Origin of the sequence: Amycolatopsis sp. WAC 01375 (genome assembly GCF_003947325.1) — a bacterium.
Lineage (GTDB): Bacteria > Actinomycetota > Actinomycetes > Mycobacteriales > Pseudonocardiaceae > Amycolatopsis.
In genome coordinates this window covers 1-57,619 of sequence record NZ_QHHW01000031.1, presented here as the reverse complement: position 1 = coordinate 57,619, position 57,619 = coordinate 1, and the positions used below count along the sequence as shown (strand labels likewise).

At 68.3% G+C, this 57,619-nt stretch carries 50 protein-coding genes; 13 read left to right on the top strand and 37 right to left on the bottom strand.

The genetic code is table 11. The features are described 5' to 3' along the window. The coding region (locus DL991_RS19810) for an HNH endonuclease signature motif containing protein (protein WP_148106368.1) at positions 1 to 975 on the top strand (975 nt) is incomplete at its 5' end. A gap of 174 nt (positions 976 to 1,149) precedes the next feature. Here the strand turns inward: DL991_RS19810 and DL991_RS19805 are convergent. The 3 genes from DL991_RS19805 to DL991_RS19795 all read right to left on the bottom strand — a co-directional run bounded on the left by DL991_RS19805 (position 1,150) and on the right by DL991_RS19795 (position 3,707). Beyond that, complete coding sequence (locus tag DL991_RS19805) at positions 1,150 to 2,346, bottom strand: FAD-dependent monooxygenase (RefSeq protein ID WP_125785824.1); 1,197 nt, start codon at positions 2,344 to 2,346, stop codon at positions 1,150 to 1,152. A gap of 20 nt (positions 2,347 to 2,366) precedes the next feature. Continuing rightward, positions 2,367 to 2,930 carry a TetR/AcrR family transcriptional regulator gene (locus DL991_RS19800; protein ID WP_125785823.1) on the bottom strand — a complete coding sequence of 188 codons (564 nt, stop codon included), beginning with the start codon at positions 2,928 to 2,930 and terminating at the stop codon, positions 2,367 to 2,369. 78 nt (positions 2,931 to 3,008) lie between these two features. Continuing rightward, positions 3,009 to 3,707 carry a type 1 glutamine amidotransferase domain-containing protein gene (locus tag DL991_RS19795; RefSeq protein ID WP_125785822.1) on the bottom strand — a complete coding sequence of 233 codons (699 nt, stop codon included), beginning with the start codon at positions 3,705 to 3,707 and terminating at the stop codon, positions 3,009 to 3,011. A gap of 121 nt (positions 3,708 to 3,828) precedes the next feature. Here DL991_RS19795 and DL991_RS19790 point away from each other — a divergent pair, with 121 nt between their 5' ends. Both DL991_RS19790 and DL991_RS19785 read left to right on the top strand, forming a co-directional pair. Further along, complete coding sequence (locus tag DL991_RS19790; RefSeq protein ID WP_125785821.1) at positions 3,829 to 4,731, top strand: LysR family transcriptional regulator; 903 nt, start codon at positions 3,829 to 3,831, stop codon at positions 4,729 to 4,731. Between the two features lie 84 nt (positions 4,732 to 4,815). Next, positions 4,816 to 5,004: a hypothetical protein gene (locus DL991_RS19785; protein WP_125785820.1), complete on the top strand. Its 189-nt coding sequence runs from the start codon at positions 4,816 to 4,818 to the stop codon at positions 5,002 to 5,004. Positions 5,005 to 5,013: 9 nt separating this feature from the next. On the opposite strand, the gene DL991_RS19780 is transcribed toward DL991_RS19785, so the two are convergent. Continuing rightward, positions 5,014 to 5,970, bottom strand: coding sequence for a GlxA family transcriptional regulator (locus tag DL991_RS19780; protein ID WP_125785819.1), 957 nt, complete (start codon positions 5,968 to 5,970; stop codon positions 5,014 to 5,016). Between the two features lie 86 nt (positions 5,971 to 6,056). Here DL991_RS19780 and DL991_RS42970 point away from each other — a divergent pair, with 86 nt between their 5' ends. Next, the gene (locus DL991_RS42970; protein ID WP_199746612.1) at positions 6,057 to 6,200 is read left to right on the top strand and encodes a hypothetical protein; all 144 of its coding nucleotides are present in this window, start codon (positions 6,057 to 6,059) and stop codon (positions 6,198 to 6,200) included. A gap of 227 nt (positions 6,201 to 6,427) precedes the next feature. Then, entirely contained in the window at positions 6,428 to 8,173 is a 1,746-nt protein-coding gene (locus DL991_RS19775) for a BCCT family transporter (protein WP_199754013.1), read from the top strand. Between the two features lie 67 nt (positions 8,174 to 8,240). Here the strand turns inward: DL991_RS19775 and DL991_RS19770 are convergent, their stop codons facing one another. From DL991_RS19770 to DL991_RS19665, 22 genes are all read right to left on the bottom strand, one after another. Then, positions 8,241 to 8,606 carry a DoxX family protein gene (locus tag DL991_RS19770; protein ID WP_125785818.1) on the bottom strand — a complete coding sequence of 122 codons (366 nt, stop codon included), beginning with the start codon at positions 8,604 to 8,606 and terminating at the stop codon, positions 8,241 to 8,243. Beyond that, on the bottom strand, positions 8,606 to 9,082 hold the full coding sequence (locus tag DL991_RS19765) for a carboxymuconolactone decarboxylase family protein (protein ID WP_125785817.1): 477 nt from the start codon (positions 9,080 to 9,082) through the stop codon (positions 8,606 to 8,608). Before DL991_RS19765 ends, DL991_RS19770 begins: the two co-directional genes overlap by 1 nt. Before the next feature lie 28 nt (positions 9,083 to 9,110). Beyond that, positions 9,111 to 9,974 (bottom strand): sigma-70 family RNA polymerase sigma factor, encoded by an 864-nt coding sequence (locus DL991_RS19760; protein ID WP_125785816.1) that lies wholly within the window; start codon positions 9,972 to 9,974, stop codon positions 9,111 to 9,113. 87 nt (positions 9,975 to 10,061) lie between these two features. Then, positions 10,062 to 11,969: a copper-binding protein gene (locus DL991_RS19755; RefSeq protein ID WP_125785815.1), complete on the bottom strand. Its 1,908-nt coding sequence runs from the start codon at positions 11,967 to 11,969 to the stop codon at positions 10,062 to 10,064. Between the two features lie 70 nt (positions 11,970 to 12,039). Next, positions 12,040 to 16,005, bottom strand: coding sequence for a ThuA domain-containing protein (locus DL991_RS19750; RefSeq protein ID WP_125785814.1), 3,966 nt, complete (start codon positions 16,003 to 16,005; stop codon positions 12,040 to 12,042). 13 nt (positions 16,006 to 16,018) lie between these two features. Continuing rightward, positions 16,019 to 17,041 (bottom strand): multicopper oxidase domain-containing protein, encoded by a 1,023-nt coding sequence (locus DL991_RS19745; RefSeq protein ID WP_125785813.1) that lies wholly within the window; start codon positions 17,039 to 17,041, stop codon positions 16,019 to 16,021. 14 nt (positions 17,042 to 17,055) lie between these two features. After that, the gene (locus DL991_RS19740) at positions 17,056 to 17,949 is read right to left on the bottom strand and encodes a sugar phosphate isomerase/epimerase (RefSeq protein WP_125785812.1); all 894 of its coding nucleotides are present in this window, start codon (positions 17,947 to 17,949) and stop codon (positions 17,056 to 17,058) included. 10 nt (positions 17,950 to 17,959) lie between these two features. Continuing rightward, positions 17,960 to 18,964: a sugar phosphate isomerase/epimerase gene (locus tag DL991_RS19735; protein ID WP_125785811.1), complete on the bottom strand. Its 1,005-nt coding sequence runs from the start codon at positions 18,962 to 18,964 to the stop codon at positions 17,960 to 17,962. Continuing rightward, entirely contained in the window at positions 18,964 to 22,056 is a 3,093-nt protein-coding gene (locus DL991_RS19730) for a ThuA domain-containing protein (protein WP_125785827.1), read from the bottom strand. Before DL991_RS19730 ends, DL991_RS19735 begins: the two co-directional genes overlap by 1 nt. Positions 22,057 to 22,423: 367 nt before the next feature. Beyond that, entirely contained in the window at positions 22,424 to 23,797 is a 1,374-nt protein-coding gene (locus DL991_RS19725; RefSeq protein WP_125785810.1) for an alkaline phosphatase family protein, read from the bottom strand. Next, on the bottom strand, positions 23,794 to 24,867 hold the full coding sequence (gene eboE, locus DL991_RS19720; protein WP_125785809.1) for a metabolite traffic protein EboE: 1,074 nt from the start codon (positions 24,865 to 24,867) through the stop codon (positions 23,794 to 23,796). The genes DL991_RS19725 and eboE overlap by 4 nt, the downstream gene beginning before the upstream one ends. Further along, entirely contained in the window at positions 24,864 to 25,727 is an 864-nt protein-coding gene (locus DL991_RS19715) for a TatD family hydrolase (protein WP_125785808.1), read from the bottom strand. Before DL991_RS19715 ends, eboE begins: the two co-directional genes overlap by 4 nt. Before the next feature lie 4 nt (positions 25,728 to 25,731). Next, entirely contained in the window at positions 25,732 to 27,144 is a 1,413-nt protein-coding gene (locus tag DL991_RS19710; protein ID WP_125785807.1) for an EboA domain-containing protein, read from the bottom strand. Beyond that, a complete protein-coding gene (locus DL991_RS19705) occupies positions 27,141 to 27,989 on the bottom strand; it encodes an SCO3242 family prenyltransferase (protein WP_125785806.1) in 849 nt (282 codons plus the stop codon). The genes DL991_RS19710 and DL991_RS19705 overlap by 4 nt, the downstream gene beginning before the upstream one ends. Continuing rightward, entirely contained in the window at positions 27,986 to 29,143 is a 1,158-nt protein-coding gene (locus tag DL991_RS19700) for an inositol-3-phosphate synthase (RefSeq protein ID WP_125785805.1), read from the bottom strand. The genes DL991_RS19705 and DL991_RS19700 overlap by 4 nt, the downstream gene beginning before the upstream one ends. 162 nt (positions 29,144 to 29,305) lie before the next feature. Then, positions 29,306 to 30,475, bottom strand: coding sequence for a Gfo/Idh/MocA family protein (locus tag DL991_RS19695; protein WP_125785804.1), 1,170 nt, complete (start codon positions 30,473 to 30,475; stop codon positions 29,306 to 29,308). A 42-nt stretch (positions 30,476 to 30,517) separates the two neighbouring features. Then, positions 30,518 to 31,570, bottom strand: coding sequence for a substrate-binding domain-containing protein (locus tag DL991_RS19690; protein ID WP_125785803.1), 1,053 nt, complete (start codon positions 31,568 to 31,570; stop codon positions 30,518 to 30,520). Between the two features lie 22 nt (positions 31,571 to 31,592). Further along, the gene (locus tag DL991_RS19685) at positions 31,593 to 32,567 is read right to left on the bottom strand and encodes an ABC transporter permease (protein WP_370306905.1); all 975 of its coding nucleotides are present in this window, start codon (positions 32,565 to 32,567) and stop codon (positions 31,593 to 31,595) included. A 35-nt stretch (positions 32,568 to 32,602) separates the two neighbouring features. Then, positions 32,603 to 34,105: a sugar ABC transporter ATP-binding protein gene (locus DL991_RS19680; protein ID WP_125785801.1), complete on the bottom strand. Its 1,503-nt coding sequence runs from the start codon at positions 34,103 to 34,105 to the stop codon at positions 32,603 to 32,605. Next, positions 34,102 to 35,325, bottom strand: coding sequence for an ROK family transcriptional regulator (locus DL991_RS19675; RefSeq protein ID WP_125785800.1), 1,224 nt, complete (start codon positions 35,323 to 35,325; stop codon positions 34,102 to 34,104). Before DL991_RS19675 ends, DL991_RS19680 begins: the two co-directional genes overlap by 4 nt. Positions 35,326 to 35,674: 349 nt before the next feature. Continuing rightward, positions 35,675 to 36,877, bottom strand: coding sequence for an ROK family transcriptional regulator (locus DL991_RS19670; RefSeq protein ID WP_125785799.1), 1,203 nt, complete (start codon positions 36,875 to 36,877; stop codon positions 35,675 to 35,677). Between the two features lie 10 nt (positions 36,878 to 36,887). After that, a complete protein-coding gene (locus tag DL991_RS19665) occupies positions 36,888 to 37,898 on the bottom strand; it encodes a GlxA family transcriptional regulator (protein WP_125785798.1) in 1,011 nt (336 codons plus the stop codon). Positions 37,899 to 37,971: 73 nt separating this feature from the next. On the opposite strand from DL991_RS19665, the gene DL991_RS19660 reads away from it, so the two are divergent. Beyond that, the gene (locus DL991_RS19660; RefSeq protein WP_125785797.1) at positions 37,972 to 38,760 is read left to right on the top strand and encodes a dienelactone hydrolase family protein; all 789 of its coding nucleotides are present in this window, start codon (positions 37,972 to 37,974) and stop codon (positions 38,758 to 38,760) included. An 86-nt stretch (positions 38,761 to 38,846) separates the two neighbouring features. Here DL991_RS19660 and DL991_RS19655 read toward each other — a convergent pair whose 3' ends face one another. Beyond that, complete coding sequence (locus tag DL991_RS19655; protein ID WP_125785796.1) at positions 38,847 to 39,509, bottom strand: response regulator; 663 nt, start codon at positions 39,507 to 39,509, stop codon at positions 38,847 to 38,849. After that, positions 39,506 to 41,038: a sensor histidine kinase gene (locus tag DL991_RS19650; RefSeq protein ID WP_125785795.1), complete on the bottom strand. Its 1,533-nt coding sequence runs from the start codon at positions 41,036 to 41,038 to the stop codon at positions 39,506 to 39,508. Before DL991_RS19650 ends, DL991_RS19655 begins: the two co-directional genes overlap by 4 nt. A gap of 132 nt (positions 41,039 to 41,170) precedes the next feature. Between DL991_RS19650 and DL991_RS19645 the strand changes: the two genes are divergently transcribed. The 5 genes from DL991_RS19645 (at position 41,171) to DL991_RS19625 (ending at position 46,437) form a co-directional block, all read left to right on the top strand. Next, complete coding sequence (locus DL991_RS19645) at positions 41,171 to 42,139, top strand: tripartite tricarboxylate transporter substrate binding protein (RefSeq protein WP_125785826.1); 969 nt, start codon at positions 41,171 to 41,173, stop codon at positions 42,137 to 42,139. Continuing rightward, positions 42,136 to 42,633 (top strand): tripartite tricarboxylate transporter TctB family protein, encoded by a 498-nt coding sequence (locus DL991_RS19640; protein WP_125785794.1) that lies wholly within the window; start codon positions 42,136 to 42,138, stop codon positions 42,631 to 42,633. The genes DL991_RS19645 and DL991_RS19640 overlap by 4 nt, the downstream gene beginning before the upstream one ends. Continuing rightward, positions 42,633 to 44,150, top strand: coding sequence for a tripartite tricarboxylate transporter permease (locus tag DL991_RS19635; protein WP_125785793.1), 1,518 nt, complete (start codon positions 42,633 to 42,635; stop codon positions 44,148 to 44,150). The genes DL991_RS19640 and DL991_RS19635 overlap by 1 nt, the downstream gene beginning before the upstream one ends. A 119-nt stretch (positions 44,151 to 44,269) precedes the next feature. Next, the gene (locus DL991_RS19630) at positions 44,270 to 44,824 is read left to right on the top strand and encodes a hypothetical protein (RefSeq protein ID WP_125785792.1); all 555 of its coding nucleotides are present in this window, start codon (positions 44,270 to 44,272) and stop codon (positions 44,822 to 44,824) included. Between the two features lie 167 nt (positions 44,825 to 44,991). Then, positions 44,992 to 46,437 (top strand): DUF1996 domain-containing protein, encoded by a 1,446-nt coding sequence (locus DL991_RS19625; RefSeq protein WP_125785791.1) that lies wholly within the window; start codon positions 44,992 to 44,994, stop codon positions 46,435 to 46,437. Positions 46,438 to 46,656: 219 nt separating this feature from the next. On the opposite strand, the gene DL991_RS19620 is transcribed toward DL991_RS19625, so the two are convergent. The 6 genes from DL991_RS19620 to DL991_RS19595 all read right to left on the bottom strand — a co-directional run bounded on the left by DL991_RS19620 (position 46,657) and on the right by DL991_RS19595 (position 53,540). After that, on the bottom strand, positions 46,657 to 47,346 hold the full coding sequence (locus DL991_RS19620; RefSeq protein ID WP_125785790.1) for a hypothetical protein: 690 nt from the start codon (positions 47,344 to 47,346) through the stop codon (positions 46,657 to 46,659). Between the two features lie 121 nt (positions 47,347 to 47,467). Next, positions 47,468 to 48,169, bottom strand: coding sequence for a Crp/Fnr family transcriptional regulator (locus DL991_RS19615; protein WP_125785789.1), 702 nt, complete (start codon positions 48,167 to 48,169; stop codon positions 47,468 to 47,470). Positions 48,170 to 48,198: 29 nt separating this feature from the next. Then, complete coding sequence (locus DL991_RS19610) at positions 48,199 to 48,564, bottom strand: hypothetical protein (protein WP_007034234.1); 366 nt, start codon at positions 48,562 to 48,564, stop codon at positions 48,199 to 48,201. A gap of 50 nt (positions 48,565 to 48,614) precedes the next feature. Continuing rightward, entirely contained in the window at positions 48,615 to 49,127 is a 513-nt protein-coding gene (locus DL991_RS19605; RefSeq protein WP_125785788.1) for a hypothetical protein, read from the bottom strand. A gap of 1 nt (position 49,128) precedes the next feature. Continuing rightward, entirely contained in the window at positions 49,129 to 50,883 is a 1,755-nt protein-coding gene (locus DL991_RS19600) for a substrate-binding and VWA domain-containing protein (RefSeq protein ID WP_125785787.1), read from the bottom strand. Positions 50,884 to 50,918: 35 nt separating this feature from the next. After that, positions 50,919 to 53,540, bottom strand: coding sequence for a P-loop NTPase fold protein (locus DL991_RS19595; RefSeq protein ID WP_125785786.1), 2,622 nt, complete (start codon positions 53,538 to 53,540; stop codon positions 50,919 to 50,921). A 137-nt stretch (positions 53,541 to 53,677) separates the two neighbouring features. On the opposite strand from DL991_RS19595, the gene DL991_RS19590 reads away from it, so the two are divergent. Further along, the gene (locus DL991_RS19590) at positions 53,678 to 54,229 is read left to right on the top strand and encodes a snapalysin family zinc-dependent metalloprotease (protein WP_125785785.1); all 552 of its coding nucleotides are present in this window, start codon (positions 53,678 to 53,680) and stop codon (positions 54,227 to 54,229) included. A gap of 46 nt (positions 54,230 to 54,275) precedes the next feature. Here DL991_RS19590 and DL991_RS19585 read toward each other — a convergent pair whose 3' ends face one another. Both DL991_RS19585 and DL991_RS19580 read right to left on the bottom strand, forming a co-directional pair. Continuing rightward, a complete protein-coding gene (locus tag DL991_RS19585; protein WP_125785784.1) occupies positions 54,276 to 54,455 on the bottom strand; it encodes a ferredoxin in 180 nt (59 codons plus the stop codon). A 5-nt stretch (positions 54,456 to 54,460) separates the two neighbouring features. Beyond that, positions 54,461 to 55,663, bottom strand: a complete 1,203-nt coding sequence (locus DL991_RS19580) for a cytochrome P450 (protein ID WP_125785783.1) — start codon at positions 55,661 to 55,663, stop codon at positions 54,461 to 54,463. Between the two features lie 161 nt (positions 55,664 to 55,824). Between DL991_RS19580 and DL991_RS19575 the strand changes: the two genes are divergently transcribed. Then, positions 55,825 to 56,769: a helix-turn-helix domain-containing protein gene (locus tag DL991_RS19575; protein ID WP_370306878.1), complete on the top strand. Its 945-nt coding sequence runs from the start codon at positions 55,825 to 55,827 to the stop codon at positions 56,767 to 56,769. Positions 56,770 to 57,338: 569 nt separating this feature from the next. Here the strand turns inward: DL991_RS19575 and DL991_RS19570 are convergent. After that, positions 57,339 to 57,619: HNH endonuclease signature motif containing protein (locus tag DL991_RS19570; protein WP_148106367.1), on the bottom strand; the 281-nt coding region annotated here is incomplete at its 5' end.

The window sequence follows — 57,619 nt, the reverse complement described above, 5'->3', positions numbered from 1 at the left end:
GGCACCGTGCCACCCCTGGCACCCTTGACCGCTCGAGCCGCCGCCGAGGGCGCGATCGGCGGCTCGCAGATCGACGCCATCATCCGCACCCTCGCCCGCATCCCCTCCACCGTCCCCGACGAAGACATCCGAGCCGGGGAAAAGATCCTGGTCGACCTGGCCCGGCATGCCGGGCCTCGGCAGATCGCCCGCGCCGGACGCCGCCTGCTGGACAAACTCGACCCCGACGGCAAAGAACCCCGCAACGAAGACCCCCAAGACACCCGCCCAGAAATGCGGTTCATCAAACACCGCGACGGCACCCTCGGCCTGAAAGCCACCCTCAACCTCGAAACCTACGCCCGCCTGAAGTCGGATTTGGATCCGATGGCCAAACCCCACAAAGCCATCGACGGCATCCGGGACTCCCGCACCCAAGACGAACGCTACGGCGATGCTTTCACCGACTACGTCCGGTTGAAAACCACCAGCCGCAACCTCCCCGGCCAAGCAGGCGAGGCCACCCACATCCTGGTCACTATGTCCTACGACGACTTGATCCGCGACATCGGTGAGGCACACTTGGATCTGGTGGGACCGATCAGCGCCACCGACGCCCGCATCCTCGCCTGCGACGCCCGCGTCCGACCAGGCGTCCTCGGCACCGCAGGCGAACCCCTCGACATAGGGCGGTCGAAACGGACCGTGTCGCTCGCCCAGAAATACGCACTCACCCTCCGAGACGGCGGCTGCGCCTTCCCCGGCTGCGACATGCCCGTACCCCGCTGCACCGCCCACCACATCGTCTTCTGGCGACACCACGGCGAAACGAAAATCGACAACCTCGTACTGCTCTGCACCAAACACCACCGGCTCATCCACCACAGCACATGGAAAGTCCAGATCGCCCAAGACGGACTACCCGAATTCACCCCGCCCGCCTACCTCGACCCCACCGGAACACCACGGAGGAACACCATGCACCTCAGGATCTAGGCCGACCCCTGTGGACCAGCCGCCGAAACGAGTTGTCGAACCTCAGCTACCCGTCGAGAAACCGGGTCGGCTAAACGACACCGAGTCCCACGACGAGCCCGCATCCTCGACCCATCGTGCCAACGAGCAACCGAGCCTCAACCACCTACCCGAGGATCGAGCTCAACGGTGCCGTCACCGGCTCCGGATCTCGGTCCCTCGCCTCAGGTTCGTCACCAGCGCCGTCGACTTTCCCGTGACGGCGGCCGCGAGTGGTCGTTCGAGACCAGGAAGGCGTGCCACGCGAAGCAAAAACCGGCGCGCCTGGAGGAGGAGCCGGTTCGCGGGCAGGAACCATCGTGCGCCTCGTCGGGCGACGTGTTGCTTCTCCTTCACCACCGGGCGGACCAGTTTTTCGTACTGTGCGAAGGCGGCCTCGATCGAGCGTGATCGGGTGAGTTGTTCGGCAAGGACGAACGCGCCCGTGATCCCGAGCGAAGCGCCTTGGCCGGCGAGAAGGGAGACTGCGTAACAGGAATCGCCGACGAGGACGACCCGGCCGCGGCTCCAGGACGGCATCTCGATCTGCGCGACCTGGTCGTAGTACACCTCGCGGGGAGGAGGGCAGAGATCGAGGGCCCTGGGCACCGCCCAGCCGAGCGAGCGATAGTTCGCGCGGAGTGCCGCTCGCGCGTCGTCGGGCAGGGCCGGATCCGTCGTGCGGTGCACGGCGAACGCCGCGAGTTTGCCGTCGCGGAGACCGTAGAAGCCCATCTGCCTTCCGATGGTGTCGGTCAGGCAGAACCGTTCCCCCACCTGCGCGCGGATCTCTTCGTCCTCGAAGACGAAGGCCGCCGTGTGGAAACCGAGGTAACGCAAGTACCGGCTTTCGTCACCGAAGACCAGTCGGCGCACGGTCGAATGGATTCCGTCGGCTCCGACCAGCAGGTCGGCTTCGAGCGTCTCGCCGTCCGCCAGGGTGATCCGCACGCGGTCACCGAGGTCATCGACGCCCGCGACGCCAGTGCCGAATCGGAGGTCCACTGTGGATGGAAGGTTCGTACGCAGGACGTGTTCGAGGTCGGGTCGCATGATGCTGCGGAGCCTGCCTCGCACCGACTTGGCGAACTGGACGTAGTCGATCGCCGCCCGGCGGCGGCCACGTTCGTCCAGCAAGCTCGCTTCGTTCACCTGGTATGCCACGTCTTCGACCTGAGGCAGCAGGCCCATCTCCTCGACCGCGTCGAAGCCGGGGCCGAAGAAGTCGATCATGTAACCCTGCTCCCGCGGCCCTGTGGCACGTTCCAGCACCACTACCTCGACGTCCGACGCCGCGAGCCTGTGCGCCAGCGCCAGTCCAGTGATCCCGGCACCGCAAATCGCCACCTTCATCGGGGTTCCTCCCTTTCGGTTCAGCCGACCAGCCTGCGCAGGACGGACGGAGAGACGGCGCGGCCGAGTTCCGGGCCGAGCGCGCGATGCAGCAGAAGCCCGTCCACGGCGGCGAAAAGCACCGCGGCCGTGTCTTCGGCTTCGGCCACGCCGTGCTCCGCCAACCAGCCGCCGAAGCGGGTGCGCATACCGGCGAGGATTTCGCGGATGCCCTCACGCAAGGTGTCGTCACGGGTCGCGGTGAGGTAGGCCTCGGCGAACAGCAACGACATCGGGTCGGTGCCGGAGTACTCGCCGACCGACGCCAGCAGCGCGTCCACCGCGTCTTCGGGCGTCTCGACGGTTTCCAGCGCCGGCTCGAAGGCGACGGCGACCTCTCGCATCGCCCCCAGTACGGCCTCGATCAGCAAGGCCTGCAGCGAGGGGAAGTGGTAGTGCACAACGCTCGGCGTGACACCCGCACGGTCGGCCAGGATCCGGGTGCTGACCGCGGACCAGCCGAGTTCGGGCACGAGCGCGACGGCCGCTTCGAGCAACCGCCGCCGCACGGCCTGACCGCGTTCCGCTGCCGGGGATCCTGCCATCGTCGCCTCCTAGGGCGTTCGTCCTGTACGACTGCCCTGATCGTATGCCCGGATCCAGCCGCCGCGCAAACCCGGAGGTCACACCACGTTCAGGAGCTCCACCACGCGTTCCGCGGTCGCGACGCTGGATTGCGGGTTCTGTCCGGTGACGAGGTTCCGGTCGACGACGACCTTGCTCGACCAGGCGGCCGCCGGAGTGACGATCGCGCCCCGTTCCCGAAGCCGCGCCTCGACGAAGAACGGGCTTTTGTCCCCTAGCCCGCCCTGGCGTTCCTCCTCGTCGCTGAACGACGTCATCGAGCGGCCGGCGAAGGTGAACGAGCCGTCGTCGCGGCGCGCGCTGAGCAAGGCGGCGAGTCCGTGGCAGAGCGCGGCGATGGTCTTGCCGCGCGCGTCGGCGTCGTTCAGCAGGCGGCCGAGGTCGGCGTCGTCCACCAGGTCGGTCATCGGACCGTGACCGCCCGGCAGGTAGAAGGCGTCGTAGTCATCGGCCGAGACGTCGGAGAGCTTGAGCGGCGCCGCGAGGTCCAAGCCCTTGAGGTAGTCGGCGAACTTCGCACCTTCGGCCGGGTCGACGCCGCCGCGTTCGTCGAGGCTGATCGGGTCGACGGTCGGCCGGAGCCCGGACGGCGTCGCGATCTCCACCCGGTGACCCGCCGCCACGAGCACGCGGTGCGACTCGGCGACCTCCTCGGCCCAGAACCCGGTCGGGTGGTCTCCGCCATCGGTGAGCCGCACGTGGTCGGCGGCCGAGACGATCATGAGAATCCGTGCCATGACAGTTCCTTTCCGTTTCGCGGGGCGGTGTGCCTCGCTGACGGCTTCAACCGCGTCTTCGCCGCGAGTACTCCGCGCCGTCGGCTACTATCCATAAGATTCCTTATGGAAGGTGGCTTGCATGCCCAACTTGGATCGACTGGCGACCTTCCTGTCCATCTACCGTCAGGGCTCGCTCTCCGCGGCCGCCGCCGAACTCGGCCTGACCCAGCCCGCCGTCACCGGACAACTGCTCAAGCTCGAGGAAGAACTCGGGGAGCGACTGTTCGTCCGGTCGCGGCAGGGCGCGGCGCCGACCGCCCGCGCAGCCGAACTCGCGGTCAGGATCGGCACCAGGATCGATGAACTGCGCGGTGCTCTGACCGCCGGCGACGACGAGGGCCAGTACCGCGAACGCGTGGCGTTGGGCGGCGCGAGCGACGGTATGGCGACGCGGTTCTTGCCCGCGCTCGCCCCGCTGACCGAACGCGGGCTACGGCTCACCGTCACGCTCGGGCTCGCCGACGAACTCCTGTCCGCCCTCGAGGCCGCACGTCTGGACCTCGTCATCTCCTCGGTCCGGCCGCGGCAGCGCGGTATCACCGCGATCCCGTTGATCGACGAGGAGTTCGTCCTGGTCGCCGCGCCCGCGCTCGCGCGGAGTGTCGATCCCGCGTTGCTCGCCGCCGACCCGGTGCCCGCGCTGGCCCATCTGCCGCTGATCGCGTACGCCGACGATCTGCCGATCGTCCGCCGCTACTGGCGCAGCGAATTCGGGCGGCGGCCACCGAACCGCGTCGCGATGGTCGTTCCCGACCTCCGCGCGATCCTCGCCGTCGTCGTCGCGGGCGCCGGAGCGAGCGTGCTGCCGCGCTACATCGCCGCGGCCGCGCTCGAAGCGGGCTCGGTCGCGGTCGTGCACACCCCGGTGGTGCCGCCGCTGAACACCATCTACCTCGCGCACCGGTCGGGGACGGCACGGCCGGTGGTGACCCTCATCCGCGACAGGTTGCTGGAACGCGCTCGCGCCTGGGGCTCGCTCTGAAACTCCGGACGCGGCAAAAATAACCTCTTTCCGCATCGCGACCACCGCGAGGCTTGCTCCTCCGAAACCTTTCTTGGAGGACACGTGGTCTCGAAACCCCGCCTGGCACTGGGCATGCTCGTCTTGGTCGCGTTGGCGGGTGGATTGCTCGCGTTGCTCATCTCGCTCGATGTCGGCGCCTTCTGGGCCAAGACGCTGCCGCTCGTCTTCCTGGCCGGCGGGGCGGCCTTCGCCCAGTCCCTCGGCCTGTTCAACAAGGCGCCCAAGGATTAGGGGGTTCGTTCAGGCGCGCTGAGGCGCGAAGGTCCGGCGATAGTCCTGCGGGGAGACCCCGACGACCTTGTGGAAATGGTGGCGCAGCAAGGCTCCCGAGCCGAAACCGCAGCGGCGCGCGACCTCGTCGATGCCCATCGTCGTCTCTTCCAGCAGCGACCTCGCGTGCAGGACCCGTTGCGTCGAAAGCCATCGGTGTGGAGTGGTGCCCGTCTCGGCGACGAACTTTCGAGCGAAGGTGCGCTCGGACATCCGGGCCCGGCGGGCGAGATCGGCGACGGAGTGGTCGAGGGCGATGGTGTCGAGCATCCAGGTGAGCACCGGCTGGAGGCTGTCACCGGTGCACTCCGGGATCGGCACCTCGACGAACTGCCGTTGCCCGCCCTCGCGCTGCGGCGGCACCACCATGCGCCGGGCGATCGCGGTGGCCGCGGCGGAGCCCAGTTCGCGCCGGACAAGATGCAGGCAGGCGTCGATGCCGGCGGCCGTTCCGGCGCTGGTGATGATGTCGCCGTCGTCGACGAAGAGGACGTCCGGATCCAGCTGCGCCAACGGGAACCGGTTCCGGAACCTGGTGCTGTGCCGCCAGTGGTTCGTGCAGCGCCGTCCGTCGAGCAGGCCGGCGGCGCCCAGTACGAAAGCGCCGGTGCAGACCGAAAGCAGCGTGGCTCCCCGCGCCGAAACCGCGCGAAGCGCTTCGAGGACCGCGGGCGGATACTCGTCGCGCACATCGCAGGCGGGGACGACGACGAGGTCCGCGTCCTCGGTCGCTTCGAGACCGTGTTCCGGGGTCACTTTGACGCCGTGGCCGAGGCTGAGCGGCTCTCCCGCCCGCTCCCCGCACACGCGGAAGTCGAGCAGTGGCACTCCGTCATCGGTGCGGTCGTAGCCGAACACCTCGCAGACGACACCGAACTCGAAAGGGGCGAAGTCGTCCAGCAGTACCACGGCGACGCTCTTCAGCATGGCCCGAGCATAGCTGGCAGGATCTTGACGCACAACGACAGAACTGCCACTTCTGGCAGGATATCTCGTGGCGCAAACTTACTGCCATGACCGCAATCATCGTGACCCTCGCCCTGATCGCCCTCGTCACCTACCTCCTGAACCGCAACCACACGCGGCACGGACGGCCGGACGTCGCCGGTGGCGACCCGCTCACCAGGCCCTTCCGGCGGGGCGGCGCGACAGTCTGAAGCCACTCCGAAGGCCACGATGTCGATGACCCGGTGTCACGAGAGACACGTTCCCCGCCGGGGCCGCTGACGAAGCCCACATCCGCCGAGGTCAAACCGCATATACCGGTTTAAACCTCTTCGCCCGCATTTTCTGCCGGTTACCAGTTTTCTGGTTAGGGTGCAGTGGTGCAAACGGGTTAACACGGGCGGAAGGAGATCGCGCTGTCATCGGCGCGTGGCTGAACATGAGTTCGCAGGACGGTAAACAAGCGGAAGAAGAGGTAGGCGCGGAGACCGCGACAGACCTCGCCCACGCACCGGATACGACAGGCCCGGGCCATCCGCCCGATGAGCACGTCCCCCTCGACCTCGCCTCCGAACGCCCCGCCGAGACCGACCGGACCGTTTTCGGTGTGGCCGCGGCACTCGCGCTCGCGATCATCGTCTGGGGTGTGCTGGCCCCGGAAAACCTCGCGAGTGTCGCGTCGACCCTGTTGAACGACGCCGTGATCCCGTACGGCGGCTGGGCTTTCGTACTGACAGCGAGCGGTTTCGTGCTCTTCGCGGTCTGTCTGGCCATAAGCCGCTACGGCCGGATCCCGCTGGGCGGGGACAAGGAACTGCCCGAATTCCGGACGTCGTCGTGGATCGCGATGATGTTCAGCGCCGGCATGGGCATCGGCTTGATGTTCTTCGGGGTGTACGAACCGGTCTCCCACCTCGCGAGCCCGCCTCCGGGCACCGCGGCCCCGAACTCCGACGAAGCCGTCCACACCGCGATGGCGACGACGTTGTTCCACTGGACCGTGCACCCGTGGGCGATCTACGCGGTGGTCGGTCTCGCGATCGCCTACAGCACCTTCCGCAAGGGCCGCACCCAGCTGATCAGTTCGGTGTTCGCGCCGCTGATCGGCAAGCGGCGCACCGAAGGCCCGCTGGGCAAGGCGATCGACATCATGGCGATCTTCGCCACCCTGTTCGGTTCGGCCGCGTCACTCGGCCTCGGCGCGCTGCAGGTCGGTGGCGGGATGGGCGCCGTCGGCTGGATCGACGACCCCGGCAAGGGCCTGCTGGTCGCGATCATCGCGATCCTCACCATCGCGTTCATCGCTTCGGCGGTTTCCGGGGTGGCCAAGGGGATCCAGTGGCTGTCCAACATCAACATGGTGCTCGCCGCGGTGCTCGCGGTGTTCGTGCTGGTGGTCGGTCCGACCGTGCTGATCCTCAACATCGTGCCGGGTGCCATCGGCGACTACTTCCGCGAACTGGCGGAGATGTCGGGCCGCACCGGGATGACCGGTGGCGCGGAGATGCAGACCTGGCTCGGCGGCTGGACGGTCTTCTACTGGGCGTGGTGGATCTCGTGGACGCCCTTCGTCGGCATGTTCATCGCGCGGATCTCGCGTGGCCGCACGATCCGGCAGTTCATCTTCGGGGTCATCGCGATCCCGAGCATCGTGAGCCTGATCTGGTTCGCGATCTTCGGTGGCGCGGCGATCAGCAGGCAACGGGCCGGGACGGACATCGCGGGCGCGGACAGCGCCCAGTCGGCGACGTTCGAACTGCTCGAGACCCTGCCTTGGTTCATCCCGATCGCGATACTGGTGATGATCCTGGTGTCCATCTTCTTCGTCTCCGGTGCCGACGCGGCGTCGGTGGTGATGGGCACCTTGTCCCAGCGCGGAAGCGTGCATCCGAAGAAGACCGTCGTGATCTTCTGGGGCGTGCTGATGGGCGCCGTCGCGGCGGTGATGCTGCTGGTCGGCGGGAACAAGGCGCTGACCGGTCTGCAGAACCTGACGATCCTGATCGCGGTGCCGTTCGTGTTCGTGATGGTCGGGTTGTGCGTGTCGGTCTGGAAGGACCTGCGCAACGACCCGCTGATGAAGCAGGAAGACGCGATGATGTTGTCGCTGAAGGAACTGCACGAGGAACGCACGAACGGCCACGGCCGCCGTCGCATCCTCGGACGGTCGAAGCAGCGCACCTGATCCCGTAAAAAGTACATGAAGGCCCCCATCCTTGCGCCTAGCTACAGGATGGGGGCCTTCATGTACTTCAGGCGCGTCCGATGGCGACGAAAGCGCACAACGCGAGGTAGCCGAGGTCCAGCAGCGCGACCATCGGCTCGCGGCGGCGCAGCCGTACGACCACGGCGCCCGCCATGACCAGCGCCAGCCCGAGAGCGGCCAGCGGCACGAGTTCCGGCGCGATGTCGAGCAGGGCCGGAAGGATCAGGCCGACGGCGCCCAGGATCTCGACCAGCCCGATGAACTTCACGGTGCCCGGGCTGAAGTCCAGCACCCAGCCCGCGGCCGACGCCACCCCGGCGATCTTTTCCCGTTGCAGGAACAGTTTCCCGATGCCGGACACGACATACATGACGGCAAGCAGCCAGGCGACGATCCACAGTGCGGTGTCCATCAATGCCCCGCGAACTGGCCGGGCGTGTAGTCGCCCGCCGGCTGCCGGGTGATGACGTTCAGCCGGTTGAAGGCGTTGATGAGCGCGATCTGGGTCACCAGCGCCACGAGCTGCTCGTCGTCGTAGTGCTTGGCGGCGGCCGCCCACGCCTCATCGGTGACACCGGCGCTGTCGGCGAGACGGCAGCCCTGCTCGGTGAGCTCCAGCGCGGCGCGCTCGGCCTCGGTGAAGACCGTCGCCTCTCGCCAGCAAGCGATCAGGTTCAGCCGGGTCGTGGTCTCCCCCGCGTGCGCAGCGTCCTTGGTGTGCATGTCGAGGCAGCCCGAGCAGCCGTTGATCTGGCTGGCCCGGATGTTCACCAGTTCCCTTGTCGCCAAAGGAAGTTCGCTGCTGTCGACGACTTTCGCGGCCGAAGCGAGGTGCTTCACCAGCTTCGGCGCGAGAGCGGTCTTGAGGAATTCGAGCCGTGCCTGCATGGGATTTCTCCTTCTCGTCGGTGTTCACTTACTTCGACGAGGAGGACTCCCGAGAGGTAACACCCATGGCCGCGAGGCGACGCAGGTCACTCACGGACTCGATTTCGACGATGCGGCCGTCGACGATGGTGCAGGACATCACGCCGAGCAGCTTGCCGGTCTTGCTCCACGACACGATCCCCGCCTTGCCGTCGACCAGCGCGGGACGGGTGGTGACGGCGGCGCGCGCCCCGCGCTGGACCCGCGTGGCCACCTCGGCCGCACCGAGCCGCACGACCTCTCCGTGCCTGCTCCGCGAACGCCACGTCACGTCGGGGTCGAGCACCTCGATCAAACCGTCGAAGTCTCCCTCGCGCGCGGCCGCGAGGAACGCCTCGACGACAGCGCGTTGCCGCGGCTCGTCGGCCGGGCGCTGTCCCCGGACCTTCCGGCGAGCCCGGCTGGCGAGCATCTTGGCCGCGTCGGCGGATTTGCCGAGGATCTCACCGACGTCGGCGAACGGGACCCCGAACAGGTCGTGCAGCACGAAGGCCAGCCGCTCGGCCGGGCCGAGGGTGTCGAGCACCACCACCAGCGCCACGCCGACCGATTCGGCGAGCAGCGCGTCCTCTTCCGGCGAGTCCTCGAGCACGAGCAGCTCGGGCGGCTCCTCGTAGGAATCCTCGGGGCGGGTCTTGCGGGAACGCAGGGCGTCGATGCAGACGCGGCCGACGACGGTGGTCAGCCAGCCGGACAGGTTGTCGATCGTGTCGGCGTCCTGCCGGGCCAGCCGCAGCCAGGCCTCCTGGACGGCGTCCTCGGCGTCCGCGCGCGAACCGAGCATCCGGTGTGCCACGGCCACCAGACGCCCTCGCTGCTCCTCGAACGCGCTGGCCAGGGCTTCGCCGGTCATGTCGATACCTTTCTCGCGCCGAACCCGTCATGGACATGACGAGCGCGACGCGAGAAAGGTAACCGATGGAGCTCGCCTGAAGCCGGCTCAGACGTCCCGGATAGGCGTCTTCACGACCTTCTTCATGCCGGGGTTCGACGTCTTCGGCTTCTTCGTCTTGCCGGGTTCGGGCTCCGGCTCGGGTTCCGGTTCCGCGGTCGAGCCGCCGATGCCGGAGTCGATCGCCGCCGTGACGATCAGGTTCCGCTCGTCGGACGAGATGACCTCGCCGTCGAGGAGTTCCTGCGTCACGGCTCGCACGTAGGTCACGAACTGGTCGTTCGACGAGTAGTCCGACTCGTCGTCGATCACGTCGTTGATCGTGCAGCCGTTGCCGGTGTCGCGGTTCTCGACCTGGCTGTCCGCCGTGCCGAGGATCACGGTGTCACGGACGTCGGAGTCCGGGCAGGCGTCCGGGCCCGGCGGCGGGCCGACGATGGTGAACGCGCCGCCCTGTAGCGCCGAGACGTTGCCCGCCTTGTCCGAAGCGCGGTACGCCAGCGTGTGCGTGCCGAGCTCGGTCACCTTCACCGGCGCGGTGTAGACCGTCCAGGCTCCACCGTCCAATTGGTACTCGATCTTGTCCACACCGGACCCGGCGTCCGTCGCGGTCAGGTTGATGGTCGCGTCTTCGATGTACGACCAGCTTCCGTCCAGGTCACCGCTCACCACCACCGAAACGGTCGGCGCGGTGCTGTCGTCTCCTTCGACGATGGTGAACGTCGCCGTGCCTTCCGCCGAGACGTTGCCCGCCTTGTCGGTGGCGCGGTACTTCACCGTGTGCGCGCCGACGACGGTCAGCGCGAGCGGCGCCGAGTACGTCAGCCAGGGGCCACCGTCCAACTGGTACTCGACCTTGCCGACACCCGAACCGGCGTCGGTCGCCGTCAGGGTCACGGTCGCCTTGCCGACGTAGTTCCCGGCGGTGTCCTTGGTCCCGGTCACCTCGGAGGTCACCGTCGGCGCGGTGGTGTCACCACTGACGATGGTGAAGTGCGCCATGCCCTCCGGCGAAACGTTGCCCGCCTTGTCCGAAGCGCGGTAATGGACCATGTGCATCCCCGGCGCGGAGACCACGACCGGAGCGGTGTACGCGGTCCACACGCCTTCGTCCACTTTGTACTCGACCTTGTCGACGCCGGTGCCGGCGTCGGTCGCGGTGAGCTTCACGGTGGCGGTGTCGACGTAGTTGCCCGCGGTGTCCTTGGTGCCCGTCACCTCGGAAGTCACCGTCGGCGGAGTCGTGTCACCTGGCTGCCCGGTGACGACCGTGAACGACGACATCCCTTCCGGTGAAACATTTCCCACCTTGTCCGACGCGCGATAGTGGACCATGTGCGCACCGGCCGCGGAAACCACCACGGGCGCCGTGTACGCGGTCCAGGCACCGCCGTCGAGCTGGTACTCGACCTTGTCCACACCGGACTGGCTGTCCGAAGCTGCCAGGTTCACCGTCGCGGAACCGACGTAGTTCCCGGCGGTGTCCTTGGTGCCGGTGACGTTCGCGGTCACCGTCGGCGGGGTGGTGTCGGCGCCGCCGCCGTCGGTGACGACGAACTCGCCGAACATCTTGCTGTGCCCCTGGATCGTGCAGTAGAACCGGTACTTCCCCGGGGTCAGCGTCACGGTCGCCTGGTGCTCGCCGTTCTTCTCGTCATAGGGGTTGGCGACGATGTTCAGGTTGACGTCGTGGTTGTAGCCCGGCGTCGACGTGTCGAACGTCAGCGTGTGCGACATCGTCGAGCCGAGCGCTTCGGTGTTCTTGAACAGGATCGTGGTCTCGCCCGCCACCGCGGTGGTGGGTGCGCTGAGGTAGTGGTCGGTGCTGTCGCCCGCGGTCCATTCCAGGGTCTGGACGGGGGCGGCGACGGCGGGGGCGGAGGAGCTCGGTAACACCAGGCCCAGTATCGCGAGCGCCGCGGCGAGCAACGCCGCGACGAGGGTTCTTGGGGACATCGCAGGGAAACCTTCCGTACAAGGGAGACCGGCCGGGCACGCGAACCCGCGCGCCCGGCCGGCTTTCGCGCTACAGCTGCCGCACCCGGATGTTGCGGAACTCCATCAGGTCGTTGTCACCGTGGTTCTGCAGACCGATGAACCCGCTGACGAACTGCCGGAAGTCGGTCGACGGGTCGCCCGCCCGCGACGAGTTGATCCCCGGCGCGTTCTCGAACTCGTTGATCACGACACCGTTGCGGATGATCGTGTACTTCTGCCCGACGACCTTGACTTCGTACTCGTTCCAGGTCCCCTTCGGCTTCACACCCGCCTGGTCCAGCGGCCGCGGGTCGAAGTTGTAGATCGACCCGGTCTTCTGCGGTTCACCGGCGGCGCCGTCGTACAACTGCACCTCGTGGCCGCAGAAGATCGCGACCCATGCCTGCGACGTCCTCGCCGAACCGACGGTGCCGCAGCTGCCCGGCGGACGCTGCTCCAGCGGAGTGCGCGGATCCGGGAACCGGACGAACACACCGCTGTTGGCGCTGCCGTTCGGTGCGATGTCCTTGAACTGCAGCTTCACCGAGAAGTCGCCGAACTGCCGTGCCGAGTACCACAGCATGCCCAGCCCGCCCGACGGTCGCAGTGACCCGTCCGGCTGGATGGCGAACTGCCCGGACGGCGCCTGCGACCAGTTGCGGAACGACTCGGGCGTGCCGTCGTAGATCGCGTCGTAACCGGTGACGCCCTTGTTGCCGATGGGCGACGCGGCGGCCGCGGCGTTGATCTTGTCCGACTCGGCCGCGTTCAGCACCCCGAGATCGCCAAGCCGGTCCACGGCCTGGGTGACGTGGTTGACGAAACCGGCGTGGGAGGTCCACGTGCTCTCGTCGTCGATCATGTCGTCGACCGTGCAGCCGCCACCGGCGTTCCGGTTGGTCACCCCGGTGTCGGTGTCACCGATGGTCACCGTGGCATTGGAATCCGCCACGAAACACCCGACGCTCACCGAGTTCCGCGCGGTCACCGTCTCACCGTTCGCGTAGGTCACGGTCAGCTTGGCGGTGTACAGCCCGGTGCGCGGGTAGGTGTGCCGCGGGTCGGGCTGCGTCGAGATCGTGCCGTCGCCGAACTCCCACTTGTAGGAGACGCCGCCGGACTTCGACCCGGTGAAGGCCGCGGTGAGCGGCTTGTTCTGCACCATGGTCGACGCCGCCGCGGCGGACGGGGTCGCCTCGCCGCCGGTGTAGCTGATCTTCAGCAGCTTCTGGTTGTTGGTCAGGGTGAAGAAGCCGCCGCCGTAGTCGAGCGCGTACAGCGCGCCGTCCGGCCCGAACTTGGCGTCCATCCACTGGTTCAGCTTGTTGTCGCCACCGCCGGTCGGGATGATCTGCCGCACGGTCTCGGCGAACACCGGCGGATCCTGCTTCGAGACGCCGTTCGGGTCGACGGTGACCGCGATCCGGTTCTGCCCGTTGCTCTGGTCACCGATGAACCACTTGTCGTTCCAGTAGGCGGGCCACGCCACCCCGCTGTTGGTGTTGACCAGTTCGCGGTGATAAGTCGGCCCGGTCATGACCGCCTGGCCGCCGCCCTTGAGGTAGGGCTGCGTGTAGGTGGCTTCGGCCGCGTTGTACGTCGGGACGGAGCTGTTGGGCCGGTTGGGGAACACCGGTCCGCCGCCGTCCGGCGCGTACCAGATCATGTTCTTCTTGATCGGCGGCAGGTTCACCAGGCCGGTGTTTCGCGGCGAGGTGTTGACCGGGTTGTCGCAGTCGTACCAGCCGGTGAGGACCGCGGCGTCGGTGCTGCTGCGGTCGCGGTACGGCTGCTTGTTGCCCATGCAGTACGGCCAGCCGTGGTTACCAGCCTCGGTGATGACCGTGGCGGTCTCGTACTTGGCCGGGCCGAGTTCCGGACTCGGCGAGGACGCGTCCGGGCCGACCCAAGCGGCGGTCAGCCAGTTGGTCTTTTTGTCGACTTGCAGACGCGAGATGTTCCGCACGCCCATCACGTAGATCTCGGGCCTGGTCTTGTTCCCGGGGTCGTTGGCCTCGGGGAACAGGTTGCCGGCCGGGTTGGTGTAGGTACCGTCGGCCTCGGGGTGGATCCGCAGGATCTTGCCGTTGAGGTCGTTGGTGTTACCGGCGGTGCGGCGCGCGTCCTGGAACGAGACGCCCTTGTAGTCCTGGGTCCAGTTGTTGCCGGAGTACCCGTTGGAGCCCTGCGACGAGTTGCTGTCACCAGAACCGATGTAGAGGTTCCCGTCCTTGTCGAAGTCCATGCCGCCACCGGCGTGGCAGCAGCTGTGGACCTGGACGTCCCACGACAGCAGATCCTTGCGGGTCGCCTGGTCCAGCGTCTGGTTCTTCAGGTCGTAGGTGAACCGCGAGACCGTGCGCTTGCCGATCCGCTTGTCGATGTCGACCGACGCGTGCGGCATCCAGTAGGCGTACATGAAGCCGTTCTCGCTGAACTTCGGGTCCAGCACGAGGCCCAGGAGGCCTTCCTCGTTCTTGACCAGTTCGTCGCCGCTGCCGCGGTTGCCCATCACCTTCAGCGTGGTGAGCAGCTTCGGCTTCTTGGTGACCGGGTCCCACTGGTGGATCGTGCCGCAGCCGGCGCCGATCTCGGGGTTGGTCCAGTCGTTCGGCGCGGGCACCACGTTACCGGCGCAGGCCGCGCGGCCGATGTAGAAGACCCGGCCGTTCGGCGCGATGGTGAGCCCGTGCGGCTCGCCCATCTGATCCAGCTGACCGGTCTGGTTGATCGCGGTCAGGCGTTCGACCTTGTAGTTGGCCGCGATTCCCGCCTTGCAGTCACCGCGGACCATGCCGGTGGTCCACTTCAGCGCGCCCAGGATGTGGCTGCGGAACTGGGCTTCGCCGTAACTCGCCTCGGTCCGGCCCATCCCGGTGTAGAAGGAGCGGCCGCCGTCGTAGTCACGGCACCACGAGATCGGGTGGAAGGCGCCGTTCGCGCCGACACCCGGCTTGTAGGTCGATTCCTCGACCTGGGCGACCGTGTGCACGGTGCCGACCGGGTTGACCTCCCAGTTGAGCCACCGGTCCGTGCGGACCCACTTCTGGGGCAGGCCCGCGGTGGCCGGGTTCGCCTTGTCGAGGACGTCGACCGTGGCCTCGGCCGGAGCGTTCTCCGGCGGCGGCGGAGTGGTCGACTGGTCCTTGAACAGCTTGAAATCGGCCAGCTGGGTAGCCGATTCACCGGCGTTGGCGGTGATGTTCAGCCGGTAGTTCGAGTAGGCCGTGGTGTTGGCGAAGGTGAAGGTGCGGCTCTGGAACCGGTCGGCGAACACCTCGTTCGTGCGGGTGTCCAGATCGGTCCACGTGGTCCCGTCGTTGGAGCCCTGCAGGGTCCAGCTCTTCGGGTCACGCCCGGCGAAGTCGTTCGCCGAGACGAGCGCGTAGCTGCTCACGGCCACCGGCGCGGCCAGCTTGTAGGCGATCCACGCCGTGTTCGCGAAGGCCAGCCACTTGGTGTTCTCGTTGTTGTCGGCCAGCTTCTCCTTGCCCTCATTGGGCGCGTTCTCCGCGCTCGCGGTGACCGAGGCGACCGCCTCCGGCGTGGGACGCGCCCCCACCGGACGGGCGCCGATCAGCCCGGAGAACCACTGCGAGCCGTCCTGGGCCCGTGCCGCGTCCGACAGCCCGATGAACCCGCCGCCGGCCTTCATGTAGCTCTGCAGCGAGGTTTCCTGGTCACGGTTCAGCGTGATGCCTTGCGCGGACAGGAAGACGACGCCGCGGTACTTCGCGAGGTTCGCCTGCGTGAACACCGCGGGGTCCGAAGAGGACGAAACGGAGATCCCGTTCGCCTGGCCGAGGCTCGCGATCGCGTCCGTGGCACGCAGGACGGGGTCCTTCTGATCCGCGGCGGTGCCGTGGAAGACCAGCACGTTGATCGGGACGTTCGTCGCGGCTTCGGCGGTCACCGGTGCGATGGCCAGCGGAAGCCCGGAGGTGACGACGGCGCCGACCGCGAGCGCGGCCAGTGACCGTCTGCGGAGCCGACGTTGCGAAAAGATTCGTCTCAAGTTCTCGCTCCTTTCAAGACTGGTGGTGGGTATGGGCTGAAGCGCCGGTGGCGTCCGGAGTGGACGTCGGGTGCTGGTGTCCCTTGAAGCGGTCGATCGCCTCCTGGGCGCCCGCGGGCATCCCGCCGTCGGCGTTGCGGACCAGGAACACCCCGGACATGCCGTCGTCCGAGTGCTGCTGGACGTGGCAGTGGTACATCCACGCGCCTGGCCCGACGCCGTCACCCGCGATCACCTGGAACCCGAAGGAGTTCCCCGGGTCGAGGGTCTTGTTGTCGAGGATCGGAGCGTTGTCGGTCGCGCTGGTGAGCATGCCGGTGCGGGTGTCCGCCCAGCGGTGCGCGTGCAGGTGGAAGGTGTGCATCAGGTTGCCGTGCCCGATACAGATGAACTCGACGCGTTCGCCGAGGTTCGCTTCGAAGATCGGCGTGTTCGGGGCGACCTGGTGGTTGATCCACATCTCGGTGAACACCACGGTGAACTGCTTGCTGGGCAGCAGATCCCCGCGTTTGCGCACGATCAGGCCGCCGTAGAGACCCTTCATCAGGCCCACGGTGCCGTGGTCGCCGCCGAACGCGTGGTCGTGGTAGTGCCAGTACCCCGCGCTGCCGGGCATCCAGAAACCGTTGGCCGCCTGGTAGGCCGTCCGGGTCTTCCAGGTGTAGGTCTTGGTCTCGTAGGGCTTGTTGAAGGAGTCGTTGAACGGCGAGCCGTCCGACTTCGTGTCGTAGTTGACGCCGTGCGGGTGGATCGAGAGCCGCTGGTCGGTGTTGTTGACCAGCTCGATCACCAGCGTGTCGCCCTCATAGCACTCCAGGAGCGGCCCGGGAATCGTCGGCTTGCCGGGCTCGAGCCCGTAACCGACCCGGGTCGAACCGGGAACGTAGTCGGCGTAGACGGTGATGTTGCGGGTCATCCCGGCCGCGGCGGCCGGTGCCGAACCGGCGCTCGCGCTCACCACGACCGGGGCGATGACCCCGGCCGCGGTGCCCGCGAGCATCGATCTGCGGGACAGCCCGCGTTTGTTCTTGTCCATTGTGGATTCCCCAGCTAGAAGCGGACGTTACGGAGATAGGTGAATCCGGTCTGGGCGGTGCTCAGGGGATCCGTGGGGTTGTCGTGCTCGACGATGTACTCGGCGAGGTGGGGACGGGTGTGCCGGAAGACGCGCGGGAAGTCGATGACGCCCTTGCCGGGGTCGACCATCTGCCCGTCCGCGGTCCGGTCCTTGACGTGGTACTGCACCACGCGCGGACAGTGCTGCCGGTACAGCGAAACCGGGTCCATCCCGCCTTCCACCGCCCAGAACAGGTCGATCTCCAGATGCACGTAACGCGGGTTCGTGTTCCTGGTGAGCACGTCGTACGGGCGCACGCCGTCGATGGCCGCGAACTCGTGCGCGTGGTTGTGGTAGCCGAGTGGGATACCGGCCTGGCGGAACTTCCGGGCCGCCGTGTCCATCCGGCCGGCGAACTGCTTCCAGCCGTCGATGGTGTCGAAGTTCGCCCACGGCACGTTGGCGCGGGTGTTCCCGAGGATCTTCGCGTCCGCGATGGTCTTGTCGAGGTCACCGTCGATGCCGGTGTGCGTGGACGTCGCCTTGATGTGGTTCTTGTCCAGCAGACCGCGGAACTCCTCGGCCGAGCGGCCGTAGGTGCCCGCCAGCTCGACCTTCCGGTAGCCGATGTCCGCCAGCGCGGACAGGGTTCCCGGCAGATCGGCCTGCAGCGCGGTGCGCAGGGAGTAGAGCTGGATGCTGATCTTCTCCACCGGGACACGGCCTCGACCGTGGTGGCCGTGTCCCTGGGTCTCCGCCTCGTCCGAGGTGGCGGCACCGGCAAGGCCCGGCAGGGCTACCGCCGCACCCACCGCGACCGCCGCCGTCGCCGCGCCGCGGAGGAGCGCCCGTCGAGAGTGGAACTGCTCAGCTTCTTCACCGCACATGAAACCGCCCTCACTTCTGGTTGCTGAAAGCCGCGTCGAAGGCCGCCGACGGCTTGTCGAACAGGAGCCCCCGCAGAAAGGTCACGGCCTCCGCCGCGCCCCGGAGCCGGTCCATTCCGGCGTCCTCCCACTCCACCGAGATCGGACCGGAGTAGCCGATCGAATTCAGTGCGCGGAAGCAGTCCTCCCATGGCACGTCGCCGTGCCCGGTCGAAACGAAGTCCCAGCCGCGTCGGGGATCTCCCCAGGGGAGATGCGAGCCGAGCCGTCCGTTCCGTCCGTCGAACCGCTTCCTGGTGTCCTTGCAGTCCACGTGGTAGATCCGGTCGGCGAAGTCGAGGATGAAGCCGACCGGGTCGAGGTCCTGCCAGATGAAATGCGAAGGATCCCAATTGAGCCCGAATGCCGGACGGTCGCCGACAGCTTCGAGCGCACGTTTCGTGGTCCAGTAGTCGTACGCGATCTCCGACGGGTGGACCTCGTGGGCGAACCGCACGCCCACCTCGTCGAAGACGTCGAGGATCGGGTTCCACCGGTCGGCGAAGTCGGTGTAGCCGTCGTCGATGACCGCCTGCGACACCGGCGGGAACATCGCGACGTACTTCCAGGTCTTCGATCCGGTGAAGCCGATCACCGTGTCCACACCGAGTTTCGCCGCCGCGCGAGCGGTGTCGGCCATTTCCTTCGCGGCCCGCTGCCGGACGCCTTCCGGTTCACCGTCGCCCCACACCCTGGACGGGATGATGGCCTGGTGGCGTTCGTCGATCGGGTCGTCACAGACGGCCTGGCCGACGAGGTGGTTGGAGATGGCCCACACCTTGAGGCCGTGCTCGGCGAGCAGCTTCAGGCGGCCGGGCACATAGTCCTCTTCGGACAGTGCGCGGTCGACCTCGAAATGGTCGCCGGAACACGCGATCTCGAGGCCGTCGTAGCCCCATTCGCTCGCGAGCCTGCACACCTCGGTGAACGGGAGATCCGCCCACTGGCCGGTGAACAGCGTGATCGGACGGCTCATCAAGACTCCTCGAAGGTGATCGCGTCTACGTCGAACAAGCCGCCGGAACCGCCCTTGAACACGAGGAACAACGGGCCGGTGCCGCCGGGGTCGGTGATGGCGGACGCCGGGATGTCGGCATAGGTGTCCCAGCCGCCGGTGTTGGCGACGGTGACCGTCTGGACCAGTGGCCCGTCCACCGCGCCCGAGCGGACCTCGATCGTGCCGCCCGCGCCGCCGGAGGAGACCCGGTAGCCGATGCCGCGGACACCCACGAGATTCACCGGGTCGAATTTGATCCAGTCACCGGATTCGATGTGGCCGACGCGTTTGCCGCCACTGGCGCCGTCGTGCCCGACGACCTCGATCCCGCTCGACTGGGTGTAGAACTCGGCCTGCTTCAGCTTGGGCTGAAGCAGGGACTCCGCCTCGCCGGTGAGCGCCGGAACGCCGTTGGCACCGTTGTCGGTGTAGCTGGCGTTGATGACGCCGAAGACGTTGGCGTCCGCGCCATGGCCTTCGTCGGCGGGGGTGGCGATGGTGCCTTCACAGCCGGTCGCGCGGCTCAGCGGATGCCCGTGTCCCTCGTGGCCGAGGATGTACTCGACGGTGACCTTCGAGCAGTCGATCGGGTTGTCCTCGGCGTCGGTGACCTCGACCTTGAACGGGACCGTGTCCCCGAAGCTGAACACGCTGCCGTTGACCGGCGTCTTCAGCGTGACCACCGGCGCGGTGTTGCCGACGGTGACCACCACGCTCGCCGCCCCGGTCAGCCCGGTGGCGTCGGTGACCGAAAGCTTCGCCGTGTACTGGCCGTTCGCGGTGTAGGTATGCGAAACCGGGTTGGCCTCGGTGGAGTCGGTGGTGCCGTTGCCGTCGAAGTCCCACGCGTAGGTCAGCGCCTGACCGTCGGGGTCGTTCGTCCCGGCCGGGTCGAACTTCACGGTCAGCGGTGCCTGGCCGGACGTCTTGTCCGCGGCCACCTTGACCTCCGGCGTCCGGCGGCCCTTGGTGTAGTCGATCCGGTAGACGGCGGATTCCTTGGAGCCGCCGAAGTAACCGGTGCCGTAGTCGAGGACGTACATCGCGCCGTCCGGGCCGAACTCGACGTTCATCGGGCGGACGAGGTCCATCGAGTCGAAGAACGGCTTGATGGCGCCGCGTTCACCGTTCGGCCCGACGGTGATCTCCTTGATCCAGCTACGTTCCCATTCGTAGGCGAAGGTCTTGCCGTCGAAGTACTCCGGGAACTTGGTCTGCGACGGGTTCTTCGCGTCGTATTGGTAGACCGGGCCGCCCATCGGGGACTCGGGACCGGTGCCGAACTCGGGAACGGAACCGCCGTCGTAGGGGATCCACGCCTTTTCGACGGGCGGCAGATCGGTCAGCCCGGTGTTGCGCGGGCTGGTGTTCTTCGGTTTGGCGCAGTCGAACGCCGCACCCGACTGGCCGGTGGCGAAGTCGTAGTCGATGAACGGCTGGTTGTCGCCGACGCAGTACGGCCAGCCGAAGTTGCCCGGCTTCTTGATCAGGTTGAACTCGACCGTGCCGCCGGGACCGCGCTGGGGGTCGGCCGCACCCGCGTCGGGGCCGTAGTCGGCGAGGTGGATCCAGCCGGTCTTGCGGTCGACGGCGAACCGGAACGGGTTGCGGAAGCCCATCGCGTAGATCTCGGGCTTGGTCTTGGCCGTGCCGCGCGGGAAGAGGTTGCCCTGGGGGACGGTGTACTTCCCGTTCGCGCCGACCTTGATCCGCAGCACCTTGCCGCGCAGGTCGTTGGTGTTGCCGGAGGTGCGCTGCGCGTCGTAGACCGGGTTGCGGTCGGCGCGTTCGTCGATCGGGGTGTAGCCGTCGGAGGAGAACGGGTTGGAATCGTCCCCTGTGGACAGATAGAGGTTGCCCTGTGCGTCGAAGTCGATCTCGCCGCCGGCGTGGCAGCAGATGCCGCGTTCGGCCGGGACCTGGAGGATCTTCTGCTCGCTGGCGAGGTCGAGGTTGTTGTCGGTGGTGAGTTTGAACCGCGAGAGCTGGTTGTAGCCCTTGAACGGTTCGAAGTCCGCCGGGGTGCCGTTCTGCGGGGCGTCACCGGCCGGGGTGTTCAGCTTGGGCGCGTAGTACAGGTACACCCAGCGGTTCTTCGCGAAGTCCGGGTCGATGGCGACACCCTGGAGGCCGTCCTCGTCGTGGTTGTAGACGGGGATCGTCGCGGCCAGCTTCGTGGTCGCGCCGGAGCTGGTGTACCAGACGCGGCCGTCGCGCGAGGTGTGCAGGACGTCGCGGTTGGGCAGCACGGACAGCGCGATCGGCTCGCCGGTCTTCTCTTCGCCCTTGGCGAGGGTGATCTGGTCGAAGTCCGCGTCGACCGGGTCCTGCTCGGTCTCCTTGGCGCAGCCGGCCGCGCTCAGCTTGGTGGCGTACTTGATGCCGCCCGCCAGATGCTTGAGGAAGGCCGGCTCGGCGTAGGAGGCCTTGGTGTGCCCGCCGCCGGTGTACCAGGAGCGGCCGCCGGAGTTCTCGTGGCACCAGGCGATCGGGTGATCGCCCATGGCGCCGTCGCCGGGCTGGTAGCTCTTCTCGTCCAGGCTCGCCAGGACGTGGACGTCGCTGCGCGGGTTCTCGCGGTAGTTGTACCACTCGTCCGTCCGCGGCCACGTCTCCGGCAAGGCATGAGTGGACACGTGGTCGTGGTCCTCGACCTTGACGTTCGCCTGCTGGATCTGGGGGTGGGACTTGAAGTACGCCCCCACCAGCTCGCCGTACCAGGGCCAGTCGTACTCGGTGTCGGAGGCGGCGTGCACGCCGACGTACCCACCGCCTCCCTTCACGTACCGCTCGAACGCGGCCTGCTGCTCCGCGTTCAGCACGTCACCGGTGGTGGAAAGCCAGACCACCGCGTTGAAGCGCTTGAGGTTCGCGTCGGTGAAGGCCGCCGCGTCCTCGGTCGCTTCCACCCCGAAGTGGTTCTGCGCCCCCAGTTCCTTGATCGCCTTGATCCCGTCGGGGATCGAATCGTGCCGGAAGCCCGCGGTCTTGGAGAACACGAGCACCGTCGCTGCTTCGTGCGCCGATGCGGTCTGCACCGGTAGCGCGACGCCTGTCAGAGCCGTGACCATGGCTGTGACGAGCACACCCAGTCGTCGTTTCAAAGACATAGCAGTAGCGATCCTTTCGATGAGCGGCGGCGATCAAGGAAGGGGATGCGGAACGAAAAGCCTTTCTCTGCGGTGGGGATGGGGTGTCATGAGTGATTCGGGTCGTTCTGACTCACGACCTACTGGACCGAGGGCCTTGCCGGCCCCGAGCCGGCCTGAGGTGTTGCGAAAGCCACTTTCGCAACGTTGAAGGTTGCGAAAGTGGCTTTCGCAACGTCGGTACCGGCGAGAACAGGCGGCCTTGTCCCGAAAGCCACTTTCGGGACATCAGACGTCGCGAAAGTGGCTTTCGCGAAACGCACCGACCACACCACCTCCGCCACCTCCTCTACTTCAATCCCTGTAGTGCCAACAGCAACGGATGGACGTCCGTCGCACCCACACGACCGGACGGCTGGAAGGCCGGATCCGAACACAACAGCACCGGACCGTCCTCAGTGGAATCCGGCAGCCGTCCGTGCGAGCCGCGCACCCAGCGCGGATCGGTGGGGACGACGTCCATCGCGTACCGGAGCCCGGCGAACTTCTTCGCCAGGTTGAGCCCGGCCCGCGCCTTGGCGAACTTGTCCTCCGGGTCGAAGAACAGCTCGGCGGGGTCGTAGCCCGGTTTGCGGTGGATCTCGACGCCGCGCGCGAAGTCGGGCTTCCGCTCGTCGTCGAGCCAGTAGTAGTAGGTGAACCACGAGTCCGGCTCGGCGACCGCGACGAGGTCGCCGGCGCGCTCGTGGTCCAGCCCATAACGCCCCTGCGCCTCGCGGTCGAGCACCTCGTCGACGCCGGTCAGCTCGCCGACGATCGCGCGAACCCGCTCGATATCGGCGGAGTCGCGGACGTAGACGTGTGCGACCTGGTGGTCGGCGACGGCGAACGCGCGCGACGCCCACGGGTCGAGGTACTCCATACCCGCCTGGGTGTAGACCTCCAGCAGGCCCTCACGCCGCAGCGCCCGGTTGATGTCGACCGGCCTGCTGACGTTCGTGATCCCGTACTCGCTGAGCGCGACCACGGTCGCCCCGGCGTTGCGGGCGTCGTCGAGCAGCGGCGCGAGCGCGTTGTCCAGTTCCCGGGCCGCCAAAACGGCCTGCGGCGCGTCGGGTCCGAAGCGCTGCAGGTCGTAGTCCAGATGCGGGACGTAGGTCAGCAGCAGGTCGGGGCGCTTCTCCCGCAGGATCTGCCGGGAAGCGCCGATCACCCACTTGCTCGACTTGATCGACGCGGTCGGGCCCCAGTACTGGAACAGCGGGAACTCCCCCAGCGCGCCGGTCAGCTGGTCGTGCAGTTCGGGCGGCCGCACGTAGGCGTCCGGCGACTTGCGGCCGTCGGCGTGGTAGATCGGCCGCGGGGTCACCGTGACGTCGGTGCTCATCCCCATCGCGTACCACCAGCAGACGTTCGCCGACGTGTAACCGGGATGCGCCGCCCGCGCGGTCTCCCACAGTTTCTCGCCGCCGACGAGCCGGTTGTGCTGCCGCCACAGGAAGATCTCGCCCAGTTCGCGGAAGTACCAGCCGTTGCCGACGATCCCGTGCTGCGCGGGCATGAGCCCGGTGAGGAACGTCGACTGCGCGCTGCAGGTGACGGCGGGCAGCACCGTGCCCAGTTCGGCCTGCCAGCCGTCGCGGGCGACGGCGGACAGGTTCGGCATGTCCCGCAACGCCTTCGGGGTCAGCCCGACGACGTCGATGACGACCAGCGGCTTCACGCGGAAACCCCTTCCTTGACGAGGTTCGCCTGTGCCCACTCGAGTTCCGCGGCGATTCCGCCGACGAGGTCGCCCGCGTCCGGGAGCACGCTCCAGGTGTAGGTCTCGACCTCGATATGCGGATCGCCGGTCAGCCCGGCGGCGACGGTGCGCAGGACGTCCGTGGTGGTGGACAGCGGCGCGGCCGGGGCCTGGTGCAGCGGCATGTGGAAGTGCACGCGCCACGGCCGGTCACCAGGCAGGTCGGTCCACGCGTCGGGCAGGTCGTCGGCCTTGCGCACGACACCGTCGGCGCCGAGCTCCCGGACCTGGTGCAGGTAACGCGGTTCGGCGAACGCCGCCAGCGCTTCCTTCGCCTCGGCGGGATCTTCGACGCGCAACGCGGCGGAGGCCTGCACCTTGACGATGTCCACATCGGACTTCGCGATCGCGGCCAGTGTCTCCGCCGGATCGGCGAACGAGACCGCGAGGTGGCAGGTGTCCAGGCACAGCCCGACGTACTCCGGGTCGACGCGGCCGGAAAGCCAGGCCAGCGCGTCGGCCACGGTATCGAGCACGCAGCCGGGTTCGGGTTCGACGGCCAGCTTGATCGGCCGGTCACCGATCGCCCGGACGACCTCGGCGAAGGCCTCGGCCGCACGGCGGTCGTCGTGCTCGGACCACGGCTCGCGCCACGCGAGCGGCAAGGTGGAGATGCTGCCGTACGTGGCGTCTTCGGCGAGCAGCTCGGAGAGCACGTTCACGCAGTCGATCGTGTACGCGACCCTGTCGGGATTCGTCCACTCAGGACGGTAGACCGCGTGCTTGACGACGTCGTCGTGGAAGCCGCCGTACGGGAACGCGTTGAGCGTGTACACCGAAAGCCCTCGGGCATCGAGTTCGGCGCGGAAACGCTTGCGTGCCCCGGTGTCTTCGGCGAGCCCGCGCGCGACCGGCGCGGAAAGCCACAGTCCGACGCCGAGGCGATCGGCGCCCAGCCGCTCGCGCACCGGGAGCGCGTACCGCTCCAGCTGCGCGACGATGCCGTCGACGTCCTCGGCGGGATGGACGTTCGTACAGTAGGAGATCATTTGCGGGCACCTCGCAGAACCGAGTTGCCCTCGAACGTCACGGCCTCGCCGGTGAAACCGGGCAGCGGGTCGAGGGTGAGCCTGCCGCTCAGCCCGTAGAAGTCGACTGGGTTCTGCCAGAGCACCATGTCGACGTCGGCTTCGGTGAAACCGCCGTCGAGCATCGCCTGTCCGGTCTTGGCGGTCTTCAGCGGATCGGAGCGGCCCCAGTCGGCGGCCGAGTTGACGATCATGTTGTCCAGTCCGTACTGGCGCAGGATCTCGACCATCCGGTGCTCGTCCATCTTGGTGTCCGGGTAGATGGAGAAGCCCATCCAGGCGCCGGAATCCTTGACCAGCTTGACGGTGACCTCGTTGAGGTGGTCCACGACCACGCGCTCCGGCGCGACACCGGCCTCACGGACGACGTCGAGGGTGCGCTTGGTGCCTTCCAGCTTGTCGCGGTGCGGGGTGTGCACCAGGACGGGGAGGTCGTGCTCCAGCGCCATCGCCAGTTGCAGCGAGAAGACCTCGTCCTCTTCCTTGGTCATCGAGTCGTAGCCGACCTCGCCGACCGCGACCACACCGTCCTTGGCCAGGTACCTCGGAAGCACGTCGAGCACCTCGCGGCAGCGCGGGTCGTTGGCCTCCTTGGGGTTCAGCGCGATCGTGCAGTGGTGGCGGATGCCGAACTGGGCGGCACGGAACCGTTCCCAGCCGATGAGCGCGTCGAAGTAGTCGGTGTACGAGCCGACGCTGGTGCGCGGCTGCCCCAGCCAGAACGCCGGCTCGACCAGGGCGCGGACACCGGCCGCGTACATGGCTTCGTAGTCGTCGGTGGTCCGGGAGGACATGTGGATGTGGGGATCGAAGATACGCACTGGCTCAGTTCTCCTTGAGGAGGTCGAGGGCGTCGGCGGGTACGTCACGTCCGGCCGCCCTGCGTTCGTCGGCGAAGTCGGCGAGCATTCTCCGAAGCTCGTCGTCCGCGCGGGAAGTGAGATCCGCGACGGCGGCCAGCGGCACACCGACGAAGACGCATTTGAGGACGCCGTGGCGCCACGTGTGGTCGTCCAGGAACCGGGCGAAGGCACCCATGGCGGCGGCGACCAACCTGATGTCGTTGGCGCGCAAGGCGTCCTCGACCAGTTTGATCCCGGCGTCGGTGACTTCGGCGCCCGGCGACTCCAGCGAGTTGAGCGCCCGAAGGACCCCGCGCCGCTCGGCGTCGTCGCCGTAGCGGTAGAGATCGCGCAGTTCCGCGGCCAGCGCGGCGTCGCCGAGGACGTCGGCCAAGACCGTCACGAGCCGGACCCGTGCCCGGTCGTCGACGGTGCCGTGGACCAGTCCCTGCGGATCGCTGTCCGGCCGCAGCGCGGCACGGCCGACTTCACGGCCGACGGCAGGGAAGATCGAGCCGATCACCGACGGCTTCTCCCGGATCCGGCGTTCCGCCTTGGCCGACCACGTCTGCGGCATCGCCTCGGTGAGCGCCGCGAAGGCCCGCCGCGCGGTGTCCGGCGCCGCGTGGCTGTGCCGGGGCAGTTCGACCGCGGCCAGCCCGGTGTAGCCGATCTCCGCCAGCGCGGCGAGCGTGCCTGGCAGATCCAGGTGCCCGTCGCCGAACTCCAGATGCTCGTGGACCCTCGGCAGCATGTCGTCCAGCTGCACGTTCCACAGCAGCGGACCGGCGAGGCGGACGCACTCGGCCGCGTTGACCGGCTCGACGGCGACGCAGTGCCCGACGTCGAGCGTGACGCCGAACAGCTCCGGCTCGCCGAGCTCCTTGCGCAGGTCCAGGACCTGGCTCAGATGCTGCACGAGGTGCCCGGGTTCGGGTTCCATCGCCAGCCGCACGTTCAGCCGCGCGGCGTGCTCCAGTACCGCCGCGACACCCTCACGCAACCGGGACCAGGCGACTTCGGTGTCCAGAGTGGACACTCCGGACCAGAACGAAACGCAGTCCGCGCCGAGGTCCCCGGCGATCCGCAGAGCCCGCGCCAGGAAATCGATCCGGAGTGCGGGATCGTCCGACAGCAGGGTCGGCGAGTGCTTGCGCCACGGGTCGAGCAGGTAGCGCGCGCCGGTTTCGATGACGACGCGGTCCAGGCCGAGCGCCGAAAGCCGCGAGGCCACGTGGTCGACCTGTCGCGCCAGATCGTCGGCGAACGGGTCGAGGTGGTCGTGGTCCAGCGTCAGCGCCACCCCGGTGTACCCGAGGTCGGCGATGATCGCGAGGGCGTCGTCGAGCCGGTGGTTGGAGAAGCCGTTGGTGCCGTATCCGAGGGAAAACGTCATGTGGGGCTCACCTTCCGCGACAGCTTGCGGGCGATCGGCAGCGCGGCCGCGACCAACGCGGCCCCCAGTACCGAACCCTTGGCCGTGATCGCCGCCTGGAGCGGGACCATGCCGTGGATGCCGGACTTCGTCGCCGAGCGCACCGACTTCGCCGACGGGTCACGGACGGCGTCCGCCTGTGCCCGGCCGACCAGGCCCGCGTAGCCCGAACCGGCCGCCATCGAGGCCGCGCGATGCCAGCCGCCCCGTGCCGGTCCGGTCAATGCCAACGTTGTCGCCGCACAGCTGGTGGCCAGTGCGGCACGTGCCGTACCCGGTTTCGCACCGTGCACTTCCCCGGTGGACAACGCCGTGACGCCGAGCGTGTGGACGCCGACAGCCGCCGCGGCGGTGGCCGCCTTCTTCGGGGAGTCACCGGCGCCCAGCAGGACGTCGAGCGTGCGACAGGCCGCCATCGCCACCGGTCCGGCCGGGGTCGGCTTGAGCACCGTGTCGTAGGCCCACACCGCGCCCGCGAGCGGGACCGCGACCCGCATCGCCCGGCGGCCGCCGCCGAGCGCCGCCAGGCCAAGTCCGGCGGCGGTCAGCGCGGCCCCGGTGGTGAGCGCCGCGCCGGCACTCACCCGCCCGGACGGGATCGGCCGCTCGGGACGCTCCACGGCGTCGAGCTTCCGGTCCGCCCAGTCGTTGAGGGCCATCCCGGCCCAGTAGAAGGCGACCGAGGACAGCGGCAGCAGCAGCCGTCGCCCGGTCATCTTGAGCCCCGCCGCGGCGGATCCGGCGACCGTGTCGCCGAGCACCGTCAGCGCGGCGGGCGCCCGCACGAGTTCCACGTAAGCCTTCACAGGGTTCCCGCCCAGGCGATCAGGCGGGCGGTCTGCTCGGCGAAGCGGTGTTCGTCGCTGCCCAGCGGATCCTTGAAGAAGAAGCCGAGTTCGGTCAGCGCGCCGCTCTGGCCGCCGGCGTGCGCCGCGGTCACCAGCCTCGCGAGGTCGAGGATCAGCGGCGCCGCGAGCGCGGAGTCGTAGCCGGTCCAGGTGAACTGCAGGCTCATGCGCGCGCCGAGGAAACCCTCGAACGACACGTGGTCCCACGCGGTCTTGATCTCGCCGAGGTCGGGCACGTTGTCGATGTGCAGCGGCGCGGTGACGTCCTCGCCGAGCAGCGCCGCGAGCCCGCGCGCCTTCGACTCCAGCTTGCTGTTCGCGGTCACCGGGTCGGCCAGGGTCTCGCCGTCGCCGCCGCCCAGCAGGTTGGTGCCCGCCCAGGAACGGACCTTCAACGCCCGCGCGCTGAACATCGGCGCGAGGACCGTGCGCAGCAGCGTCTCACCGGTCTTGCCGTCGCAACCCGCGTACGGCAGGCCTTCCCGCTCGGCGAGCTGCCGCAGCGCGGGCAGGGTGATCCCGGCAGACGGCGTGAACTCGACGTACGGGCTTCCCGCCTTCATTGCCGCATAGGCCGACAGGGAACTCGACGGGAGCACTGCCCGCGCCGGGTCCGCCAAGGCCGCTTCGAGCGCGTCGAGGTCGTCGTGTTCGGGCAGGTGGGGGCAGGGGGCCTCGGTGGAGGACACGTTGACCACGACGACCCGCGCGAGGCCGTGCCGGTCGGCGAAAGCTCGGATGTCCGCCGTGAGCCGGGCGGCCGCGTCGGCCTGGGCACCGGTGTGCGTCGCCGGGTGGTAGCCGTCGCGGATCTCGGCGTCCACCTCGGCCAGCCCGGACCGGACCGCGGAGAACACCGCGTGCCCGAACACGCCGGCGTGCGCCAGCTGCTCGGCCCGCTTCTCCAGCGGCGTGTGCGCGATGTCGTGCCCGCCGAGGACCAGATCGTCCCAGCCCGGCAACGGAACCCCGGCGAACGCGGGCAGTTCGGTGACGCAGCCGCCACCGCCCGTCACCCCCGCGCGGAGGGCGAGGAGCCCCACCGCGGCCGTGGTGGCCACCGACCCCCTCGCCCCGATCAACCAGATGCCCGTACGCTCGTGAGCAGGCATTTCTCCACCTTTCCCAAAACCCGAAAACGCCAACTGAGTTCACCATCGGATGGTCGGACGTTTCCGGATCGAACCAAGTCGCAGTGATAGCCGTCATGCGACTTTCGGCTGAATCTCTACAGCCGTTACCACTCCGCCTCGTCCTCGGTCTTCTCCATGTCCTCAGCTACTTCCCTTCGTGGTGACGCCGGGCACAGCCGTCCAGCGCGCCTCTTCGGCGGCGCTCCGCTCGACCGCGGCCAAGACCTGCTGAACCCTCAACCCGTCCTCGAAGGACGGTTCGGGATCCGTGCCGTCGCCGATCGCGGTGAGCAGGTCGGCGACCTCGTTGGTGAAGGTGTGCTCGTAGCCGAGGAGATGCCCCGGCGGCCACCAGACCCCGACGTACGGGTGCTCGGGTTCGGTGACCAGGATCCGGCGGAAGCCCGCCTCGGTGGCGGGCTGGCCGCCGTCGAAGAAGGACAGTTCGTTCATCGACTCGAAGTCGAACGCGAGGCTCGCCTTCGACCCGTTGATCTCCAGCCGCATCGCGTTCTTGCGGCCCAGCGCGAACCGGGTCGCCTCGAAACTCGCCACCGCGCCGCCGGTGAACCGGCCGAGGAACAGCGCGGTGTCGTCGACGGTCACCTGACCCGTGCCGCCGTCGCCGTCCGGCCGCTCCTTGACGAAGGTGTTGGTCAGCGCCGACACCCCGGTGATCGTCTCGCCGGTGACGAACTGGGCGGCGTCGACGATGTGCGCGCCGAGGTCGCCCAGCGCACCCGAGCCCGCCTTGTCCTTGTGCAGCCGCCAGGTCATCGGCGCCTGCGCGTCGGCCAGCCAGTCCTGCAGGTACACCGACCGCACGTGGCGGATCTCGCCGAGCGCCCCGCTCGCGACCAGTTTCCTGGCGTGCGCGAGCGCGGGCACCCGGCGGTAGTTGAAGGCCACCATCGACCGGACGCCGTTCGCCCGCGCCTTCGCCGCCGCCTCGGCCATCGCTTCGGCCTCGGCGAGGGTGTTGGCCAACGGCTTCTCGCACAGCACGTGCTTGCCCGCTTCGAGCGCGGCGATCGCGATCTCGGCGTGACTGTCGCCCGGCGTGCAGATGTCGACCAGGTCGACGTCGTCACGGGCGATCAGCGCGCGCCAGTCCGTCTCGACGTCTTCCCAGCCGAACCGTTCCGCCGCGGCCTTCGTCCGCACCTCGTCACGGCCGCCGAGCACGGCGAGTCTCGGGATCAGCGGTGGCGCGAAGAACCGGTGCACACTGCGCCACGCGTGCGAATGCACCGCACCCATGAACGCGTGGCCCACCATGCCGATCCCGATCGTTTCCTTTGCCGTGCTCATGCCCCTCCTATGTCTCCGCTTGCGTGTGTCGGGTACGCGGGTTTACGAGTCGAAGCCGACGTCCATGTACTTGTCGACGTTCTCCTTGGTGACCACCGCGGAGTACGTGGTGATCTCGGCGGGGATCTCGTGCTCGGCGAAGTCGCCGGCCCCCTTGCCCTGGCCGAGAAGCCGCGCGAGCGAGATCGCCGAAGACGCCATCGACGGGCTGTAGAGCACCGTCGCCTTCAGCGGCTCGGCGTCGGACTTGATCAGGTTCATCGCGTTCTTCGAACCCGCGCCGCCGACCATCAGGAAGTCCTTGCGGTTGGCGTTGTTGATCGCCGCGATGACGCCGACACCCTGGTCGTCGTCGTGGTTCCAGAGGGCGTCCAGCTTCGGCGCGGACTGCAGCAGGTTCGAGGTCTGCTGCTCGCCGGACTCCGGGGTGAACTGCGCCGATACCCGCGGCCCGATCTGGAAACCCTGACGCGCCAAGGCGTCCTTGAAACCCTTGCTGCGTTCCTGGGTCAGCGGCAGCGAGTCGATGCCCGCGACCTCGCCGATGACGGGGCTCGCGATGTTCTTCGCCTTCATCTGCTGTGCGATGTAGTTCCCGGCGTTGACGCCCATGCGGTAGTTGTCGCCACCGATCCAGGTGCGGTACGCGAGCGGGGTGTCGAAGACGCGGTCCAGGTTGATCACCTGGATACCGGCGTCCATCGCCTGCTGGCCGACCGCGGTCAGCGCCTTGCCGTCGAACGGCAGGATCACCAGCACGTTGACCTTGGCGTTGATCAGCGTCTCCACCTGGGAGATCTGCTGGTTGACGTCGTTGGTGCCCTCGGTGGCGTTGAGCGTGACCTCACTGAACTTCTGCGCCTGCGCGCGGGCGTTCTTGGTGATGGCCGCCATCCAGCCGTGGTCCGCGGCCGGCGCCGAGAACCCGATGGTCACCGGGGTTCCGGGCTGCGAGTTCGCTCCGGCGTTGGCCACGTTGGCCGCGTTGTTCTGCGCCGGTGCCTCGTTCGAGGTGCACGCGGTCAGCAGCGCACCCGCTCCGACGGCCGCGCCTCCCAGCAGGAAACGGCGGCGGTGCAGGGATTGTTCGGTCATGACGACTCTCCATCCACGGTGATCAAGTACTCGTCTTGGATTTCTTGACGGAGCGGAACTGCAGTAGCGCGGCCAGGACGATGATCACGCCCTTGGCGATGTTCTGGATGTCGGTGTCCAGGTTGTTGAGCGTGAAGATGTTGGACAGCACGGTGAAGATCAGCACGCCGATCAGGGTGCCGATGAGCGAGCCGCGGCCACCGGTGAGCAGCGTGCCGCCGATGACGACCGCCGCGATGGCGTCGAGTTCGTAGAGCATGCCGTTGGTCGAGGCGCCCGCGGTGGTGCGAGCGACGACCATCAGCGCGGCGATGCCGCAGCAGAGGCCGGCGACGCCGTAGACGAGGGCGGTGTGCCGCTTGACGTTGATGCCCGCCAGCCGCGAGGCCTCGGCGTTGCCGCCGACGGCGAAGGTGCGGCGGCCGAACGTGGTGCGGTTCAGCAGCACCCAGCCGATCACGAACACCAGCGCGAACATCCAGATCAGCACCGGGATGCCGAGCAGGTCACCGCGGAAGAAGTCGAGGAAACCCGCTTCCGCCACCACCTGCGTGCGGCGGCCACTGATGCGTTCCGCGAGCCCGCGGGCCGAGACGTACATCGCCAGTGTCGCGATGAACGGCACGATCTTCCCGTAGGAGACCAGGATCCCGTTGACCAGCCCGCAGCCGAGGCCGACCAGGAGTCCACAAAGGATCATCACGAACGGGCCGTAGGACTGGGTGGCCAGCGTGGTCAGCCAGACACTGGAGAGCGCCACGATCGACCCGACCGAGAGGTCGATGCCGCCGGCGATGATCACGAACGTCATCCCGACGCTGACCACCCCGATGGCCGCGGCGAGCCGCAGGATCGTCGAGATGTTGCCGTCGGTGAAGAACTGGTCGGGCCTCGTGACCTGGCCGACGATGCACAGGATGACCAGTACCCCGGCCAGCCCGAGCAGCCGGGTGTCAAGCGAGAAGTTTCGCTTTTCCTTGGGTGGTACAGGTTCCACGGCGGGTCCCGTACGCACCGATTCGGCTTGGTCGGTCACGCCGCACTCCCCTCGAGAATCACGTCGAGCACATCCGCCTCTGTCAGCTCCGCAGACGGCTTTTCAGCCAGGACACGTCCTTCACGCAGCACCAGCACCCGGTCGGACAGTCCGAGTACTTCGGGGATCTCGCTGCTGACGAGCACGATCGCGACGCCGGTCGCGGCCAGTTCCTCGATCAGCCGGTACAGCTCCGCCCGCGCGCCGACGTCGACCCCGCGGGTCGGTTCGTCCAGCAGCAGGACCCGGCAGCCGCGGACCAGCCAGCGCGCGAGCACCGCCTTCTGCTGGTTGCCGCCGGACAGCGTGCGGATGATCCGATGCGGGTCGGCGGGCCGGAGATCGAGGCGCCGCAGGCTTTCCCCGGCGTCGTCGAGTTCCCTGCCCCGCTCGGTGAAACCGAACGTCGCGTACTTGCTCAGGCTCGCCAGGGTCACGTTGTGCACCACGGGCAGGTCCAGCAGCAGCCCCTGGCTCTTGCGTTCCTCCGGCGCCAGGCCGATCCCGGCCTTGACCGCCGCGGACACGCTGCCCGGCCGGACCGGTTCGCCGTCGACCGACACCGAACCCGCGTCCTGCTTGCGCGCCCCGAAGATCGTCTCCAGCAGTTCGCTGCGGCCCGAGCCGACGAGACCCGCGATACCGACGACCTCACCGGCGTGCACGGTGAAGTTCACGTTCTCGAACTCGCCGACGGTGGTCAGGTTCTCCACCTTGAGGACCTCTTTGTCCGGGTCCACGTGCTCCTGATGGCGCGGGCCGAACACGGTTTCGACCTTGCGGCCCGCCATCAGCGCGACGAGGTCGGCGGTCGGGGTCTCCTTGGCGTCGAGGCCGGTGGCGACGGTCTTGCCGTCCTTGAGCACGGTGACGCGGTGCCCGATCCGCCGCAGTTCTTCGAGCCGGTGGGAGATGTAGATGATCGCGACACCCTCGGCGGTCAGTTCGCCGACGATGCGGAACAGGTTGTCGACCTCTTCCCCCGCCAGCGCCGCGGTGGGCTCGTCCATCACCAGCAGCTTCGCGTCGTACGCGAGCGCCCGTGCCATCGAGACCAGCTGCTGCCCCGCAGCGGAGAGCTTGCCGACCTCGGTCGACGGCGTGATCTCGGGATGCCCGAGCCGGGCCATCAGCTTCGCGGCCTTGTTCCGGGACTCGCTGATCCGCGTGAACCCGAACGACGCGCGCTCGCGGCCGAGGAAGATGTTGTCCGCCACGGAAAGCCCGGGCACCAGGTCGAGTTCCTGGTACATGGTCGCGATGCCGATCTTCAGCGCGGCGACCGGCGAGGCCAGCGTGACCGGCTCGCCCTGCCAGGAGATCTCGCCGCCGTCGGGACGGTGTGCCCCGGCGAGCGTTTTGATCAGCGTGGACTTGCCCGCGCCGTTCTGGCCGAGCAGACAGTGCACCTCGCCGGATTCGACGTCGAAATCGACGCCGTCGAGTGCACGCACCCCCGGGAAGGTCTTCACGATCCCCCGGACGGAGAGCAGGGTCATGCCGGAGCCTCCTCGGTCTCGAAAGGAACTAATGTCGGGTCGGCGAAAAGCCGTTCGGTGGCGAGATGCGCGGCGCCGCGCAGCGGGGCGGTGGTGCCCAGCGGCGACGGCTCGACACGGCAGGCGGGCTCGTGCCCGAGCGGCCGCGCGGACAGTTCGCGGCGCACCGGCTCGACCAGCCATTCGCCCAGTGCGGCGAAGTAACCGCCGAGCACCACGACGTCCGGGTCGAGTACATCGACCACAGTGGACACCGCGATGCCGAGCGCGACCCCGAGTTCGGAGACCGCCGCGACGGCGCGCTGGTCACCGCGCTGCACGCGGTGTTTGAGCAGCCCGACCCGGCCGTCGACGCCGAGCGCGGGATCGTGCAGCGGGTCGCCGGGCGAGGCGGCGACGCGCAGGACGGCGTTGAGCCCGGCCTTGGTCTCCAGGCAGCCGACCCGGCCGCACTGGCACTGTTCGCCGGACGGGTCGACGGTGATGTGCCCGACCTCGCCCGCGAAACCCCTGGCACCGCGCAGAAGCGCGCCACCGGACACGAGCCCGCCGCCGACACCCGTCCCGCCGCTGAGGTAGAAGAGCTCCCGCACGCCTTGCCCGACTCCGGCGACGGCCTCGCCGACCGCGCCGAGATTGGCCTCGTTGTCGACCGCGATGGCGTCGGCCCGCAGCCCGAGCCTGGCGGCGAGGAGGTCGGCGATCTCGGCGTCGCGCCAGCGCAGGGTCGGCGCGAACCGCAGCACGGCGGCGGCCGAATCGACCAGTCCCGGCACCGAGACGGTGACGCCGACCGGCTGGTCGTCGAGCAGCACCTGCCTGGCGAGGAAAGCGAGCTCGTCCATGCTCCGGTGCAACCCGAGCGCGGCGACGTCGGCGGTCTCCGTGCGTTCGGCGACGACGCGGCCGTCGAGGTTCGTGACGACGGCGGCGAACCGGTCGGCCTCGACACTGAGCGCGAGCCCGCAGGCGCTGGCGCCGTTCAACTCGACCAGCTGGCTGGGCCTGCCGTTGCCGCCGCCCTGGAGTCCGGCGGACCGGACGAGACCGCGATCGGACAGCTCGGTGATCAACCCGGAGACGGCCGCCTTGGTGAGCCCGCAGCGCGCCGCGAGCTGGGTACGCGACAGCGGCCCCGCACGCAACGCCCGCAGGAGCGCGGCGAGGTTCGCCGTGCGTGGGCTGACCGGGTCGAGCTGCCCGGATTCAGTCGCGGCCACACTGCCCTCACTTACGAATCGGCCGTAACAAACTTTGTTACTTAGCCAGCGAAAGTAGGGTGGCTTCTGTCACTCGTCAAGGTGACAACAGGACAGAAATGGGTGCCATCACCCGAATAGCCGTCCAGAACCGCGCAGACTTTCGTACTTGTCGAGCGAAAGTCTGCACGATCTTGACGTTACTAATCGGAATCAGGTGAGTGCCTAACGTGCCGCCGAGCGGTCACTCAGCGCTCCCGGCGGCCCTCCTCGCGTGTGCCTCCCGCGTGCAATGAAGGGGCCTTTCATTGCAAAATTTGCTATGAAAGGCCCCTTCATTGCACGGGCGGGGAGACGCAGGTGAGGCGCCTCAGCTACTGAGCGTGAAGGCGCGGTCCGTAGCGGACCACGCGGCCCCGATGACGCCCGCGGTGTCCCCCAGCTCGGACAGCACGATCGGCAGGTTCCCGGTCGCGAGCGGCAGCGACCGCCGGTAGACCGAGCTGCGGATCTCGGCGAGCAGCTGATGCCCGAGCTGCGCCACGCCGCCACCGATCACGACCATGCCCGGGTTCACGAAACTCACCAGCGAGGCGACCACCTGCCCGAGCCGCCGTCCGCCGTCGCGGATCAGGTTGACCGCGCCGAAGTCGCCCGACGCCGCCGCGCGGCCGACGTCCGCGGCGGTGATCGCGCCGCGGTCGGCGACGACGTCGGCGAGGTACGCCGACCGGCCGCTGCGCGCGAGCGTCAGCCCGTCGCGGGCCAGCGCGGCGCCGCCGAAGTACGCCTCGAGACAGCCTGTCTCACCGCAGGCGCAGGTCGGCCCGTAGTCGTCGAGCCGGATGTGCCCGATGTCGCCCGCGGTGCCGGCGACGCCGCGGTACACCTTGCCGCCCAGCACGATCCCGCAGCCGATACCGGTACCGATCTTGACGAACACCAGGTCGTCGGTGGAGCGGGCGACGCCGGCGTGCCGTTCCCCGAGGGCCATCGAGTTCACGTCGTTGTCGACGGTGACCGGGCAGCCCAGCAGCCCGCCGAGATGGTCGCGTACGGAAAACCGGTCCCAGCCGGGCATTATCGGCGGCGCGACCGCCATGCCCTCGGCGAAACTCACCGGCCCCGGGAGGCCGATCCCGGCGGCGATCAGTTTGCCCGGCGCCTCTTCGCGGATCTTCTCCGCCAGCGCGGCGACGCGTTTGAGCACGACGTGCGGGCCCTGCCGGACGTCGCAGTCTTCGACGGTGTGCACCAGCACCTCGCACGATGCGTCGGTGAGGGCGACCCCGACCGACGTCGCGCCGACGTCGACGGAGAGCACGCGCAGGTCGCCCGCCAGCCGCACCAGTGTGGACCGTCTGCCGCCCCGGCTCGCCGACGGACCCGCGGTTTCGACGAGGCCGACCTCGGCGAGCCGCGCGACCTCGGCACCCACCCGGGCGCGCGGCAGTTCCAGCCGCTCCCCCAGTTCGACCCGGGACATCGGCCCCTCATCCCGCAGCAGGGTCAGCAACTGGGTCTGGTGCCGGGTTTCGACCATCGGATGCTCCGTGGTGGATGCCGTGCTCATTCAGCCGAGCCTACGGTGTTGTCCACTTCGTGTCCCGAATGCCTGTGGACACTCGGCTTCGCCTGAACATCGCGCGGTAGTCCCGCGGCCGGTGGCCGGTCAGCCGGGCGAAGACCGCGCTGAACGTCCCGGGATCGCGGTAGCCGACCTCGGCGGCGATACCGGCGATCGTTCGCTCCGTGGTCTCCAGCAGATGCTTCGCCCGGCGCACCCGCGCCTCCTGGAGGTAGCCGAGCGGAGTTTTGCCGGTCTCGCCCCGAAACCGCCGCAGCAGGGTTCGCGCGCTGACGTGGAACGTCGTGGCGAGCAGTCCGAGGTCGTACCGCTCGCGCAGGTTCTGGTCCAGCCGGCGTTTGACGCCTTGGGAGAACTCCCTGCCGGTGGCGGGCAACAGATCCGCGTCGACATACGGCGCCTGGCTCGACCGCGCGTCGTCGACGAGGGCGATCCGCGCGGTCGCGCGAGCGACCCGGCCGCCGTGGTGTTCACGGATGAGCCCGAGAGCGAAGTCGTACATCGCGCTGAACGCGCCCGTCGTGGTCACTCCGCTGTCGGTGACCACGAGTTCGTCCGGGAGGACCTCGGTGCCGGGGCGGCGATCGGCCAGCCGTCCGGCGAAAAGCCACGAGGTGGTCGACCGCCGCCCGTCGAGCAGGCCGGCGTCGGCCAGCAGGAACGCGCCGACGCAGATCGAAACCACCGCGACTCCCGCCTCCGAAGCGGATTTGACGGCCTCGATTTCCGGGCGCAGCGACCTGAGCTTCGTGTCGAGGTCGAGCCCCGGCGACAGCTCGAACCCGGGGACGACCAGGACATCGACCGGCCGCACCGGCGACACCGTGATCACCGCACCGCCGGAGGCGACCACGCGCCGCCTCGGCGACAGGATCGAGACCTCGTACGAAGGATCCTCGGCCGCGGCGACATGAGAGGCCATCGTGAGGAGATCGGGAACCCCGAAAACCTCCGAAGCGAAACATCCCGGATAGGCGAGCACTCCGACGCGCTGCGCGGTCACCATGATGGCGAGATTACCCGACGATATGGCGATCTCGCCCCTGTCCGAGCCGGCGGGCGCACTGCACGATGGCGCCATGACCCTCGCGGACTTCTCGAAACGGCTCGTCGAAGTCGACGGCGTCGGCAAAACCGTCTACGTCGCCGGATCCGGGGCGGCGGTGGTGCTGATGCCGGAGATGCCCGGCATCAGCCCGGACGTCGTCCGCTTCGCGCGCTGGATCCGGGACGCGGGTTTCACCGTCTACCTTCCGTCGCTCTTCGGTGTCGACGGCGCTTTCCCCACCGCCGCGGACGGGGAGAAGGTCGTCCGCCGCGCCTGCGTCAGCGCCGAGTTCCGGGCGTTCGCCGGCGGCGGCACAAGCCCCGTCGTGACCTGGCTGCGCGGGCTGGCGAGGAAGGCGTTCGAGGAATGCGGCGGGCCGGGCGTCGGCGCGATCGGCCTCTGCTTCACCGGCAACTTCGCCCTCAGCATGACCCTCGAACCGGCCGTCATCGCTCCCGTCGTCAACCATCCTTCGCTGCCGCTGGACGACCCGGCCGGGCTGGAACTCGGCGACGCGGACGCCACCCGGATACGTGAACGTGTCGAGCGCGATGGACTGAAGGTGCTCGCCTACCGCTTCGAGAACGACCGGTGGTGCACCGGGCAGCGCTTCGCCGCGTACCGGGCACTTCTCGGCGACGCGTTCGACGGTCGCGTACTCCCCGACGAGGTGGCCAATCCCGAACCGCCGCCGTTCTTCCGTGACGTCGTGGCCTGCCCCCACAGCGTCGTCACCGCCCACCTAGTCGACCAGGAAGGCCATCCCACCGTCCGGGCCAGGGACGAGATCCTGGCCTTCCTCGCCGACCAGCTCAGCTGAGCCGAACCCCCGGATTCACGCAATTAGTCACCTACTTGCGTCAGGTCAGGCACGCAAGTAGGTGACTAATTGCGGGGTCAGGGCGGTCAGGACCAGAGGTAGCGGCGCTCGGGCCGTCCTGTCCCGCCGTACTTGAGGGTCACCTCGGCCTTCCCCGTCGCCACGAAATGCTCCAGGTACCGGCGCGCGCTCACCCGGGCGACGCCGGTCGCCTCCGCGCATTCGCTCGCGGACATCCCGCCCGGCGCGCCCCGGAGCGCGGTCTCCACCAGCCGCGCGGTCTGGACGGTGAGTCCCTTGGGCAGCACGGGTTTCGCGCTCGGCCGCGAGCCGAAGACCTGGTCGACGTCGGCCTGGCCCGCCTCGGCCAGCCGGTCCAGCCGCTGGTGCAGCGACGCGAAATGGGTGAGCTGATCCCGCAGCGACGCGTACTCGAACGGCTTGATCAGGTAGTGCAGGACCCCGCCCCGCATCGCCTGCCGCACGGTCTCCACGTCCGTCGCGGCGGTGATCAGGATGACGTCGACGTCCTCGGTGGCGCGCAACTCCCGCAAGACCGAAAGCCCGTCGAGGTCGGGGAGATAGACGTCCAGCAGCACCAGATCCGGTTTCAGCTCCCGCGCCAGGCGGAGCGCGTCGGCGCCGGTGTGCGCGACCCCGACCACGGCGAACCCCTCCGTGCGCGCGACGTATCCACTGTGGACTTTCGCGACCATGAAATCGTCGTCGACGACGAGGACCCGGATCATCGCGGCAACCTCGCCGTGAACACCGCGCCGCCGGAGTTGTGCACCTCGACGGAACCGCCACGCCGGACGCACGCCTGCCGGATCAGCGCGAGCCCGAGACCGCGCTGGCCGTGTGCGGCGGCCTTCGTGGTGAAGCCGTGCTCGAACACTTCTTCCGCGATCTCCGGGGCGACTCCCGGTCCGGAATCGCGGACCTCCACCCGCACTTCGTCCTCCTCCTGCCACACGCCGACCTCGATCCAGCCACGCTCACCACCCAGCGCGTCCAGCGCGTTGTCGACGAGATTTCCCAGCACTGTCACCAAATCCGTGGAAAGGCCGTCCTCGACACGGTCGAGTTCGCTGTCGGGGGCCATGCGCAGGCCGGCCCCGCGTTCCGCGGCCAGCGACGCCTTCGCGATCAGCAGCGCGGCCACCGCCGGGTCGCCGATACGCGAGCCGACCTCGGCGCGCCACTCGCCCTGAGCCGAGCTGATCCGGCTGACATAGCCGCGGACCTCTTCGTATTCCCCGAGTTCCAGCAGTCCGGAAATGGTATGCAGCCGGTTGCTGAACTCGTGCGCCTGCGCCCGCAACGTGTCGGTGGCGTGCCTGCTGGCGTCGAGTTCGTCCCGCAGGGTCATCAGGTCGGTGCGGTCCCGCAAGGTGACGACGGCTCCCCGTACGTCGATCGGCATCCGGTTCAGCGTCAGCACCTTCCCTTTCCGCAGCACGATCTGGTCGGCACCGGTCGCGCGGCCGGTGAGCAGGTCGCGGATCCGTTCGTTGAGATCGAGATCCTCGACCGACCGGCCGACGGCGTCCTCCGGCAACGCCAGCAGTTCGCGGGCCTGATCGTTCGCCAGGGTGATCCGGTGCTGCGGGTCCAGGCCGACGACGCCCTCCTTGATGCCGTGCAGGAGCGCCTCCCGGTTTTCCACCAGGGCGGTGATCTCGTGCGGTTCCAGGCCGAGCGTCTGGTTCTTCACGCGCCGCGCCAGCAGCAGCGAACCGCTCACGCCGATCACCAGCGCGACACCCAGCACCCGCAGGGCGTTGTCCGGCGAGTCGAGCACGCCGGCGAAGAACCCGGGCGACTTCGACCCCACCGCGACCATGCGGACGACTTTGCCGCCCTTTTCGTCGAGCACCGGGACGTGCGCCACGATCGAACCGTCGAGTTCGCCGACCCACGACCGTCCAGAGAGGACGGTGCTCTCCCCGATGTCGAGCGGCGTCCGCACCTGACCCGGATCCGGTGACGCGAGCACGTAGCGATCCGCTCCCGCGATCACCACGAAATCCACCCCGGAGAAGCTTCGCGCGGTCGCCGCGGGCGCGTTCAGTTCGAACGGGCCGTTCTCGAGGTCCCCCACGACACCCTGCGCGGCGACACTCTCCGCGACCGAAAGCGCCCGGCGTCCCTCGGTCGTGCGGAAGTTGTTCCCCGCCTGGACGACGGCCAGCACGCCCACCGCGCACAGTAGGCAGGTCACGACTACGAGTTGCCATACGAGGAGCTGGCGGGCCAAGGAACCCCGAGCACCCATCGCCACCTCCGCGTGACCAAAACGAACACAACAACCATTGGGCCCGCAAGCGGGACATCTCTGTTTACACGAGTGCAACATGTCCAACCACGCGGCAGAGAGGCGGGGATCACAGTGAAGCCCAGTAACTGGTTGGCCATCGCGGCGGCGCTCGTCGCCGTTTTGCTGGTGCCACCGTTGCTCACCCCGGGCGGCGAGGCCGACGAGGGCTCGCAGATCCGGTCGTTGCGGGTGCTCGTGCCCAACGCGCCCGGCGGCGGTTACGACATCACGGCGCGCACGGCGACCAAGGCGATGGAGGACGCGGACCTGCTCGGCAACGCGGAGGTCTTCAACCTCCCCGGTGCGGGCGGCACGGTCGGCCTCGGCCGCACGGTGGCCGAGCGCGGCAACGGCAAACTCGTCATGTCCATGGGGCTCGGCGTCGTCGGCAGCGTGTTCACGAACAAGTCGCCGTCTTCGCTGCTCGACACCACGCCGGTGGCGAAGCTGATCGAAGAGTCGGACATCGTCGTGGTCGGCAAGGATTCGCCGTACCAGAACATCGGTCAGCTGGTCGAAGCGTGGAAGAAGGATCCCGGCGCGGTCCAGGTCGGCGGCGGTTCGTCGCCGGGCGGACCGGATCATCTGGCGCCGATGCTGATGGCGAAGGCGGTCGGGCTCGCACCCAAGGCGGTCAACTACGTCCAGTTCGACGGCGGCGGCGAGCTGCTCGCGTCGGTCCTCGGCGGCAAGGTCGCGTTCGGCGTCTCGGGTGTCGGCGAGTACCGGGACCAGATCCAGGCGGGCACGCTCCGGGTGCTGGCGGTGACCAGTGAAAAGCGGATCCCCGGCATCGACGCGCCGACGCTTTCGGAGTCCGGTGTGGACGTCAAGTTCACCAACTGGCGCGGCATCGTCGCTCCGCCCGGCATCACCGAGGCGGACCGGGCGAAGCTGGTCGGCCTGTTCGACCGGCTGCAGAAGACGCCGCAGTGGCAGGAGGCCTTGCAGCGCAACGGATGGACCGGGGCGTTCGCACCCGGGGAGCAGTTCGGTTCGTTTCTCAAAGAGGAGAACACGCGAGTGGCAACGGTGCTGAACGAGCTGGGTCTGGCATGACGACCACGTGGCTGAAGGAGCGCTCCGAACTCGGGGTGAGCGTCGGGCTCGTGGTGCTCGGCGTCCTGGTGCTCACCGACGCGCTGAGCATTCCCACCGACTTCGCCCAGCGCGGTCCCGTGGGACCGAAGGCGGTGCCGATCCTGGTCGGCTCGCTGCTGCTGATCGTCGCCGTGCTGCTGGCGCGCGACGTGCTGCGCGGCGGCAAGGGCGAGGCCGAGGGCGGCGAGGACATCGACCTCACCGCGCCCGCCGACCTGCGCACGGTCCTCTTGCTGTGCGGCGCCTTCCTCGCCAACGCGGCGCTGATCGGCCTGGTCGGGTTCCCGATCTCCGGCGCGATCCTGTTCTGGGGCGCGGCGTACGCGCTCGGCAGCCGCAACCTGGTGCGTGACCCGCTGATCGCGGCGGGCATGTCCGTCGCGACCTTCCTGATCTTCAACAATCTGCTCGGTGTCCCGCTCCCCGGTGGCCCGTTGATGGAGGTGTTCTGATGCTTCAGCAACTCATCGACGGCTTCGGCACCGCGCTGACGCCGACCCATATCGCGATGGCGGCGATCGGGGTCCTGCTCGGTACCGCGATCGGCGTGCTGCCGGGGATCGGCCCGGCCATGGCGGTGGCGCTGCTGCTGCCGGTGACCTACGGGCTGGAACCCACCGGCGCGTTCATCATGTTCGCCGGCATCTACTACGGCGGGATGTTCGGCGGCTCGACGACGTCGATCCTGCTGAACACGCCGGGTGAGAGCGCGGCGGTGGTCGCGGCCATCGACGGCAACCCGATGGCCCGCAAGGGACGCGGCGCGCAAGCGCTTGCGGCGGCCGCGATCGGGCATTTCATCGGCGGCATCCTCGGCACGATCGCGCTGGTCGTGCTGGCCCCGATGATCGCGAAGCACGCCGTCGACATCGGCGCGCCGGATCTGTTCGCGATCATGGTGCTGGCGTTCATCGCGGTCACCTCGGTGCTCGGCAGCTCCCGGATCCGCGGCGTGGCGTCGCTGCTGATCGGGCTCACCATCGGCCTGGTCGGGCTGGACGAGATGACCGGCCAGCAGCGGCTGACCTTCGGCTCGCTGCATCTGGCCGACGGGATCGACGTGGTGATCGTGGCGGTCGCGCTGTTCGCCGTCGGCGAGTCGCTCTGGGTCGCCGCGCACCTGCGGCGCAACGCGTTCAAACCGATCCCGGTCGGCAGGCCCTGGCTTTCGCGCGCCGATCTGAAGCGGACGTGGAAGCCGTGGCTGCGCGGGCCGCTCATCGGCTTCCCGTTCGGCGCGGTGCCCGCCGGTGGCGCGGAGATCCCGACGTTCCTTTCCTACGTCACGGAAAAGCGGCTCTCGAAGCACAAGGACGAGTTCGGCAAGGGCGCCATCGAAGGCGTCGCCGGTCCGGAAGCGACGGCTTCGGCTTCCGCCGCCGGGACACTGGTCTCGATGCTGACGCTCGGCCTGCCGACCACCGCGGTCGCGGCCGTGATGCTCGCGGCGTTCCAGCAGTACGGCATCCAGCCGGGTCCGCTGCTGTTCGAGCGGGAGTCTTCGCTGGTGTGGGGCCTGATCGCCTCGCTGTTCGTCGGGCTGACGCTGCTGCTGGTGCTGAACCTGCCGCTGGCGCCCCTGTGGGCGAAGCTGCTGCGGATCCCGCGGCCGTACCTCTACGCGGGCATCCTGTTCTTCGCCAGTGTCGGCGCGTACGCGGTCAACGCGGACATCTTCGACCTGCTCGTGATGTTCGTGATCGGCCTGATCGGCTTCGCGATGCGCCGCTACGGCCTGCCGGTGCTACCGGCGATCATCGGCGTGATCCTCGGCCCGGCCGCCGAACAGCAGATGCGGCGCGCACTGCAACTGAGCGACGGCAGCCTGAGCGGGTTGTTCAACACCCCGTTCGCGATCGTGGTCTACGTGATCATCCTGGTGATCCTGTTCTTCCCGCTGATCAAGCGTTTCCTGCCTTCCCGGCCCTCCGCTCCCGAGACGGAGTCCAAGGACAAGGTCGACGCCTGACCAGTGGGAATCCGGCCCGGCCTCGACTGCCCCGAGGCCGGGCCTTTCCCTCTCCGGTAGGAGGACACTTGTCCGCGCGAGTGATCTTTCCGGCGCCCCACGGCGACACGATCAGTCTCATGAAGATCCTTCACCGGCCCCCGGCCGTCAGCGACACCGAGCGGCCGGTTCCCCGCTGGGCGACGCGTCTCGCTTACGCGCTTCCCTGGATTCTGCTGCCTTCGTGTCTGTGGAGGCTGCCTTTCGCCTTCCATTTCGAAATGGGGCAGATCCACGATCGCGAGATGCCGGACTACTGGTTGAGCATCCCGTACGTCCTCACGCTGAGCGTGCTTTCCGAGGTGCTCGCACTCCTGGCCATCGGGCTGGTCCGGGGCTGGGGCGAGGTGGTGCCCCGGTGGATCCCGTTCCTCGGCGGCAAAGCGGTCCGGCCGATGGCGGCGGTCGTTCCCGCCGTGCTCGGGGGCTTGATCCTCACCGCGCTCTTCAGCTCGATCCCCCTCGGTGGAAACCGTCAGCTCACCGTGCTCGGCGTGGTCGAAAATGTCGCCTACATCAACGAAGGCTGGGAAACGCTGGCCACGATCTGCGTCACCCCGATCGCCTTGTGGGGGCCGATCGTCATCGTGCTGGGCATCGCTTATCACCGCCGCCGTAAGGTAACGAAAGCATAACGGCGAGGTCGCGTTTTGAACCGGGTGTCCGCCGGGGCCGTTTCAGCCAACACGGAGTCAGTGACGTCGGCGGTGCCGGCGCCGCCTCCCCCGGGCTCCGGGCAACGACACCGAACGAGGTGAACAAGTTCATGCCCCGTAACCAAAGAACCGCCGGCCGCCACCGCATGGCACGTCGTACCAAGGTCGCCACCGGCGGCCTCGCGCTCGCCATCGCGGTCGGCGGGATCGTCGTGGTCACCACGACCGGAACCCCCGACGCGGCAAGGGCCGACGGCGCGGACAAGTCTTTCTTCATCGACATCACGAAGGTCCCCCGCGGCACCAACGTCAACCTCGACCTCGCGAAACGAGGCGCACGGGGAACGTTCACCGTGAACTGCGGCCGCAACGAGAACGGCCACTTCAACGGCGACAACTTCATCGCCCAGCCCGGTGTCCGCAATGGAGCCGAGCACCTCCACGACTACGTCGGAAACCTGTCGACCAACGCGGATTCGAACAACAAGAGCCTGCTGCGAGCGGGCACGACCTGCAAGAACGGCGACAAGTCCGCGTACTTCTGGCCGGTCATCCGGATCAACACCGAGGAAGAGGAAGAAAACGAGGCGGCGAACGAGGAGAAACTCGCCGCCGACCGCGCGAACGCGGCCAAGGACGAGGCCGTCGCCCAGGTCGACTGCCCCGACGTCGCCAGCGAACTCGACGAACTCAGTGAGGTCCCCGACCAGGCCATGCCCGCGGTCGACGAGAACCTCGACAAACTCGACCAGGACTCCGACAACGCGAACAACCAGCTGGCGCAAGGAAAACAAGCGGCCCAGGTGCTCGACGAGCTGAAGAACAAGCGGAAGCCGTCGATCAAGGAGATCGCCGACACCCTGCGACAGGCAGGCAAACCGGTCGCGAAGAACGAAGACCGGCTCGCCGGCTGCGCGGTGAAGCAGAACGGTGAAGGCGGACTCGACAACGGCGGCGAGAACAGCAACGTCAACGCGGCGGGCGACGCCGAGAAGAAGAAGTCCGACGGCAAGGCCGCGGACCTGCCCGGCGTCGACGACAACAACGAGATCGGCGACAACGAAGGCGAGATCCAGCGCCCCGAGAAGGTCGACCTGACCTTCACCAGCGGCGGCGCCCGCCGGGTCGTCGCGATGCCGAAGTTCCTGCGCGTGCTCTACGGCGATGCCAAGCAGAGCACCAACGGCCCGGCCAACGCACGGCCGAGCTGGACCTGCACCGGCTTCGAGGACCGGCTCACCGAGCTGTACCCGATCTGCCCGCGAGGCAGCAAGGTCGCCCGCGTCCACGCTTTCCCGAACTGCTGGGACGGGAAGAACACCGACAGCGCCAACCACCGCACGCATATCGTGTTCTCCGACCGGAACGGGAAATGCCCGCGCGGCTTCAAGAACGTGCCGCAGCTGCGGATCACGCTGGTGTACGACATCCCGGCGGGAATCCAGGCGGCCGGTCAGTACGCGGTCGACGCTTTCGCGCAGGAGAAGCACAACCCGCGCTCCGACCACGACGACTTCGCGAACGTCATGTCGCAGCGGCTGATGAACCAGCTGGTGAAGTGCATCAACAGCGGTAAGAGGTGCAAGCAGTAGCGGAGCCCGCCTCAAGTCCGTGAAGGCCTCCTTGAGGGACTCTGGGTCCCTCAAGGAGGCCTTCACGGACCGGGCAAGCGAGGGGGCGCGGCGGGGATGACCCGCGCCCCCACCCCCCGCGCCGGGGGTCCGGTTCCCGGCCCGGCGTAGGGGTTCCGGGCCGGGAACCGGCGAGCGATACGGTTTTCCCTCCCTGGAAACCGGACCGCCCGGTCTGGGTCAGGCCGTCGTGGACAACCGGCTCACCCGGTCGAGCACGAGCGGCACCGCGACGGCGGGGTTCAGTTCGGCGAGGACCGCCTCGGCGTCCAGGCCTGGCAAGTGGATCCACGCGCTGTCCGCGAAATCCGGGGTCGTGACGCTGATCCGGGCGCAGCGGGCCGGCGGGACCAGCGCGACCCCGAACGGCTCGACCACGTTGCGCCACACGGATTGCGAGACGATCATCCCGGCGCCGAACTTGTCGCCCGTCGGATCCGAACGGCACCAGTAGCCGACGGCGTCGTTGAAGGTGGAGGCGCACAGCAACCGGGTCAGCGTGATGTACGTGCGGTGGTAACGGTGGTTGTCCGCCATCGGTCCCATGTGGACCGCCACCCGCGCCCGCATCGGGACCCTGGCGTAGCGGTTGCGGGTCCGGAGCAGATGGTCCAGGTGGAACACGACCTCGCAGAGCTGGCCGACGGCGTGGTCCGGATACGCGACCATCAGCCCGTCCCCGGTCTCCCGGAAGTGACGCGCTTCCCCCGGTGCGAGCCCGACCGCGGTGAACGAGCGGGAAACCAGCGTTTCCATCTCGTTCTTCATCGGGTCCAGCAGGTCGTCGCTGGCCTTGGACGAACCGACGATGTCGACGGACAGCACGGCGTGGGTGTGCGCGTTGTATTGGCCTGAGGTCAGCACCTGCATCTCTGCGACCCCTCCCCTGATCGGTGAAAACTGGCGGCAGGAAGCAGTGTTCCCACTCCTCACCGGAAGTTCTGTTCGGAACCGAACAAAACGTGACCTCGCGATGGTCAACGCCAGTGAGCTAAGTCACACCTTTTTCCGTGATCACCCGCAACGCCTCGCGGTCGAGGACGGTGATCGCACGGCGCGAACTGGCCACAACTCCCGCCTTCCGGAGCTTGTCCAGTGCCTGCGCGACCATGGTCCGGCCCATCGGGATGAACTGCGCGAGTTCGTCCTGGCTCAACGGGATCCCGATGCGCCAGCCGGCGGGCGTCCGGATGCCACAGACGTCGACGAGGTAGTCCAGCCGTGTCGCGACCCGCGCCACCGCCTGCGGTTTCCATGACTGCGTCCGCTGACGCTGGGCGAGCACGAACCGGCGGGCGACGCTGACGAGCACCTCCCGCATCGCCGCCGGATGATCCAGCAGGAACCGGTTGAACTCGCTCGCCGCGATGCGCCGGACGTGCACCTCTTCGATGGCGACGACGTCGGCCATCCGGATGCCGCCCGCGATCACCGCGATCTCGCCGTGCAGATCGCCGGGCACCCCGACGTCGAGGATGACCGTCGCACCCATCCGGTCGGCGCTGGTCACCTTCACATAACCGTGCCGCAGCAGCATGACGAAGTCGCCGGGCTCGCCCGAGCGCATCAGCGCCTGTCTGCTCTCGTAGGTCTGCGGGGTGCCCATCTCCAGCAACCGGGCACGGACGGGTTCGTCCAGCCGCTCCAGGAACGGACGTTCTCTCTCTTCGGCGGCCTCCGGGCCCAAACCCACGAAACACCCTCCCAGGCAGTCGTGAACACCTATCGCGGAGAGTAACCGAATCGGCCACCCGATCCGGCGGCGGAACCGTCGTGCGTGGTGAAGATGCCCAGGCGGACCAGTTCCGATCTGATCCACTCGGCCAGCCGGTGCAACGGTCCGTCTTCGGCCTCGACGAAATAACTGTCCACGATCTGGTGTCGCCTATCGGCGTGCTTCGCCGCATAGAGCAGCGCTGACCGTACCTCCGAAACCTTGAGCGGAGCGACCTTGATTCCCGGAGCGGGCCGCACGGTGCTCTTGGCGGCCATCACCGCCAGTACGGCTTCCTCCAGGCTGAACCGGTGCTCCACCGGTACGACCACATGTTCCACGCCCTCGACAACCCGGCGCCCGATCAACGGCATGCTGTCAGATCAGCATGACGCACGGCCGTAGTCTGTTCGGCACCGAACACTCAACCCGGTTCGGCCGCCTCGATGGCCTCTTCGAGCATTTCCCGGAACAGGTGCATCCGCTGGACGAGCATCAGCCGGTCCGGGTTCTCCTCCTCCACCGAACGCTCCAGCTTCATGGTCAACTGGCTGACGGTCATCCGCAGTTGAGCGACGCCTACCGAACCGTCGCCCTTCCGTTTCTCCAGTACCGCCACCGCCCGCCGGAAGGCGCCGGAAAGCTCGGTCTCGCCCGGCAGCAGCGTTTCGATGGCCGTCAGCGCTCGCCCGAGCAGGCTGTAGTTGTCGGTGGCGGCGACGGGTTGCGGCGCACGGACCACTCGCGGCGGCTTCGATCGCCTGCTGTTCAACACCAAGAACGCGGTTTCGGCCGGAATCAGCACGGCCAGGACGGCGACCGCGCCGAAGAGCCAGGCCGCCGGATGCGGGTAGGTCACCGCACGGCCGATCAGTCCGGCGATCAGGCTGAGCACCACCGCGACGACGTGGAACGGGCGGTTGTCGTGTTCGGCCATGTCAGAAGTTGCTGAACACGTTGACGAACATCTTGTCGATGCCGTGCGGGTCGACGGCCTGGTAGCTGCGGGCCTTGGACTTCTGCGCGATCTCGTCGAGGACCCGGCTGTCCGCCTGCGCGCCGTAGGCCATGGTGAAGATCCGGACGGAGTTGTCCAGCCGCTCGGCGTCGACGTTCTGCAGCACCTGCTCCTTGGTCCCGGCCTCGGTGTTCTGCCCGTCGGTCAGGAAGACGACGGCGTTGATGAGGTTCGGGTCGAACTCGCGGCGCATCTTGTCGTTGGCCGCGATCACGGTCTGGTACAGCGCCGTATCCCCTTTCGGGGTCAGGTTGTCGACGAGGCCGAGCATCGGGCCCCGGACGTTCTTCACCTTGCCGATCGGCATCTTTTCCTCATACCCGTCCGAGAACGTCCACAGCCCCACCTCGTCCTCGGGATGCAGGTACTCGAGCTGTTTGCGGATCGCGGGTTTCAGCAGCGCGATCCGGCTTTCGGAATACGGCTTGTCCTTGCGGTTCTTGTCGAACGGTTCGTTCATGGAGCCGGAAAGGTCCAGCACCAGCAGGATCCGGCCGCGTCGCTGCGTGTACTCCCAGCCGTCCAGCATCTTCTGGATCTGTTCACCGGTGGGAAGCTCGATGGGCCGCGGTTCCGCGACCCCTTCGGTGTGCACGCCCTTGGCCAGTTTCTCGTTCCCGCGACCCTCCGGGTCACGGAAGCCGAGGTCACGGAACCGGTCCTGCTGCGCGGGCTCCCGAAGGAAATCATAGAAGTCCTTGGCCGCCGCGCGCTGTTCCGGCGACGCCTTGGCGGTGGTGAGGAAGGGATGGTCGATCAGCATCGTCCCCTCGCTCGGGTGCACGGCGACGAGCGGCCGGTTCAGCGGGGCCGGTTCCTTCCCCAGCTGTTTCGGGTCCCCGGTCGGCGCGCCGTGGTTGTAGAGGTAGACCATCTGTTCCTGCATCGCCATCGCGCTGATGTAGGGCGTGGGCTTCTTCTGGTCCTCTTCGTACAGCGTCTTCAGGAAGGCCACCGAATCGTCGCTGTAGTAGGCGACCGAGGCCTCGATCCCGCGGACGAACTGGACGGCTTCCGCCGTGTCGATCTTGCCGTAGTCGCCGCCGGTCGCCGCGAAGTAGGTCGCGATGGTCGCGGCGAGCCCCGAGGTCGACCGGCGCGGATTGTCCTTGCCCAGTGTGAAGTTGCCCCACTTCGCGTTCTCCGGACCAGTGGAGGCCCAGCCGCCGTTGCGATTGACTTCGAGTACGTCCCTCCAGCCGATGCCCTTCGACGGCCAGCCCAGTTCCTTGGCCATCGGTTCCGGCATCGCGATCACCATCGGGCTCGTCGCGAGCGAGGTCTTCGGACCGTTCGCGATCAGGTCCCCTTTGCCGCGCTGGCGCAGCAGATCGAGCCACAGCGAGGAACTCGGCATCCAAACCTGCGGTTCGGGTTGCCGCTCGTCGATGTCGTTCCAGCCATCGGCGATGAGGTCGAGCGTGGCCCCCGAGGTCTTCTTGAACGCCTCGACCTTCGCGCAGCGCCCGCCGTCGAACGTCCGGCCCGTGTTGTTGTACCGCTCGGCCAGTTCGGCGACCAGGTCGCCCTTCTCCGTGGAGGAACTGGCGACCAGCCGCACGCAGTCGGTCCTCGCCGCGTTCGACGGCGCGGTGACCGTGGTCGCGAGCAGGACGATCACGAGCGTCCCGACGAGCGCGCCGAAGACGAGCGAAACCCAGCCTGATCTCCGCATGCGCGCCCCCTAGCCGTTGTAGCGGGCAAGTGTAGCTACAACGTGGTTCCCGGTTCCGTCTCCTCGGTCACGAGATCGCAGGTTTCGAAACTGAAGCGGGCGAGGGTGCCAACCCAATTCCGATAGACCTGTAGATCATCGAAGGATTCGGCGTCTAGCCGCCATTCAGGTGGAAAGGCGCCGGACAACGATTCCCCGGCGGAAAGGGCGGCGAAGGTCGAACGCGCGGCCTCCGGATCGGCGACCAGCATGGTCAGCAGGACGAGCACCGCCCGATAGGGACCGCCGACGAACCGCGTCAGTTCCGCGTCGGGAATGCCGATGCGGACCAGCCGGTAGAGATTGACCAGTTTCCGTATCTCGCGCGGCGTATTCAGCCTTTTCCTCAGCGAGTGGACGAAATCGCGTTCGACTTCGGTGAGCCGCAGCCGATCCGGCCGCATGTTGTAAAACGTCGGTGGGGCCGTGTCCTCGACGACGACCTCCGCCGTTTCGCCGCGTTCGGTCCGGTCCCCCTCCTCCGGCCATTCTTCGTGATCGGGCGTCGCCGGTTCCGGCGCTTCGATGGGCATGAGGGTGTCGATCAGTTCGTCCGCCGCGGCTCCCATGGGACGCAAGGCGAACACGATCTGGAAGATCTTGTCGAGGTACTCCGCCTGGCGTGCCTCCCCGGTGCCGAAGAGCTCTTCGTGGTGCTGGTCGAGGCAGCGCCGCAACCACCTCGGGTCGACGGCCACCACCACGACGAACGCGGGCAGGGCCAGCAGCAGGTGCACCGCGGCGAGCACTTCGATCACCTTCGACGGCGGGCAGCGGTCGAGGTCGTCGATGTAGAGCACGATCCGTTCCAGCGGCGGCTTGCCCGTGCCTCCGGCAAGTTGCCATTCCCGGCGCGCCTCCTCCAGATCGTCGCTCAGCTTCACGAGGTCCTCCCGGACGCGCGCGAAAACCCCTTGGTAGTCGCCGTATCTGCCTGCCTTCGCCTCCTCGATCAGCTCACCGAGCCGGCTGGCCGCGTCCAGCCGCCGGAGCCGTTCCTCGGTCTCCCGGATTTCGGTCTCGAACCGTTCCGCGCGTTTGTCGACGTCGAACCGCAGTTTGTCCAATGTGGACTTGACCGGCGCGAGGGCCGACCTGGCGGTGGTGAGCGCCGGGGTCAGCACGGCGCCGAGCGCGACGACGGCGCCCGCGACGGCGAGGATCGTGTTGTGCCACAACGCCCAACCGGCGATCGCCGCGGCGATGCCGAGCACACCGGCGAACGCGTAGCCCGCGACGGCGAGCCTCCGCCGTCGGCGTTCCGCCCGGTCCACTCCGGACACCAGTAGACGCCAGCGCCAGGTGCGCGGGGAATCCGCCTTGACCGCGCGCAGGCCGGCCAACCGGGTGCGCAGTTCCTCACGTTCGGCACGGACCTCGCCGGCGTCCGCATGTGTTTCGGGCGCGCCCAGATTCCGGAACAGGTGGTCCACCAGGCCGACCCACAGATGGTCGTCGTGGTACTGCCAGGCGTTGAACCGGATCTGCCGGATCTCGCCGGCGAACACGCTGTTGGCGGCGTCGCCGCGGGACCGGCGGGCCAGTTCGGCGACCCGGTCGCTCACCTGCCGTACGAAACTGGATTTGCCGGAACCCCACGGGCCCAGCAGCGCGACGCACAACGGCGGACTGGTCTCCCGGTCGGCGATGACCGCGGCGAGGGTGCGCACGTCGTCATGGAAGCCGATCAGGTCGACCGGGCTTTCGACGTCGGGCGTGATCCGCGGCCGGGCCCGGCCCGGTTTGGGCTCGACGAAACCGGTGCCGTCGATCTGGTTGCCGAAGCGATCCCACACCCGGATGGCGCGGTCGTCCCCGACCGTGATGATCTTCTCGCCGCCCGCGGTGCAGGCGATCGCGCGGACGTTCCCCCGATGTCCCTTCAGAAGGGTGTAGCCCGCCGGGTCGTCGATCTCGCGGACGCGGACCTCGCCGTCGGAACCGCCGGAGAGCACCAGTTTGCCGTCCGGGCTGAAGGCCAGCGCCCGCACCGCTCCGCCGTGCCCTGGGAAAACGAGGGCCGGATCGCCCTCGCGCCCCCACAACCGGACCGTCTCGCCCTCGCCGGACAGCACGTGCCCGCCGTCGGCCGAGATCGCGACCACGTGGACCGCGCCCGCGCCCCCGAACCGGTAGTGGGAAACGACTTCCTTGTCCCACAGCCGCACCCCACCGGTGTCGTCCCCGGCGACGACGACCCGCCCGTCCGGGGTCACCGCGACCGATTCGACCTCCGGGCCGCCGGTGCGGAGCCCTCGCACCGTCACGCCGTCCAGCCGCCGGACCTCGACCGTGCTTCCCGCGCCGGACACGGCGAATTCGTTCGCCACCGCGACGGCGACGGTCCGCTTGGTGGTCTGGACCTCCGGGGGATGCGCCTCGCGACCGGCGATCCGCCAGCGCCGCACCGTCGCCCCATCGCAACCGACCACGTACTGACCAGAGATGCCCACCGCCAGCACCGCCCGATCGTGCCCGCCGAAGGTGAACCGGAGCGCGCCGGTCTCCAGGTCCCAGACCCGCACCGTCCGGTCCGCACCCCCGGTGACCAGCCGATTTCCCTTCACCGCGACGGCGAGGATCGGTTCTTCGTGTCCGGTGAAACGCGCCGTGGTCATAACCGCACAGTCTTCCGGTCGCGTCAAGATCATGGTTAACGACAGGCGACTATCGGCGGGTACCCCGAGCGCCTCGAAAGGGTCAGGGTCGAAACTGCTCCGAAATTCCAGCACGCCTTAAACGCGAGGAGTTCAACGTGCTTCGACGTACCTTCGCCGCGGTGCTCACCGGCGCCGCGCTCTCCATCTCGGTGCTCTCGGCACCCTCGGCCGGTGCCGCCGAGATCATGGCGACCACCCTGACCTACGACGACAGCCAGGCCGCCGAGTTCAAGGACGCGGTGGCGGCAGGCGTCAACGTCTGGAACACCAACGTCACCAACGTCCGCATCGTGAAGGCGACACCGGGGCAGCGGGTCAACATCCGGGTCATCGCCGACAACGGCTGGCCGCGCGCCACGCTCGGCCCGGTCCGCCCCGGCGGCACGGTCACCGTGTGGATGGGCAGGCAGGCCGTCCAGCAGGGCTACCACACGCCCCGGATCGCTTCCCACGAACTCGGGCACAGCCTCGGCCTGCCCGACGTGAAGCCCGGCCCGTGCTCGTCGCTGATGTCCGGCTCGACCGGCGGCGTCAGCTGCACCAGCGTGAACCCCAACGCGCAGGAGAAGGCCAGGGTCCAGCAGCTCTACGCCGGCACCGCCGTGCAGAGCGCCGACGCGGGCAAGGTCCTCGCGGAGATCGGCTGATCCCGGGGCCAGGGGGTGCCCGCCCGGCACCCCCTGGCCTGGTTTCTCAGTCGTCCGCCGTGATCGCCGCCGCCGGGCACGACTGCGCGGCGTCGCCGATCCCGGCCGGTTCCGGGTCCAGCAACCGGACCCGGCCGTCTTCCTCGTCCTGTCCGAACACCTCCGGCGCGGTCAGGACGCACATTCCGGCGCCCACACACCGTTCCCGGTCCACTTCGATCCTCATCGCGATCAGCCCCAGGCCACCGGGAGCGCGTACACCCCGTAGATGTCGGAGTCCGTCCGCAGCGGGATCTCATCGGCCGGAACGGCAAGGCGCAGCGCCGGGAACCTGCCGAGCAGCCCGGTGAAGGCGACCTTCATCTGGACTCGCGCGAGCTGCTGGCCGAGACACTGGTGCACCCCGTGCCCGAAAGCGGCGTGTCCGGCGGCGTTGCGGCGGAGATCGAGCCGGTCGGGTTCCGGGAACTTCAGCGGATCGCGGTTGGCCGCCGCCGCCGAAAGCGCGACCACTTCCCCCGCCTTGACGACCTGGCCGCCGATCTCGACGTCTTCGAGCGCGGTGCGGACGCCCGTATGCGCGATCGTCAGGTAGCGGAGGAGTTCCTCGATCGCGCCGTCGATGCTCTCCGGGTCCTCGCGCAGTACGGCGAGCTGGTCCGGATGCCGCAGCAACGCGAAAGTCCCCAGCGCCAGCATGTTCGCCGTGGTGTCCAGACCGGCCCCCAGCAAGAGGAACGCGATGCTGGTGAGTTCTTCGTCGGTGAGGTCCGTGGTGACCAGTTCGCCGAGGATGTCGTCGGTCGGCTCGGCCCGTTTGGCCACGATGAGTTCGTAGAGGTAGCCACCCAGCGCGTTGATGGCGGCCTCCTGTTCCTCCATCGACGCGTCCGGCCGGTTCAACGGCGCGACGTTGCGGCGGAAGAACTCGTGGTCTGCGTAGGGAACACCGAGCAGCTCGCAGATCATCAGCGCCGGAATGGGCTGCGCGAAGGCGGGCACCAGATCGGCCGTCGTTCCTTGCCGCTCCATGGCGTCCAGGTGTTCGGTGGTCACCTGCTCGACCCGTTCGGTGAGCTGCCGCATCCGGCGGACGGTGAACTTGCCGGTGAGCAGCTTGCGGTATCGCGCGTGCTCCGCACCGTCCATCTTGATGAACATCCCCGGCTGCGCGGGCGGCATTTCGGCCATCGCGGCCGCACCCGGCAGCGGCGTGTGCATCAGCTCCTGCCGGGCACTGAACCGCGGATCCGCGATGACGGCGCGGACGATCGCGTGGCCCGTCGCGAGCCAGCCTTCGTGCCCGTCGGGGAACGTCAGCCGGACGAGCGGATGCTCGTCGCGCAGCGGCCCGAGTTCGGCGGGCGGGTCGAACGGACAGCCCTTCGGGCGTTCGAGGGGCAGTTCCGTTAGATGGGGTACCGACGTGGTCATTGCTGTTCCTCCCAGTTTTTACTGCTACTCAAAGGCTACGTTGCATTTACAGATCACTCAAAGCTCTGGGTGGCCTTTTAGGCGTAATGGCTGGTAGATTTCCGGAAATCGTTGCAACGTTCTTGTCGGTGAATGCAACGGCTCGTTGCAATGATCTGCGAGTGAACGCACAGGAGGTGCCCATGCCGGGCGGCAGGCTGACGCAGGAGGATCGCCGTCTGATCGCGACCTGGCTCAAAGACGGCCTCGGTTACGCCGAGATCGCCCGCCGTCTCGGGCGCCCGACGTCGACGATCAGCCGTGAGGTCGCGCGCAACAGCGGCCATTCCGGCTACCGCGCCGAAGAAGCGAACCGCGCGACCGGCGAACGCGCGCGGCGCCGCCGCAAGTCGCCCGCCCGCGACGTCGCGGCCGTCTCGCACGGCTACGGCCGGAACCCGGAAGCCGTGCGCGCCTTCGAAACCGAATTCGCCGACATCATGGTGGCGACCGGGCTCCCCCGCATGACGGCACGGGTGCTCGCCTGCCTGTCCGTCAGCGACGACGGTGTTCTCCCCGCGGCCGAACTCGCCCGCCGGCTCCAGGTCAGTCCGGCGTCGATCTCGAACGCCGTCGCCTACCTCGAAACGCAAGCGATGCTCCGCCGCGTACGGGACGGACGCCGGGAGCAGTACGTCATCGACGAGGAGATGCCCCAGCGAGTATGGGACGAAAGCGTCCGCGCGAATCAGGAATGGGTCAAGATCGCCCGCCGCGGCGCCGACGTCCTCGGCATCGCGACACCCGCGGGTGCCCGCATGGACGACCTCTCCCGCTTCCACGCACGCATCAACGACGTCATGCTGGACGACCGCGTCGCCCTGTACGCCGCCGACGCCCTGACCGCACTCGCCGCCCTCCTGCACGCCGGCCGCACCCTTTCCACCGCGGCACTTTCGGCTGCCTTGGGGTGGGGCGAGGAACGGGTCTTGGCCGCTTTGCGGGTGGCGGAAGAGCAACCGCACATCGCCGGCCCGGTGCGGGTGGTTCGTGCCGGTGGTGAGTATCGGGCGGTTGCGGCGGTGGAACGGTTGACTGGGGCGCAGTTGGCGGCTTTGGGGTCTTGAGTTCTGGTGCTTTGCCGGGTCGGGGGTCGCGGTTTCTCGGCGAATGATGGTCGGTGGTGGATCGTGCGGTCGCTGTGGTGGCGGTATTGCTGGGCCGGCGTGGTGACTGTTGCCGCTTTCCGGCGATGATGGTCGGTGGTGGGGTGCGCGAGTCGTAGCGATGACCGTCGCCGTTTCTCGGCGGCTGCCGCGGGGTGCGGCCACCGGCCGTTGCGATGCCGCCGGATCTGTGCGGGCGGCTGTCGCCGGTTTCTGGCAACGGCGGCTGCCTCGGGTGCGGCCACCGGCCGTTCCTGTACTGCCGGATCTGCCCGATGGCCGTCGCCGCTTTTCGGCAAGTGACGCGGTCGGCGAGACGCGCGGTCGGCGATGACAGCGGTACCGCGAGGCGTGGCGAGGCGGCTGCCGCCGGTTGCGGGTGCGCAGCCGCCGGCCGTTGCGGCTTTGCCGGATCGCTGCGACGACCGTCGCCGTTTCTCGGCAATTGAGGCCACCGGAGGCATGCAGACTCACTGACGGTGCGATCTCACCGGGGTCGTTGCGGCGTCGCCATTTTCCGGCGATGAGGTTCAGAAGGGTGGCGTCTCCTCGGCTGGAGCGGTGTGTGCGCGGGGTGGGTGGAGTGGTGGTGGGGTGCTGTCGTGGCTTTGGCCGGTCGGGGTGGTGACGGTCAGGGTGCCGTCGGATGCGAGGTGGTAGGTCCAGCCGGGTTCGTCTTTGAGTCGGTGATCTCGGCGGCAGAGGTCGATGAGGTCGTCGGCGTTGGTGGTGCCGCCGAACTGCCACGGCACCGAATGGTCGAGATCGCAGGTCTGTGCGGGGCGGCCGCAGCCGGGTCTTCGGCACTCAC

Excerpts from the sequence above, each read along its gene's own strand:
- DL991_RS19700 (WP_125785805.1), bottom strand. The coding sequence starts at position 29,143 with ATGCCTGCTCACGAGCGTACGGGCATCTGGTTGATCGGGGCGAGGGGG.
- DL991_RS19805 (WP_125785824.1), bottom strand. The coding sequence starts at position 2,346 with ATGAAGGTGGCGATTTGCGGTGCCGGGATCACTGGACTGGCGCTGGCG.
- DL991_RS19695 (WP_125785804.1), bottom strand. The coding sequence starts at position 30,475 with ATGAGCACGGCAAAGGAAACGATCGGGATCGGCATGGTGGGCCACGCG.
- DL991_RS19760 (WP_125785816.1), bottom strand. The coding sequence starts at position 9,974 with ATGACCGGCGAAGCCCTGGCCAGCGCGTTCGAGGAGCAGCGAGGGCGT.
- DL991_RS19665 (WP_125785798.1), bottom strand. The coding sequence starts at position 37,898 with ATGGTGACCGCGCAGCGCGTCGGAGTGCTCGCCTATCCGGGATGTTTC.
- DL991_RS19655 (WP_125785796.1), bottom strand. The coding sequence starts at position 39,509 with ATGATCCGGGTCCTCGTCGTCGACGACGATTTCATGGTCGCGAAAGTC.
- DL991_RS19770 (WP_125785818.1), bottom strand. The coding sequence starts at position 8,606 with ATGGACACCGCACTGTGGATCGTCGCCTGGCTGCTTGCCGTCATGTAT.
- DL991_RS19605 (WP_125785788.1), bottom strand. The coding sequence starts at position 49,127 with ATGGCCGAACACGACAACCGCCCGTTCCACGTCGTCGCGGTGGTGCTC.
- DL991_RS19625 (WP_125785791.1), top strand. The coding sequence starts at position 44,992 with ATGGCACGTCGTACCAAGGTCGCCACCGGCGGCCTCGCGCTCGCCATC.
- DL991_RS19630 (WP_125785792.1), top strand. The coding sequence starts at position 44,270 with ATGAAGATCCTTCACCGGCCCCCGGCCGTCAGCGACACCGAGCGGCCG.
- DL991_RS19670 (WP_125785799.1), bottom strand. The coding sequence starts at position 36,877 with ATGAGCACGGCATCCACCACGGAGCATCCGATGGTCGAAACCCGGCAC.
- DL991_RS19780 (WP_125785819.1), bottom strand. The coding sequence starts at position 5,970 with ATGCTGAAGAGCGTCGCCGTGGTACTGCTGGACGACTTCGCCCCTTTC.
- DL991_RS19585 (WP_125785784.1), bottom strand. The coding sequence starts at position 54,455 with ATGAGGATCGAAGTGGACCGGGAACGGTGTGTGGGCGCCGGAATGTGC.
- DL991_RS19790 (WP_125785821.1), top strand. The coding sequence starts at position 3,829 with ATGCCCAACTTGGATCGACTGGCGACCTTCCTGTCCATCTACCGTCAG.
- DL991_RS19600 (WP_125785787.1), bottom strand. The coding sequence starts at position 50,883 with ATGCGGAGATCAGGCTGGGTTTCGCTCGTCTTCGGCGCGCTCGTCGGG.
- DL991_RS19680 (WP_125785801.1), bottom strand. The coding sequence starts at position 34,105 with ATGACCCTGCTCTCCGTCCGGGGGATCGTGAAGACCTTCCCGGGGGTG.
- DL991_RS19745 (WP_125785813.1), bottom strand. The coding sequence starts at position 17,041 with ATGGACAAGAACAAACGCGGGCTGTCCCGCAGATCGATGCTCGCGGGC.
- DL991_RS19775 (WP_199754013.1), top strand. The coding sequence starts at position 6,428 with ATGAGTTCGCAGGACGGTAAACAAGCGGAAGAAGAGGTAGGCGCGGAG.
- DL991_RS19730 (WP_125785827.1), bottom strand. The coding sequence starts at position 22,056 with ATGGTCACGGCTCTGACAGGCGTCGCGCTACCGGTGCAGACCGCATCG.
- DL991_RS19640 (WP_125785794.1), top strand. The coding sequence starts at position 42,136 with ATGACGACCACGTGGCTGAAGGAGCGCTCCGAACTCGGGGTGAGCGTC.
- DL991_RS19755 (WP_125785815.1), bottom strand. The coding sequence starts at position 11,969 with ATGTCCCCAAGAACCCTCGTCGCGGCGTTGCTCGCCGCGGCGCTCGCG.
- DL991_RS19735 (WP_125785811.1), bottom strand. The coding sequence starts at position 18,964 with ATGAGCCGTCCGATCACGCTGTTCACCGGCCAGTGGGCGGATCTCCCG.
- eboE (WP_125785809.1), bottom strand. The coding sequence starts at position 24,867 with ATGATCTCCTACTGTACGAACGTCCATCCCGCCGAGGACGTCGACGGC.
- DL991_RS19650 (WP_125785795.1), bottom strand. The coding sequence starts at position 41,038 with ATGGGTGCTCGGGGTTCCTTGGCCCGCCAGCTCCTCGTATGGCAACTC.
- DL991_RS19635 (WP_125785793.1), top strand. The coding sequence starts at position 42,633 with ATGCTTCAGCAACTCATCGACGGCTTCGGCACCGCGCTGACGCCGACC.
- DL991_RS42970 (WP_199746612.1), top strand. The coding sequence starts at position 6,057 with ATGACCGCAATCATCGTGACCCTCGCCCTGATCGCCCTCGTCACCTAC.
- DL991_RS19710 (WP_125785807.1), bottom strand. The coding sequence starts at position 27,144 with ATGACGTTTTCCCTCGGATACGGCACCAACGGCTTCTCCAACCACCGG.
- DL991_RS19740 (WP_125785812.1), bottom strand. The coding sequence starts at position 17,949 with ATGTGCGGTGAAGAAGCTGAGCAGTTCCACTCTCGACGGGCGCTCCTC.
- DL991_RS19660 (WP_125785797.1), top strand. The coding sequence starts at position 37,972 with ATGACCCTCGCGGACTTCTCGAAACGGCTCGTCGAAGTCGACGGCGTC.
- DL991_RS19580 (WP_125785783.1), bottom strand. The coding sequence starts at position 55,663 with ATGACCACGTCGGTACCCCATCTAACGGAACTGCCCCTCGAACGCCCG.
- DL991_RS19595 (WP_125785786.1), bottom strand. The coding sequence starts at position 53,540 with ATGACCACGGCGCGTTTCACCGGACACGAAGAACCGATCCTCGCCGTC.
- DL991_RS19620 (WP_125785790.1), bottom strand. The coding sequence starts at position 47,346 with ATGCAGGTGCTGACCTCAGGCCAATACAACGCGCACACCCACGCCGTG.
- DL991_RS19610 (WP_007034234.1), bottom strand. The coding sequence starts at position 48,564 with ATGCCGTTGATCGGGCGCCGGGTTGTCGAGGGCGTGGAACATGTGGTC.
- DL991_RS19800 (WP_125785823.1), bottom strand. The coding sequence starts at position 2,930 with ATGGCAGGATCCCCGGCAGCGGAACGCGGTCAGGCCGTGCGGCGGCGG.
- DL991_RS19690 (WP_125785803.1), bottom strand. The coding sequence starts at position 31,570 with ATGACCGAACAATCCCTGCACCGCCGCCGTTTCCTGCTGGGAGGCGCG.
- DL991_RS19765 (WP_125785817.1), bottom strand. The coding sequence starts at position 9,082 with ATGCAGGCACGGCTCGAATTCCTCAAGACCGCTCTCGCGCCGAAGCTG.
- DL991_RS19795 (WP_125785822.1), bottom strand. The coding sequence starts at position 3,707 with ATGGCACGGATTCTCATGATCGTCTCGGCCGCCGACCACGTGCGGCTC.